This window comes from Prosthecobacter sp., from assembly GCF_044222345.1.
In the GTDB taxonomy this organism is placed as follows: Bacteria; Verrucomicrobiota; Verrucomicrobiia; order Verrucomicrobiales; family Verrucomicrobiaceae; genus Prosthecobacter.
On record NZ_JBGANL010000028.1, the window covers coordinates 1 to 57671 of the forward strand.

The window sequence follows — 57671 nt, forward strand, 5'->3', positions numbered from 1 at the left end:
CACATTTCCATGAGCGAGCAGGTTTACCTTCTGCCAAAATGTGCGGAAGATGCGCGAAAAGGCGCGGTCAGCAGGCTTGTCACCCGGCATGAAGGCAGGATCGTTCTGGGATTCGAATTCATCTGGTGCGGGCATGACGTTCACCGCGATGATGCCATCGAGATTGAATCGTTTCTTGAGCAGCATCACCGGCAGGGGCTCGGAAACGCCGCCATCGGTGTAACGCCGGCCGTTCAGTCTGACCGGAGCACAAACAGCCGGAATGGCTGAACTGGCATGCACGGCATGTGAAACGCTGCCGGAATCAAAGACATGAGGCGTAAGACGGTCAAGATCCGTGGCGATGACGATCAGCGGTCTGTCGAGGTCCGCAAAGGTCTTGTCGCCCAGATCGCGTTCGAGGTGCTTGCGGATTTTTTCACCACGAATCAAACCTTCTGAAGGTGGAATGATGAAATCCATGAGTGCTTTCAGCGTAGGCCGGTCTTTGATCTCCCGTGCGCGCTCCTCCAACTCCACACCACTGAGGCCGGCGGCCCAGAGGGAGCCCACGTAAGCCCCCATGCTGCACCCCGCGACAGCGGAGATGGGAACGCCCTCTTTTTCGAGCACCTGAATAACGCCAGCGTGCGCCAGTCCGCGCGCGCCGCCACTGGATAGAACCAAACCGATTCGGGGTGTTTTTCCTCCCCCTGAGCCGTGCTTAGAGCTTTCTTCGGCACGACTCCATCCCCGGAAGGGAAGTTGGAGCTGGGTGTTCATGGCCTGAAGGGTTGTTAGCGTTTTAGACCCTCACATTGAGAAATTAATTCAAAAATGGCGAATCTTTGTGCACAGATCGCAGGTCATGAACCATTCGGATTTAAGCCGCATGCTCAAACATGCCGCAACCGCCCCCCCCGGGCAGATGCTGCAATAGTGGTGGAATGAGGAAGGTCAGTGACCTGACACGGCATGCACCGACTTTTCGATGCTGTTTGCAGCATCTGAGCGCCAGCCGATGACCACACGAGGCATGAGCCCCCCTAGAACCAAAAAAAGGATGCAGACAGTCAGCGACCAGCGTTCGCGTGGCAGAGCGTCGGGGATGTTGATGACGTGCTTTGGCAGCACGCCGAGGAACAAGGTGTTGTACAAGCGCAGCAGGTTGATGGCATTGAAGACGGTGGCAACGAGCAGCACGATGCCGGCGCTCAGGTGGTTTTGCAGCATGCCGTGGAAGATGAGCTCCTCGGCGCAGTAGCCCAGCGTGCCGGGAAGGCCGACGAGGGCGAGGCCGCAGATGAGGAAGAAGGTGGCAAGACGGGGGGCTTTGGCGGCGAGTCCCAGATGCATCAGAGGGTCTTCAGTGCTGCTTACCCGCGCTTCGAGCGCACGAACGACACAGATGAGGCCGGTGGAGGCAGCAGACACCACCAGCCAGTGTGTCAGCGCACCGGTGATGCCTTCGGCGTTTGTGCTGGTGATGCCCGCGAGCATGAAGCTGGCCTGGCTGATGCACAGGAAGGCAAGAAGGCGCCGGGGCTTGCTTTCAGCAAAGGCACGCAGGCTGGCGATGCCTACGGTGGCAACGGCCGCCAGACTGAGGAATTCGAAGGCATGGTGGGCGGATTCTGAGAGAGAAGCGACCTGTGTGCGCGCGACGAGGACGACGCCGAGGTGGCCGTTGAAAAGGAGCGCCTTGGGAAGCAGGGGGCCGCATTCAAAGGCATGCACCACGCCGGCATGGAGGGGGAAGAGCCCTTTGCGCAGCACCACTGCCAGTGTGAAAAAAATGACGGCTGATGTACCATATTCCGCAAAACCGGTGATCGAAGCACCGCCCGAAAGCATGATGGCGGCGGTGAGGGCCAGGCAGCTGGCGAGGCGGATGCCGCTGGTGAGGCGGGTCTCTTTCTGGCTGCCGAACATGCCTAATGCAAACGGCAGGCAGGAGAGCCACCAGCCCGCCATCATGGGAATCCAGCCGGCGGCGGCATAGGCCATCTGGATGGCGAGGGAGATGAGCAGCATTCCGGCCGGAGCCTGGGCGGCGGCATCGCGCCGGGGCGCCAGGACGAGCACCATGAGGGTCAAGGCGGCATAGAAAGCCATGGGCACGGCATTGAGACCATCGGCCAGGAAGCAGGGCAGCAGAGGATCGTGCAGGCTCCGGCCATCAGCTTCATGTGCGGCAGCCAGGAAGGCGATGAAAGCGAGTCCGGCGGCCACCACGGCGGTGCGGCGTGGCCGGACGGCCTTCCACGATGCCAGCACACCCCCGAGCAATGAAGCCAGGGCGACAGTGAGGTATGGCAGTGAAAGGTGAGTCATGAAGTTGTCCTGGATCAGCGGTCGGCCACCTTTTTCACAGGGGCTTTGGGTTCGAAAATAGCGAGCCAGCGGGCGACCGCCTGAACTGGGGCGACGATGCAGCGTTCGACGATGGCATCATAGAACCCACGGCCAAGGGCCAGACGATAGAGCCAAAGCTGCACTGAGGGCGACAGCAGGGAGTCGTACTGGCTGCCGGTGGGGGTGAGCTTTCCACCGGCGGCGGAATGAACGCGGTGGTAGTCCCTGAGCATGGAGGGGGTGCGCAGAAACTGCAGGGTGCGCAGCATGGCATGGCTGACGAGATGGATGAGGGCAAAGGTGGTCCAGCCAAAGCCGATCTCGGCAAAGATGAGGCCGATCTGAGTCTGGGCTGCATAGGCCAGCGAGGCCTTGGCATCGGCCGAAGTACGATGCACGAGCGTGCCCAGGAAGGCGGTGGCGAGGCCGATGACGATGACGAGGCCTCTGGCCACCCAGGACTGGTGGATGAGGGGCTCAATGCGCAGCAGCAGGTAGGCCCCCGCATGGATGGAGATGGCGCCGTAGAACACCGCACTGGAGGGGGTGGGGCCTTCCATGGCCCGGGGCAGCCAGCCGCAGAAGGGGCCCTGAGAGGATTTGCCGCCGGCAGCGATCACGAGCAGCGCCGCGACAATCGTGCCTTGTGTGCCTTGAAGCTGACTCTGGCAGGAAGGCCACTCGCCGCTGAGCATGCCCGTCCAGGACGTGGTGCCGAACCAGTGATGAGCCAGGAAGATGGCGAGCAGCAGGAACAAGTCCGCCACACGGTAGGAGGCAAAGACCCACAAAGAATTGCGCACCGGCTCGGGGCGATACTGGAAGAAGCCGACGAGAAGGACGGAGGTGATGGCCACGGTTTCCCAGCCGACAATGAGCAGGTCCAGCGATTCAGCGATGAAGATGAGAAGCGCGCCGAAGGTGAAAAGATGCAGCAGCAGGAAGAAGCGGTAGAAGCCCGGATCCCGATGGAGATAGCGAATGGAAAATGAGCCGACGATGCCGGCCAGCACCACGGTCATTCCGGCGAGGGGCAGGGACAGCCTGTCGATGAGCAAAGGCAGCGGATAACCATAGTGCCCCACGGTGAACCAGTCCCCCAGCATCACGCGTACGGAATACAGCCCCTCCGCCCTCATGCGCCAGCCAATGATGATCACGAGAAGCAAGAGAAACGCATAAGTCAGTTTGGTGATCCGCGCCATGGCACGCTCCCCCACACCGACGCCGAGAAGCCAGAGGACACTCAGGGCGAGAAAAAGCGCGCCGGGAGTGGCAATGAGCAGAGGTATCAGGGTTTTCAGCGGCATGAAAAGAAGGCAGGAGATGACAGGGGTTATGCGGCCTTGGGTTCGATGCGGGCCAGGGCGAGATGTTCCATCTTGCCTTCATACCAAGCCAGCGAGCTGGATGCTACAGGAAGCGGCTCTTCATTGCCCGTGAGTTTCTCGAAGACACCCTCGCGATATACTTCCACATGGCCGTCATCAGGATCCATCGTGACAAGACGAATCCACTGGTTGCCGACGATTTCGCTGAGCTCTTCGTCCGCCCTGATGACTTTCATCAGACGTTCCGGGGCGGTTTCGACAATGAAGAGAATGCGCACAGGCTCGTGTATTTCGACCGCCTGCGCGGGCAGGCCTGTGCGCAAATCGCCCTGATAACCATTCATCACGCCAAGCAAACCGTTGATGTTGTGCGGGAGCTTGGTGCCGCTGCCGTACACGTCATTATCGACGGCGGAAAAGTAATAGTCGAGGTTGATGCTGTAACAAACCGGAATCGCGGCTTGGAGAACACGAGCCAGAGCTTCATCGCTGGGATCTTTGGTGGCGTCGTAGGATGCGAGAAAGGCACGGCGGTCCATGAAAAGACCTTTGGTGATCTCACGACGGCCAACAAAGGCCACGGCGTTGGTGCAGTGGCCGTACTCGGGGCGCGGCTCTCCGATGTGCTCCGCCCGCTCCTGCACATGCCTCAAGCTGGATTCCGGAGCCACGGGATGACCCGCCGCTTCAAAACGTCTTGCGCGCTCATGAGCATTGAGAGTACGCGCCTTGTCCAGCGACTGATGAACGCGCGTGAGATCCCCGCAATGGGTCTCCGGCAGAAGATCCAGGTCGAAGAAGTGGATGTCCTCATTGCAGGTGTCGTGATAACCTCCGAGAAACCAGGTGTCTTCCGGAATGACGACGCCTTTGGCGCGCAAGACCTCCCGAACGGCGGGGCGGTTGGCGACGAGGGCAAACAGGCGTGCATTGGGCGCCCCAGTGCGCCCGCCGCAGGCCTGGCAGCAGTAGGCGGATTCGTAGGGGTTGTTCAAGCTGGTGGAACCGTGGCCGAGAATGACCACGAGACGCGCATGGCCCTTGTGCAGCCCGGCGGGGCCGATCACCTCATAAACACATTCCGCCTGCTCTTCCGTGGTGAAGCCGTGCATCAAACCCGTGGTAGCGTCCCGGGAGGCGGCATCGTCCCGCATGAAGGCAAACTCGGTCCTGGGCTCCGGCAGGAACGCCCTGTTGAGAAATCTGGTGAAACGCCCGAAGGCCAGAGGGGTCAGCACGCGCAGCGCCAGCGGGAAGAGGCTCAGGAAGCCGAGACAAGCGGTGCTGAACCAGCCACGCACCAAGGTGCGAGAGGAGATGAAGCCATTGCGCGCCAGGCCGCCCCAGAAGCGCCTGCGGCCCTGACGGCGCCTGTGCAGGTGCTCGTGCTCCTCCGCAGGAACCTCGCGCACAGCGTGCCGGGGATCCACCACCACGGGACAGAGAGAGACGCCGCCTGCATCATCAATGCCTGCATAGTTAATCGCCACGCCAAAGAAGCCCGCGACACCCACGGTTTCGATGGCGGGATCGACCTCCTCCAGAGCCCGCCGCATCGACTCTTCGCGCTCATCAATGCAGAAGAGCACCTGGGCGACAAGCCTGTTGCTGCTGGGAACCACGCCGGGCATGCTGCGATGTTTTGCCAGCGGGATCAGCACGCGCCGCTCATGCCTGCGCTCGTAGGCCAGATGCAGCAAACGGCGGCGCTCGATCTCGTGGCTGGCGAGAATCTCCTGGACCAGGCGTGCCATCTCCTCGTCCGCCAGTGCCGCAAGCCCGCTGCTGGTGATGCCGAGGAGCTGTACCACATCAAACACGCGCGCGACGTGAGTCAGGGGGTCAAAACGAGGCGCAGGCACCGGTGTGGAGCGCCATGCCGAGGTGTCTCCGGCGATGTCCTTGAGAGCCGCCACGGTATAGGTGAGGCGCAGAGCGAGGAACTCCATGAGGGAGCAACGCACGCGGTCATGCGGCGCCAGGGATGCATCCTGCTCCAGCATGTGAACCATGCCCGCCCAGCCGCGCAAAGCGAGCAGCTCCTCCGTCACAAAGTCCTCCCAGTGCGACTGAGGCAGGCCGAGCTGTTCGAGAGCTTCCAGGACCACGGCCTCCGCATCCATTCCAGCCGCCTCCTGGCGTAAAAATGCCGTGCGCACGCCGCCCAAGTGCGCGGGAAAGATGGAAAAGGGCTGCGGCATTATCTTGCGAGCGGCTTTGAGCAGGCCCCTGTCCCGATGAGGCATGGGCCAGTAGGCGATGCCCTGGTCGAGATAGGCCCCTGTGAGACGGATGAGAGGCGGATGGATGAGAGCATCCATGTCGATGCCGTAATGTGCCAGAACGACATCACGCGGACGTTTAGGCATGACCGGAGGCGGAGCTGGCTGGGGCTTCACCCGTGCGAGGCATGCCTCCCAGAGGGCCTGCGGGGAATCCCCGCATAGCGCAGCTGCGGAGGCAGGAGGGAGGTCACTGCGGAAGGAGTCCAGCCAGCCTCCTTCCTCCAACTGCCAGGAAATGTTGATGCCATTCACCCGGCGCACGCCGGGGATGAGCATGGCCCGCCTGAGCACCCGCCGACTGAGCCTGCCGGGCAGGAATTCCAAGTCAGGCTCGCGGCTGAGAACCGCGTCGATGTCTTCATCCAGAATGCGGCCCCTGCCGCGCTCCAGCTGATAAGCCTCTTCGGAGAGATAGGGCTCCGCCTTGTAGAGACCTGCCCCCTCAAGAACAGCCTCTTCAAACCTGCGATGCTGGAATGAACGGAGCGTGTTGTAGTGGATAAACACGCCCAGGGGACCCTGGACCGGCAGGAAGCGAGCCGCATGACCCACCACACGGCGAAGGTGCTGGAGACACCCATCCGCCGGCTGAGTCTCCAGGGTGGATTTGTGACAGCCACAGGGGCTGACATGGGAACAGGTGCTCATCGAAGGTCAAAAGGCAATTAAGAGCATCTTTGGGTGCTGCGCCATCCCTTGATCAGGGGGTATTCCGCTACGTAGCGCGGGGGCGGAGGGTACGAGGGCACGATGGAAGATGGGAGATGAAGCGGAGTCGTGGGTGGGAGGACAGGCCGAAGGGGCTGTCTCCAGCTGACAGCCGGGGACGGCTATCCTCCGTGGGGCGGGGTTTGGAGGGGGACGACGACCTCGATTCGCAGCCCCTGAGGCATCACGCTGCTGGCGGTCAGCTCGCCCCCTGACTGCCGTGCGCGTGCACGCATGCCCACCATGCCGAGGCTGGGGCTGTAAATGATTTCTCCGCTGTGATTGGGCAGGCCCTTGCCGTTGTCCTCGATGGTAAGAAGGATTTTTTGATCCCGATGAGCCAGGCGGATCTTCACCACCGTGGCCTCCGAATGCCGGGCGATGTTGGTGAAGGCCTCCTGGGCGATGCGGAAGAGATGGGTTTCCGTTTCATCAGCAAGCCGCCCCGTGAAGTCAGAGTCGTAATCCACTTTCAGACGCGTGCGCTGGCCGAATTTTTCCGCCAGCCAGCGCAGGCCGGCATCCAGGCCAAAATCATCCAGGATGACGGGCCGCAGCAGATGGGAAAGTTCGCGAACGTTGGCGATGGATTCATCCACCAGATGGAGGCAATCGGCGCGCAGTGAAGGCAGATCCTGGGTGGAGCCCTTGGTCAGATTGGAGCGCACGGCGGCCAGTGACTGGCCCAGCTCATCATGCAATTCATGAGAGAAGCGCCGTGCGGCCTGTTCCTGGGTTTGCAGCATGTGCCAGGACACGCGGCTGAGTTCCTCGGACTGCCAGCGGATGCGCTGGATGCTCTTGCGGGCAAAGGCAATGGTCAGAATGGCGCATATCGCGGCCAGGACGGTGCTGGCCCCCAGCAGCAGGGTGGAGTCATCACCGAGATCCTGCGACTGCTTCTCCAACTGGTGTTCGGTCTTGGTCAGATGCTCGGAGCTGCTTTTGATGAGCTTGTTGACGATTTCGACGACCCGGCCGTGATGCAGGAACAGGGTCTCAAGCTTGTCCCGCTGCACCGGTTCATTACTTTCCAGCAGCCGATGTGATTCCTGGGTGAAGGCTTTAACGCCTCTGTCCAGGTCCGCCCACAACTCCGCATCCGCCAGGGACCGCACCTCCGGCCCCAAACGAGAAATCTGGCGGTCACTTTCATCCAGCTCCTGCAGCAGCCTGGCCAGATCGGCGCGCTTCGGTTCAAACTGGGCGAACTGATGCAGCACCCCGGCCATGGTGTTTTCCTCCGACTGCACATCTTGCCGCAACCGGGTGATGAGGAACTGGTCACGCGCCATCTGCTCCACCCCGTGCCGGATCCCCTGGCTCTGGCGTACGGCGATGAGGCCCGCTGTCCCCAGCAGCACCATCACCAGCAGAAACCCCAGCGCCAGAACGCGCAGCACGTAGCGTTCGGTGATGCGCAGGAAGGTGAACGACATGGCAAGGAAAAAAACTCAAACCGCCTCAACCGTGGGTATGGCCAGCGTTGACTTGGAGGAACCCTGGGTCTGGAAAAAGGAAACCATGCCGGTCTGAATATCATACAAAGCTCCGACGAGCATCAGTTTTCCTTCCCGAACCAGAGCTTCGAGGGTGCTGCTGCGCTCCATGATCATGCGCATGGTGCGCAGCACGTTGCGGCGGGAGACTTCATTGGCGTAGGCCGCCTTCTCTCCGGGCAGCCACGCGCCTTCACGCTTGCAGGTGCTGAGATCGACCGACTGTTGAATTTCGGTGACGAGCGAATCGAGATTCACACAGCCCGTGGCTTCGGCGGCGGTTTGATTGCTGCAAATGAGATCCACGGCGGCATTGACCGCACCACAGGAGGTGTGACCCATGACCAGAATCATCTTTGCACCCGCCACGGCACAGCTGTACTCCATGCTGCCGAGCACTTTGTCGCGCGCAATGTTGCCCGCGATGCGGACACTGAAAACATCTCCCAGACTCAGGTCAAAAACGAGTTCTGCAGGCGTGCGGGAATCAATGCAGCTGAGCACCACCGCCATGGGGAACTGACCTGCGGAAGTCGCATCCACCAGACGGCCGATGTCGCGCGTGAGATGCCTGCCTTCGCGGAACCGCTTGTTGCCTTCTTTGAAGATTTCCAGCACACGTTCCGGCGTCAGACCGCTCTGCACTTCGCGGCTGCTGTAATTCATGAACTGAATGCGGTCCTCCAGCCGGGGATATTTGTCTTTGAATCCCGCAAGACTGAGTTGGATACCACGCACCTTCGCCGTCTTGTGCTGGAAATCGTGGATCAGATCCAGGATGTCCGCGTCAATGTAGTCTGTGCTGCGCGCATCGAGGAGAACATGGCCGCCGTTTGGTACGCCACGCAGGGTTTCCTCCAGCGTTCCACGGCTGAAAAAGCTCACCTGATTGGCCAGTTCAATGCGCAGCACTTCGCCCGTGATGTGCTGCTCCATGAACTTGCGCAGAGGACGGCGCATGTTGCTGTGCAAAATGAAGCCTATGCTGACCGCAAGACCAATGACAATACCCATGAGAAGATCTGTCAGGACGATGGCCACGACCGTGATGATGAAGGGCAGGAACTGGTTCTTTCCTTCCTGCCACATCTGTTTGACCAGGCCGGGACTGGCGAGCTTGAGACCGGTCATGAGAAGAATGGCTCCGAGCGCGGCGAGCGGGATCTGGTTCAGCAGACCGGGCACCAGCAGAACGCAGCCCAGCAGAAGGAAGCCATGAAAAACAGCGGACAGCTTGGTTTTGCCGCCGGCATTGATGTTCACACTGCTGCGCACAATCACACTCGTCATGGGCAGGCCGCCGATCAGGCCGGCAGTGACATTGCCGATTCCCTGCGCGATCAGCTCCCGGTTGGGCGGACTGCTGCGCTGCTGAGGGTCGATCTTGTCAACCGCCTCAAGATTGAGCAACGTCTCCAGACTGGCGACGATGGCGATGGTGATGGCAGCACCATATACCGCCGGATTGCCCAGAGCGGAGAAATTCGGAAACACCAGGAAGTTCATGAACGCGCTGATATCTTTCGCCACGGGAACCTGCACCAAATGTGAAGCTTCAATGGCCCATGCACCGCCGCCAAACTGCTTCAGCAACATGCTGACGCCCACCCCCAGCAGCACCACCACCAGAGGGGCAGGAACAATGCTGTTTTTCAGAGGCTTGATTTTATCCCACAAAACCATCAGCAAGATGGAAAGCACACCGACAAGCGCGGCACCGGGTTGGATGTCAAACAAAGCGGACCAAATTTCGGTGAAAGTGTTCTCATGGTCGGGCTGCTCGAAACCCATGTCCCCTTCCGGGTCGGGGTCGTGCCCGATGACATGGGGGATTTGTTTGAGGATGAGGATGACACCGATGGCGGCCAGCAGGCCCTTGATCACACTCGAAGGGAAAAACGCGGCAATGAAACCCGCACGACAGACCCCGAGGATGATCTGCAACACACCCGCAAACATCACCGCCAGCAGGAACACATCAAAAGCTCCCAACTTGGTGATCTGCGCCGCCACAATGGCGGTCAAACCTGCGGCGGGTCCGCTGACACTGGTTTGTGATCCGCTGAGAACTCCGACCAAAATACCACCGATGATCCCTGCCACGACACCCGAAAAGAGCGGCGCATTGGACGCCAGTGCCACCCCCAGACAAAGCGGCAGCGCCACGAGAAAGACGACGAGGCCAGCCGAAAGGTCTTTGAAAAAGGTTGCAGGTGAGGTTGGGGGAGTGGCAGGCATGCGGGAGGTTGGGGTGAATAAAGGGTGTGAGATTCCATCTCAAGCCGCCCCATCCACCGAAGCCAACAACAAAAAGGCCGTAGTTTTCCACCACCCATCCAATCCCTTACAACAACCTGCAAAATCCTTTAGTCGATCAAGCCGTTGCGAATGGAAAAGCGCACCAACTCGCCGATGGAGTGCAGATTGAGCTTTTCCATGATCCGCCCCCGGTGAGCCTCCACGGTGTACACGCTCAGGTTCAGCACTGAGGCGATTTCCTTGTTGGTCTTGCTCTCCGAAATCATCTGCAGCACTTCCCGTTCCCGTGGTGACAGCAGGTCGATCGGATTGGTGACATGCTTGCGATAGTCGTCCAGCACCGCGTCGCTGACCTCCGGGCTGAGAAATCCTTTGCCATTGGCGACAGCGCGCACGGCCGAGAGAAGATCGCTCTCGTTGCTGTCCTTTAACAAATAACCATTGGCTCCCGCACGCAGCATTTCGCGCACATAGACGGAGTCCTTCTGCATGGAGAGCGCCAGAATGCGTGCCTTCGGCACCGCCTTGGTGATCTGCCGCGCCGCCTCGATACCGTTGAGCTCGGGCATCGTCACGTCCAGCACCACCACATCCGGCTGGAGATTGATGGCTTTTTCCACCGCCTCCCGTCCATTGGCGGCCTCGCCCACGACCTCCATGTCCCACTGTGCAGCGAGGATCATGCGGAAGCCGTTGCGGACCACGGCGTGGTCATCGGCAAGAAGTATGCGGGTTAATTTGGCAGGCATGTGGCAGGCAGAATAGCCAACCAGCGGCAAAGAGCAAAATCTGCGGTCATTTTGTGGGAGCTCAGCACGAGCGGCGGTACCAACTGCCGCCACATTTTCCCCAGGGCCAGCCTTCCGCCCAGCCAAGGTCAGCCTCATCGGCGTCGCCGCATCGGCCTCAAAAGGCCGGACCAGCGCCAAACCATTTGCGGGCTCGCCCTTTCTCGCACCGGGGAGTGTTGCAGGAGAGCATGCCAGGGTTCCTCGCCGCCCAGCCAATTGGTGATGGCCAGGCAAACCAGTGCTTCCTGTGCGGGACCATTCTGGTGCATGCAACGAATTCGCGCCGCCCGCTGATGGCATGCCGATCAAGCTGCGAAATCTCGCTCATGGTCAGATCATCAGGGTTCTTTTCTCAACAGAATCGGGGAGAACGGCGGCTGCAAATGCCTCAATCTGTGTGCGGCGAGTTTCTGACCAAGGAGTCGTCAGAATGACGCGCAAGCCGGAGTTGTCATGATTTTGTCAAAAAAGTCATAAATGAGTAAGTTATTGTAAATGAATTGCAAAAATGCCTCTGTGTAATTCAGACATCTGATCAATTAAGCGCAATTAATTGAAAAATTCATAATTGAAATGCTTTACAGAGAATTGTTTCAAATATAATTTATAAATTATCCTTCAATTAGCGTTAGTGGGTCTAACTTGAGACTCAGGTCTGTTAATTTTTGCATTTATGAAAACGTCATTCTCTACTCATCAGCTGCAACGCAAGCCCATTTCGGCTTCTGCTGCCGCCGCCATGCTGCTTGCTTTTAGCAGCCTTGGGTTTGCCTCTACCATTGAGTTGAATCAGCCCTTTTCGCCGGCCGGCCAAAACTACAGCATCACGGCGTTGCAAAACCTCACTCCCTTAACCTTGGATGGCGGAACGGCAGCAGGAGCCAATCCGAATGTGAACTTGGAGTTCCAAGGTGGTTTCGGTGTTCGCTATCAAAACGCCTATGGCCAGCTGACTGACTTCGGCATCGGCCTTTACGATGCGAGCAGCGCACTTGGCATCCAAACGGCCTCCACCGGCCTGAACATCGCTTTTGACCAGCTGGTCTCCGGCCATGGCCTCTCAGCCACCTTGGGGAGTTTCAACCTCAACGAATTCTCTACCGACTTCAACACTGGCAATGTGGCGCCGACCGTCTCCATTTATGGCAACGGTGGTTTGCTGCTCGGCAACTTCTCAGCGGCAGACATCATTGCTGACAATGCCCTGAGCCTTCTGACCAGCAACGACCCGATCACCAACACGGACCTCTGGAAGCTCAACCTGGAAGCTTTGGTCGGTTCCAGTGTAGTGGTGTCCGGCTTCACTCTGGCCGCAGACATCCACAATGGCGGCGGCAGCCTCATGGCCGTCAGCAGCGTGCCCTACTACCTGGTCTCAGTGAGCGGCTGCGAATGCGCCTCTGTCCCTGAGCCAGGCTCGGCCTTCCTCATCCTGAGTGCCGGACTCGGGGCTTTAATCATCACCCGCCGCCGCCGCCGCGACCTGCTTTCCTCCAAGTGATGATTTTTTGATTCAAGTCTTTCTGAAGAGCCGTGGGAGATGCCATTCTTCCACGGCTTTTTTGTGGCCATTCCCCGGCTGCCGCTACTCCTTGAACTCCTCCCGGTCAGGAATTCTGGTGAAGGCGATTTTGGTGCCTGAAAACGTGCGCACGGTGTCAGGTGTAAAGCCGATGACGACGGAATCGCGGCCGTGCTTCTGATTGATCTGATCCAGCACGCGGCTGAGCTGTTCACGCAGTTCTTTGGGGGCCGACGCAGCCGAAGAGTCAAACAGTTCGAGCTGCCGCGGGGATGCCTCGGCCACCAGACCGAAGAGGGTTACGGAGACCTTTTTCACCCGCTGCCAGCGCGCCTGTTTCATGACCTGCTGCCATAGATCCGCCAGCACCCGTGCCAGCACGATGCTGTCGGAGCCTTCGTCAAATTTTGCCTGGGCTTCACAGCGCGGTCCGTCCTCCGTGCGCACACTCAGGTGCAGATGCCTGGCGCGGTACTGCATGCGGCGCAGGCGGCTCGCGGCCTTCAATAACAGTCTGCGTGCCACAATGCCCGCTGCTGGTGGTGCGCGCAGTTCGGGGGCCAGCACATGACTGTGTCCGATGGTGCGGTGTGCTGGAGGAGCGTCATCCTCCGTCACTCCGCCATGCAGACCATGCCAGAACCGGTCTCCGGCCACCCCTCCCCAGGCCCGGTGCAGGGTCGCGCGCTCCGCTGCCCACAGATCCGCCATCGTATGAATGCCGCAGGCATGCAGGCGCGGCTCCATGCGGCGGCCGATCCCGCACAGATCACTCAACTTCAGGTCGAGGAGCGGTCCTGGCAGTTCTTCCTGCAGCAGCACGACCAGGCCATCCGGCTTCTGCATGTCGCTGGCCACCTTTGCGAGAAAGCGGTTCGGGGCCAGACCGATGGAGCAGGTGATGCACTCGCCCACACGCTCCCGCAGTCCTTGCTTGATGCGTCTGGCCAGATCCAGCGCTGCATCCATTCGGCGGCGTGGTGCATCCAGCTTGCAAGCCATCTCGTCGATGGAGCAGATTACATGGACCGGGAAATGCCGCTCCACCTCCTCAATGATCTTGTGATGAAATTCCACGTACACATCGTGCCCGGCCATCACGGTGATGAGTTCCGGGCAGCGCCGCCGTGCCTCGCCGATGTTGGTGCCCGTCTTGATTCCAAATTTCTTGGCCTCATGGCTGGCCGCAATCGCACAGGTCGCGTCTGAATCCACCGGCACCACGGCGACCGGCTTTCCCCGCAGTTCCGGATGCAACTGCTGCTCCACGCTGGCGAAATAGCTGTTTAGGTCGAGAAACAGCCAGTCCACGAGCGCTTGGGAATCAGGAATGGCGTGAGGAGCAGGCATTGGCGAGTGCCATTCTCGCGTAAACCTGAAACTGTTCAATAGAACATTATTCAGATTAAGCTAAAATCTCATTCATGGCCTCTTACATGCTTCTTACCAATGCCGAGTTGATGGGTTTATAATTTCTATAAATGATGAGGCATGCAGCCCGCTTCTGCTAATCCTCCCCTTTCTTCTCCTGAGACATCCCCCACTCCCTACCCCCTGCTGTCGTCCGACGAAGCTCTGTTTCATGCCTGCCTAGAAAACATCACCGCCCAGCGCTGCCATATTCAATGCAAGCCGCGCCTCCTGGAAGTTCTTCATGCTGAAAACGTTGCGGGCTTTCTTAAGATTTGCCAGCGCCACATCGATTTCCTAATCTATCGCAAAGGAGACTGGCTTCCCATGGTGGCCATCGAATTCGAAGATGACAGCCCCGGCAAAGCCAGCCGAAAAGTGCGGGACCGCCATTTGGTCAATGACATCTTTTCGAGCTTCGGCATCCCCCTGCTACAGGTCAATGCCAAGGACATCAACCAGATCGACACTCTCGTTCACAAGCTCAGCAACGCCTGGCAGCAGCGCAATGCGAACCTGGAAATCTTGCCTCCGCCAAGTGAGGAGTGTGCTCCCCACCCACCCACGACCAAACTGCTGGCAGCCACGTCCAGTTTCAGCCCCAATTCCAGTGCCAATGCGGCCCGTATTACCTCCGCAGCCAGCACCTCGATTTCCTGATGGCTGGGCGCATTTCTAACCACCCACATTGAAGGTCAACGTGGTTATCGCGGTTGCTTTCGCCGGTGCATCGCGATCCACCTCAAAGGGTCCGAGCAGGTTGTTACCCGCCAGATCTTCGAGCAGGGGGTCGATCTTCAGAAAGCAGGCTCCTGGCGTCCAAGCAACCCCTGGTGTGAAGGAGCAAGTACGCGCATCTGCGGCCACGGTGACCACACCGGCGAGTTCAGCCTCACCACGTTGAACCTTCAATGCGGAGGCAAGCATCGCAGGATCCAACGGTTCATCGAATATGACCACCAGCGGATCACGAGTTCCCGCCTTGGGCGCAGTGATTTGCCAGCGCAGCGGATCGGGGCAGGTGTGATCCACAGCCCCGGCTGCGAGTGTGAACACCGTTTCCTTTCCTAGAGCCACACCGGTGGTCGAGCGCCAGCTGGCAGCGATCCTGAGGGTGTGTGGGCGGTGCTCCTGCAGAACAGGCCCTTCATCAAGATTCAGGTTCACGCCGGTTTTCTGCCGCCCCGGATGCAGCCAGAGGGTGAGACGTTGCCCATCCGGCGACCAGAGCTCAGTCTCACGAAAAGCGCCGTGGACCACACTGCCATCCTGACGCTGCAAGGTGATGCGGTCTAGAAACACACCCTGCTCCATCGGCTGGCTGAAGTGCAGGTAGAGCTTGAGCGCATTGGCAGGGAGCACCGTGGGAGAGGGCGAGATGGTCACGGTCGGCGCAGCGGAGGGTGGCTGCGCAAACTGCAGGCGTTGCGAGTTCCAGATGCCGTCCGCCTTTTGAAACTCGACGCGATAGGTTTCTCCTGGAACCAACGGCAGTGCGGCGGAAAAGCGCACGCTGGCGCTTTCCTTTGTAACGCTGCCGAACAGAGGTTCGGCGGCGGCCCCACGAAACACGCGGACATCGCTCCCCCGAGCTTCGATCTGCCCGGCCCCGTTCACCCACACATCTGCGGCGAATGTGGCAGAGCAGAAGAAGCCGAAAAGACTGAACCAGCGTTTCACGGCAGAGCTGCGACTTCGAGGTTCAGCGTGCCTTCGGTGTCGCGCAGAACGACGGCCTCGGTTTCGCTGAGCTTGTCCACCTGCACGGCACCGAAGAGCGCATCCACGATCTCGATGCCCTCGGGGCCCTTGGGCTCCTTCTCATCGCGACGCGCGGCGTTTTCATTGGTCTTCTCCGGTGCTTTGGCATCGAGATAATCCATGCTGATGCGCGCGCCCCACATCTTGCTGGGGCCAAAGGCGTTCTGCTTGAAGCGCTGGGTGTGTACCACGAGCCACTCCTTGCCGCTTTTGTCCGAGTAGCTGAAGAGGTCGAGCGGGCGGTTGCCGCTGCCGAGCTCCACCATGCTGACGCCTTTGACCTGGGCTCCGCTCTGGATGTCGTCCACCTTGAACTTGGCCACAGGCGTGCAGGCAAAGGCGCCGACGACAAAGGTGCCCTCTTTGGACTGGTAGGGGATGAAGCTCTGGATGGGGGCCTTGGTCTCCCACTTGCGATGAGCGACGTGGTAGGTCTCGGCGCTGAAGACGCTGGCGGTGGCACCGTTTTTGAGCGGTACGGGGATGGTGAAGATGCGGGAGGCGAATTCTTCATTGCAGGTGCCGGTGGCAAAGATGCGGTCTTTGTCGAAGGCGACGTCGGTGATGTTCGTGACCTTGCTGGCGGTGCCGCCGGGCAGGGTGATGCGCACCCAGGACAGAGGCGCTAGATTCAGCGGAGCGACTTTGCCGTCCGCTCCGACGCTGACAATCAGCACCGCATTGTCCGGGCGGCGCTGCACGCCGAGATAAATGCGACCGCTGGCCGGATTCACCGCGAGATCCTTGATCGTGATGTCCTCCTTCTTCGCGCCCAATCCGGCCGCGATCTGAGAGCCGATGTCGGCCACCGGCTGGGCGAGGCGCTCGCTCTTGGGGCCGATGTCACCTGTTTGGACAGCCACGACGCTGGCCGTGGCCGGTTCCGCCACCAGCAGCAGGCCTTCCGGCCCGAAGCTGAGCGAACTGAGGGACTGGATCTGCAAACCGCCTTTTTGCGGCGATTCGAGGAGTGCGGCGGACGCGCCGAACGTGGTGACGATGAGGAAGGAGAGACAGAGGGCTTTCATGGTCGGATGGGTTGGGGCAGGCGTATGGTACGGGAACCGAACGCGAAATGTCACGCCCGAATGTGAAATTGAAGTTCACAGCGAGTTCATCGTCTGAGGCTTGATCTTTGGTCCAAAACCAGCGACCCGATGACTGCCCCATGAAAAAGAAGCCCACTGAAGAGCGCAAGCCGACGAAACCCACCCTGTCGCGCTGGCAGTCCTTCAAGCGGCTTGGCGTGATTTTTCTCATGGGAGGTTCGCTGCTTTGCACGCTCACAGCGGCGGTGATCATCGGCGTTTACAGCCATCTGGCGAAGGCCTATGACCTGACCAAGCTCGGGGACATGCCGGAGCGCACGATCGTGATGGACTACAATGGCGAAGTCCTCGGCCGGATGCATGGCGAGAACCGCATCATCGTGCCGCTGAGCGAGGTGTCGCCATGGTTTGTCAAAGCCCTGCTGGCACGTGAGGACTCACGCTTCTACGATCATGGCGGCATCGACTACAAAGGCGTGGCGCGCGCGATGGTGCGCAACCTCAAGGACATGCGAGTGGTGCAGGGCGCGAGCACGCTGACGATGCAGCTGGCGCGCAACAGCTTCCCGGATCTGGATGACCGCAGCATCCACCGCAAGCTGGTAGAGATGATGCTGGCACGCCGAATCGAAAAGGCCTGCACCAAGGACCAGATCATCGAGCACTACGTCAACCGCATCTTCTACGGCCCGGGGATCTACGGGGTGCAGCGAGCCAGCCAGGTTTACTTTGGCAAGCATGCCAGCCAGCTCAGCCTGAGCGAGGCGGCGATGATCGCGGGCATCATCCGCAGCCCGGTGCGCTTCTCGCCATTCCGCAACTACGAAGGAGCACTGAAGGAACGCGACACTGTGCTCAAGCGCATGCTGGAAACGAAAGTGATCACGCCGGAGGAGGAGATCGCAGCCAAGTATGCGGACATCGCCCTGCATGCGCAGCCCGTGTTTCAAAGCCAGGGCGGCTATGCGCTGGACACCGTGCGGCGTGACTTGGATTTGATTTTGGAGCAGCAGGAGATCGAGGACGGCGGACTGCAGGTCTTCACCACCCTGAATAAAAACCTGCAGGACGCAGCGGAGGCTGCTGTGGAAAAGCGCCTGGCTGCTGTGGAAAAGCAGCATGGCTATGCGCACCCGAAGAAGGCGGATTTTGACAAGACCTGGGACGGCGCGCAGGAAATCGCCTCCACACCCTATTTGCAGGCGGCGCTCATGATGCAGGACAACAGCACCGGGGGCATCCTTGCCCTCGTGGGCGGGCGCGACTACCGCCACAGCAAATACAACCGCGCCACCCAGGGGGAGCGGCAGATCGGATCGACAGTGAAACCTTTCGTGTATGCGGCAGGCATCGCCTCTGGTTTCATGCCTGGCACGCTGATCAATGATGCGCCGATTCAACCCGGAGAGATTGACGGGGCTGATCCGGGCTGGAGTCCGCAGAACTCGGATGGCAAATTCCTTGGCCCCACCACGCTGACGGATGGCATCGTGAAAAGCCGGAACACCATGACCCTGCGGCTGGGCAACTACGCCGGGATTGATCGTGTGATCGATCTGCTCACCAACGCCGGCTTCAGCAAGCCTGCCGAAAGAACGCCGCAGATTTTCATTGGCAACATCGGCGGCAATCCGCGCCAGCTTACCAGCGCGATCAGCATCTTCCCCAATCAAGGTCTGCGCCGCCGGCCTTTCCTTATCGACCGCATTGTCGATAAAGCGGGCAACATCATCTACCAGACTCCCGTGCTCGAATCCGAAGTCATCACCCCGAGCGTGGCGTTCCTCATGCGCAACATCCTCGCCCAGGTGCTGGACCGAGGAACTGCGGCATCCCTGCGCAATGAATACGGTTTCAAAGAACCCGGCGGCGGCAAGACCGGCACCACGAACGATTACAAGGATGCCTGGTTCGCCGGTTTCACAGATCGTGTGAGCTGCGGCATCTGGGTGGGCCTGGACAAACCGCAGACGATTGTCGAAGGCGGCTACGGCGGAACCCTCGCACTGCCCATTTGGGCCGACGTGATGAAAAAAGCCGTCGCCCTCGGGTACAAGACCGAAGTGCCCAAGGTCACGCTGCCGCTCTCGCACGTGACTCTGTGCCGCGTGAGCAGCCAACTGGCGACCGACGGCTGCGGCCGTGCGGGCATGGCGTATGATGAAGCCCTGCCCTACGACCTGGTGCCAAAAAACTTCTGCACGGAACACGCCGGTTACGCCGCCCCACCGGCACGCCAGGCACCCCAAGGCCAGAAACGCGGATGGTTCGACCGCTTCCGGGGCTGGTTTCAGTGAGAGGGCGGACTCAATAGCCGAGCCAGGGACCGAGCCAGCGTTCAGCCTCTGAGAGCGTCATGCCCTTGCGCTGCGCGTAGTCTGCCACCTGATCTTTGCCCAGCACGCTGATGCCGAAGTAGTGCGACTCAGGATGCGCGAAGTAAAGGCCGCTGACGGCGCTGCCGGGATGCATGGCCATGCTTTCGGTAAGCTCGACGCCGGTCTTGGCAGTGGCATCGAGCAGATTAAACAGGATGGGCTTCTCGGTGTGGTCTGGCTGCGCGGGATAGCCCGGCGCGGGACGGATGCCACGATACTTTTCCTTGATGATTTCTTCGCGGGAAAGCTCGCCGGGTTTTTCATAGCCCCAGGCGTAGCGGGCCTGCTGGTGCAGGTATTCAGCGAAGGCTTCGGCAAGGCGGTCGGCCACGGCTTTGGCGATGATGGCGCGGTAGGGATCGTGAGCGGCCTCGAACTCCTTGGCGAACTCGTCCGCACCGTGAATGCCGACGGCGAACCCGCCGATGTAGTCCGCGCGACCGCTGTCCTTGGGCGCGACATAATCGCTGAGAGCGTAGTTTGGCGTGTCCTTCTTGATGACCTGCTGGCGCAGGGTGTGGAAGACCGTCTTCACCGTGGTGCGTGACTCGTCGGTGTAGACTTCGATGTCATCGCCAATGGCGTTGGCGGGGAAGAAGCCCATGATGCCGCGCGGGGTGAAGCGGCTCTCGGCAATGACGCGGTCGAGCAGATCGTTGGCATCCTTGTAAAGCTTGAGGGCCTCGGCCTCGGCTTTGGCCTTCATCTCCGCATCTTCCTGTGCGGATGAGAAACGCTGCTCGGCAGCGATCCAGCGGCCACGCAGTTCCCAGGAGTGGAAGAAGGGCGACCAGTCGATGAATTCGCGCAGAGCGGTGACGAGCTGCGGGCCTTCATAGACCTTCGTGCCGAGGAAGGTCGGCGTGGCGATGTCCTGCGTGGTCCAGTCGAACTTGACGCCTTTCTCGCGGGATTCGGCGATGCTGAGAAGCGCACGGTCCTTTTTTTTGCCGTACTCTTCACGCAGGCGTGCATGGCGGGCTTCATTGCTGGCCACAAAGGCTTCACGCTGATCTTCGCTGAGCAAGGAAGTAGTCACGGGCACGCTGCGGGAGGCATCCAGCACATGTACAATGCTGCCGCTGTATTTTGGCGCAATCTTGATGGCCGTATGCGCCGGGCTGGTGGTGGCACCGCCGATGAGCAGCGGCTGCTTGAAGCCACGCCGCTCCATCTCACTGGCCACATGCGCCATTTCATCAAGTGAAGGGGTGATGAGGCCGCTGAGGCCGATCACATCGGCACCGACTTCGAGGGCCTTTTCCAAAATTTTGTCGCATGGGACCATGACGCCCATGTCGGTGACTTCGAAGCCATTGCAGGCCAGCACGATGCCCACGATGTTTTTGCCGATGTCATGCACGTCGCCTTTGACGGTGGCGAGAACGATCTTGCCACCGCCCTGTTTGGCGGCCTCGGCCGGGATCAAGTCTTCGGCGGTCAGGCCATTGGCAGAGCCGGCTGCGCCACCGGTGGTGGACTGAGCATGGTTGAGGAATGGAGCGACGACGCGGTCGGAGTTTGAGGAGTCCTTGCGGAGGCTTTCGAGCTTCTGCTGAAGAGCGGCCTCGCCCTCCACTTCAAACACAGCGCCGAGTTCGGCGGCGAGCTTCACTTCGGCACGGCGCTCTTCGAGGCTCAGGCCGCTGCCAGGCGTGTAACTGAAGGATTCGACCACGGCGACAGCGCCACCGCTTTCCAGAGCAGTGATGGTCTTGGCGGCGACTTCGATCAACAGTGCACGCTCACGCGCCCTGCGAGCCTTTTCAATTTCCATGAAGGGCTGCAGGTAGGCCACGCTCTGCTTCATCACGCGGGCGCTTTTCACGACCTGCGGAAGGAACATTTTGCCGGCGCCGAAGAGATCGCCCACGACGCTCATGCCATCCATGAGGGGGCCTTCAATGACAGAGAGCGGCTTGCCGAGCTGGGCCAACGCCTCGGCGGTGTCTTCGTTGATGAAGTCGGTGATGCCACGCAGCAGGGCGTGCTCCAGACGCTTTTCCACAGGCCCCTGCCGCCAGCTCATGTCGATCTCGACCTTCTTGGTGGTACCGGCCTGGCCTTTGAACTGCTCGGCGTAATCGACGAGAATCTCGGTGGCATCCGGGCGACGGTTAAGGATGACGTCCTCGACCTTTTCGAGCATGTCCTTCGGGATCTCCTCGTAGACTTCGAGCATGCCGGCATTCACGATGCCCATGTCCATGCCCGCCTTGATGGCATAGTAGAGGAACACGCTGTGCATAGCCTCGCGCACCTTGTTGTTGCCGCGGAAGCTGAAGCTGATGTTGCTGACGCCGCCGCTGACCTTGGCGTAGGGGAGGTTCTCCTTGATCCAGCGTGTGGCGTTGATGAAGTCGAGCGCGTAGTTGTTGTGCTCCTCCAGACCGGTGGCCACGGTGAGGATGTTGGGGTCGAAAATGATGTCCTCCGGCGGGAACTCAACTTCATCCACGAGGATGCGGTAGGCGCGCTCGCAGATGCGGATCTTGTCTTCATACGTGGCGGCCTGGCCCTGCTCGTCAAAGGCCATGACCACGGTGGCGGCACCATACTGTTTGATCTTGCGGGCGTATTCCTTGAACTTTTCCTCGCCCTCCTTGAGGGAAATGGAGTTTACGATGCCTTTGCCTTGCAGGCACTTGAGGCCGGCCTCGATGATCTCCCACTTGGAGGAGTCCACCATGATGGGCACCTTGTTCACCTCGGGCTCAGTCTGGAGCAGGATGAGGAATTTGGTCATGGTGGGCACGCCGTCGATGAGGCCTTCGTCCATGCAGACGTCGATCACATTGGCACCGCTCTCCACCTGCTGACGAGCGACGGCGACGGCTTCCTCCAGCTTGCCCTCCTTGATGAGCTTGGCGAATTTCGGAGATCCGGCCACGTTCGTGCGCTCGCCGATCATGAGGTAAGGCGGGCGCGTGGGCTTGGCCTCGGGGTCGTCGGCGGCAGGAGCGCCCGGGGCGAATACAAAAGGCTGGGAGCCGCTGAGGCGCATGGTGTGCGGATCCGCAGGAACCTGGCGCGGAGGGAGGTTTTCCACCGCCTTGGCAATGGCGGCGATATGCTCCGGCGTGTTGCCGCAGCAGCCGCCCATGATGTTCACGAAACCGCTGCTGCCGAAGTCCTTGGCAAACACCGCCATGTCTGGCGGGAGCAGGTCAAAGCCTGTCGGTGCCAGCGGGTTGGGCATGCCGGCATTCGGATAAGCGGAGACGAAGCAGTCGGCCTTGGCGGAAAGCTCTTCCAGAAAGGGGCGCATCTTGTCCGGGCCGAGGGAGCAGTTCAGACCGATGGACAGCGGCTTCACATGCCGCATGGCATTGAGATAGGCCTCGGTCACCTGACCGGAGATCATGGTCTCGCCGCCGGGTCCAACGGCAGCGCTGATCTGCACAGGAAGCTCCACCTGATCCTCGGCAAACACCTCGCGGATAGCCACGAGGGCGGTCTTGGCATTGAGGGAGTCAAAGATCGTTTCGACCATCAAGGTGTCCACCCCACCGGCAATGAGGGCGCGAACCTGATGCTTGTACGCTTCCTTCACCTGATCGAACGTGACGTAGCGGAAGCTGAGATCGGAGAGATCTGGGAACTGCGAGAGCGAGACGGTGAGCGGCCCGATGGCCCCGGCGACGTAGCGTTTCCGCCCGGTCTTTTCGCCCACGAGATCGGCCCACTTGCGGCACTGTTTGGCTGACTCGAAATTGATCTCCCACGCGAGGTCGTTGAGGAATTTGTCCTCCAGCACGGTCTGGAAGAATTCGGGATCTTTGCGCCGACCTTCCGGCACTTCTTTGAAAAACTCGGCCTGGGCGATGCTGGTGCCGCTGAAGGTGTTTGTCTCGATGATGTCCGCGCCGGCTTCCAAAAAGCGGCGGTGGATGTCTTCGATGATGTCCGGACGGGTGATGGAAAGGATGTCGCCGTTGTTGAGCAGATCCTTCTCGTTGGAGAGGAAGCGGGTGCCGCGGGCGTCTGCCTCTTTCAGCCCATATCCGCGAATGGTCGTGCCCATGGCACCATCGATAACCAGAATTCTCTGGCGCATGGCGGCTTCGAGTTCAGAGCGGACATTGGGTCGTGCGGGCATGGGGGAAATTAGCGTTTTAGCTGGGGAGGTCAACAGTCATATCAACGCATCATGATTTGAGCATGTGACTATTATTTCTAATTTACAAGAGGACCATCCGTTATACCGACACCGATGCCCCCGAAATCCAAAGCCGCCCCCTCCATTGAATCCAGCCCTGAGGCCATCAATGAGAATCTGGGCAAGCGGGTGAAAAAACTGCGGGGTGACCGCGGCTGGTCACTGGAAGAACTTGCCACGGCGAGCGGTGTGAGCCGGTCGATGCTCAGCGAAATCGAGCGCGAGAAGGCCAATCCGACCCTGACGGTGACATTCCGGATTGCGCGGGCGTTTGGGCTGACCTTGCAGGAGTTGATCGAAAGCGCCGAGGCCAGCGCTTCGAAAATCCAGGTCATCCGGGCGAATGACCGCGCCCAAGTGTACCGCAGCGACAAGCAGTGCGAAATCCGCACGCTCTCGCCGATCAACCTCGAAAAGGACGTGGAGTTCTACGAGCTGACACTGCGCGCCGGCGGCACGCTGCGCAGCCAGGCGCATTTTGAAGGAACACGCGAATTCCTGACCGTGGAGGACGGCAGCGTGCGCATCGAATCTGACCAGCACAGCGAAGAACTCGGCAAAGGCGACTCCGGCACCTACCGCGCGGATGTGCCGCATGCCATCGTCAACACCGGCAAGGGGGACGCGCTGGTGTTCCTCGTGGTGATTTATCGCTAGGACCTTATTTTCCCAACCCAACCATGAAATTAATCACCACACTCGTCCTCCTCGGCTTTGTCGGGGTCTCGCATGCACAGATGCCGCCCGCGCTCGTGAATGCCGAACGCGCGAAAATCCTCGAAGGCGTCAAATCGGTGCCGAAGGCGGGTGCGCCAGGGCCCGTTGGGATCTGGGGAAACATGGCGTTTCCCATTCTCTCCGCGCCAGACAAGGACGGGGTGGAGATTGCTGTCGCGGCGGCGGCGGGTTATGCGAAAGGGCGCGTGATTCTGTTTGGTCACAACAGCTACCTCGCCGGGGGTGAAGGCGGGGATCATGCGAAGCTCATGGAGAACTGCGTGCACTGGGCAGCGAACCACAAAGAGAAGCTTCGTTTGGGCCTCAAAGGCGTGAATGCGGTCGCTTTGTACAAGCAGCACGAGTTCAATGTGGAGACCTTTGACAAGGTCGATAAAAAAAGCCTGAGCGGCTACGATGTCGTCATCGTGAACATGCAGGGCATCATCAGCGCCGAGGAAGGCGCGGCGGTGGCGGAGTATGTGAAGGGCGGCGGCGGCTTCATCGGCGGGATGACGGGCTGGGCTTTTGGCCAGACGAGCGGCGGCAAAGACCTGGCGGTGTCGCACGGCCTCAACCAGGCGCTGATGCCTGCGGGCGTTGCGATCACGGACATGAGCGCGTTTGACCAGTTGCGCAGCTTTGAAGCGCGCACGGAACTGCCCCAGATGATGAACGCCTCGGAGGCGATCAGCGCGATCAAGAAGCAGCGCGACGGCGGGCCTTCGCTGACGGCGGAGCAGATGAAGCAGGGCACGAACGCCATCCAGATCGCGATGGCGGCGCAACCGCCGGACCGCAGCAATCTGAAGTCCGCCGTGCTGGCCGCCCTGGGCAGTGCAGGCGCTGATACCGTGGTGCCGACAGCCCAGGCACCGCTCACGGCCGACAAGCATGCCGCGCAGCGTTTGCGCCTCGGCATGGAGACACGAGTGCTGCGCCTCGCGGCAGGTGAAGGTGTGGCCGCTCACCCCGCGCATGCCGCCTTCCCCGGCCAGGTGCCTGCGGGAGCGCCACGCGTTTCAGGAGAAATTAAAGTCACCCCCAGCATCCCGGGCTGGACCAGCACCGGCCTCTACGCGGCAGCAGGAGACACCATCACTGTTACATTGCCGGAAAAGCTGGCGGACAAGGGCTACGCAGTCCGCATCGGCTGCCACAGCGACACGCTTTACCACCTCGACAAATGGGAACGCGCGCCGGACATCACGCGCAGTGTGCCGCTGGCCACTGCGACGACGAAAACCGCGAGCGCGTTTGGCGGGCTGATCTACATCGAGGTGCCGGGGCGGGCGAAGGAGGAAGAGGCATTTACCGTGGCGATTCAAAACGCGGTGCCTGCACCGCTGTTTGTGCTGGGGCAGGATGATGATGCCAAATGGGCCGAGATCAAAAAGCGCCCAGCGCCGTGGGCGGAGCTGGCGTGTGACAAGCTGATTTTGAGCTGCCCGACGGAGGTGGCGCGGACGATCAACAACCCGACGCAGCTGATGGAGTTTTGGAAGCTGGTGGTGGAGGCGCAGGATGACGTCACGAACCAGACCGCCGAGCGCAAACGGCCTGACAGAATCGTGGCGGATGTGCAGATCAGCGCGGGCTACATGCACAGCGGCTACCCGATCATGATCCCAACAAGCGCGGCACCGGAGATGACGACGTTTGGCAAACTGAAGTTCCCGGGCTGGGGTTTCTATCATGAGATCGGTCACAATCATCAGCGCGGTGATTTCACCTTTGATGGAACCGGCGAGGTGACGAACAACGTCATCGGCATGTACTGCTATGACGCGGTTTTGAAAAAGGACTGGTTGATCGGACATGGGGCCATCTCCGAAGAGGCGCGCAAGGAGCACATCCAGAAGATCAAGAAGGCCTCGAACAAATGGCAGGTGTGGAAGAGCGAGCCCTTCACGGCGCTGACGACGTACATCCAGCTGGTGCAGGAGTTTGGGTGGGAGAGCTGGCGCAAGTATCTCTACAGCTTTGATGACCCCCAATTCGGCCCTGCGCCGAAAGGGGATGATGAGAGACGTGACCAGTTTCTGGTGCGCTACTCCAAGATCGCGAACAAGAACCTCGGACCGTTTTTTGAGGCGTGGGGCATTCCCGTCAGCTCAGCCGCGAAGGCGGAGGTGAGCAAACTGGACCCGTGGATGCCGAAGGGGATGTGAGCCATCGGGCCGTCATCTTCACACCCGGATCAATTCACGGATCGGGGTGCCGTTCGGCACGATGGGTGTGGGGCGACCGCTGAAGTCGTTGATCGTTTCTTTGGCGGAATCGATGCCCAGGTGGTGGTAGATCGTGGCGAGGAAATCGTGCGGCGAGTTGGCGTGCTCGGTCACGTCTTCGCCGCGTTTGTCACTTTCACCAATGATGCCACCGGTTTGCAGACCGCCACCTGCCCAGAGATTGGTGAAGGCACGCGGCCAGTGGTCGCGGCCCGGCTGAACGACACCTGCCGCCGCGCTGGCTTCTCCGGCGCCGGAACTGGCGACGTGGCTGATTTTGGGTGTGCGCCCAAACTCACCACTGACCACGACGAGCACGCGTTTGTCGAGGCCGCGCGCATAGACATCCTCAATCAACGCTGAAACGGCCTGATCGAAGGCTCCAGCACGGAAGCGCAGAGCATCAAAGACATGATGGTTGACGGCGTGATCGTCCCAGTTGCCCACGCGACCACACTGCGGGCCATCGAGGCAGCTTGTGATGATCTCCACACCCGATTCAACGAGTCGGCGCGCCAGCAGCAGCTGCTGGCCCCAGCGGTGCATGCCGTAGCGTTCACGAGTGCGCTTGTCTTCCTTGGAGAGATCAAACGCATGCCGCGTCTGCGGATTGGTGAGCAGCGTCATCGCCTGCGCTTCGAACTGATCCATCGCGCCCATTTCGCCAGCGGCATCGACGTTGCGCTCCAGATTGTCGAGACTGTGCAGCAAGGCCATGCGGTCATTGAGACGGGCCAGCTTGGATGGATCGGAGAGGCCTACGTTTGGAACCGCGAAATCCGGGCGGCTGGGATCGCTCAGGACCGCCAGCGGCGAATAGGCGGCATTCACAAACCCCGGGCCGGCAATGGTGAAGCTGTCGTAGTTGATGATCGGGTTCACGCCGACGTAGTTCGGCAACGGACTGCTGCGCTTGTTTTTCGAGCGCATGAAATTCGCCACGGTCATCCAGTCCGGCAGCAAGGGCTTGGGTTTGTCACGGGCATCCGTGTCGCCACTGAGCATTTGCAGCGATCCAGCCGGATGGCCGCCGCCGGTGTGCGTCATTGAGCGCAGCAGGGTGAATTTGTCGGCGATTTTTGCCTGCAATGGAATCAACTCGGTGAGCTGCATTCCGGGCACTTTGGTTTTGATGGTCTTAAACGGGCCACGATACTCGCTGCCGATGTCCGGCTTCGGATCATAGGTGTCGAGGTGCGAGCAACCACCGCGCAGCCAAACCAAAATGACAGCGGTGCGTTCACGCGCAGGCTTCGCGGCATTCTCAGCGCGAAGCTTGAGCAATCCCGGCCAGCCCAGGCTGGCAAACCCCGTGAGACCGAAGCGCATGAAGCCACGCCGGTCCAAAGGACCGGAACAAACAGGCGGGGGCGAGGCAGAAGGCATGTGCACCCATACGGCTGCCAGCCGGGAATTCTTCGGGGCAGAGGCTCACTTCGCCAGCGATGCGCAGATGATTTCTTCGTCGTTGCGCATGAAAACGCATTTGTTTGCGAAGGCGGGGTGGGACCACACTACAGCGCGGCGAGGATCGGTGGTGGTGGGTTTGAGGAGGCTGGTGCGGCTGAGCTCCTCGTAACTTTTGGGGGAGAGTTTGGCGATGATGAGATCGCCCTGTTCGTTGGCGAGGAAGAAGCGGTCGGCGTTTTTGATGATGAAGGCATTGGCCCAGCGGACGAGCGGGCCGCCTGTGGTGGCGGCCATGCTCTCCCAGAGGCGCTCGCCGGTTTCGAGCTTGAGGCAGCGGAGCTGGCCATAGCTGCAGACGCCGTAGATATGACCGTTTTCAATGAAGGGAGTGCTGATGAGGCTGTGCAGGGTATCAGTATTTTTTTCGCTAAAGCTTTTGCCCTCCCAAAGCAGCGTGGCTTCGGGCTTGGTGGCGTCGAGCTTGAAACACTTGGAGCTGGTGTAGAAGGAGGTGAAGAAGAGGAGATCTCCCGCCAGGCGTGGGGTGGGAACGGTGAGGCCGAAGCGCACGTCCCAGGGGTAGGACCAGAAGACTTTGCCGGTGGCGGGATCGAGGGAATTCACGGACTGCGGATGCCAGAGGATGAGCTGTTTGGTGCCACCGGCCTCGATGATCATGGGCGAGCCGTAGCCGGGTTCGCGTGCGTCGAGGGCGCGCCAGAGCTCCTTGCCGGTGTCTTTGTCGAAGGCAACGGCGACGCTGCCGGGACCGCCGCAGAGGCAGATGAGGCGCTGGCCATCGAGCAGCGGATGACCGGAGAAGCCCCACATGGGAGTCTTGGCGGCGTATTCGGATTTGAAATCGTGCGACCAGAGAGCCTTGCCGCTGGTGGCATCGAGGCAGAGGAGATTTCCCTCCGCGCCGAGAGTCCACACCTTGCCACCGCTGACCAGCGGGGTGCAGCGAGGGCCGGTAGAGTAGCTCATGGTGTAGGTGCAGTCGTAGCGGTGCTCCCAGATAAGGGAGCCTGATTTTGCATCGAGGCAGAGGACGCGCTCGGTGCCGGGAATGAGGCCACGGGCGAAGGCGTTGCCGGGGATGCTGGCTTTGTCCGCCACCTGACGATCCATGAGATAGACTTTGCCATCGGCCACAGCCGGGCCGGTGTAGCCGCCGCCGATTTTGACACGCCAGAGCACTTTGGGACCACCTGCAGGGAAGGTGTCGATGATGCCGGACTCACGCCAGACGCTGTCGCTTTGAGGCCCGAGCCACTGGGGCCAGTCATCGGCACGGAGCATGGCTGACAGCAGGAGAAGGATGAGAAAGGCGGAGCGCATGGACAAACAAACTCACCACCATGAATCATGTTGCAGAGGAATTGGTGTATCGCAGGTTTGGAGCATTATGCTGAACCTGCCCGACTCCCAACGCCTGCACAGCCTGGTCACGGCCACTCACACGCCCTTTCATCCCGATGGCTCGCTCAACCTCAAAGTGGTGGAAAAACAATCGGAGTTCCTACTCTCCAAAGGCGTGAACACCGTTTTCATCGGCGGCAGCACCGGCGAAAGCCACTCGCTCACCTACGATGAGCGCCACCTGCTGGCCAAATGCTGGATGGCGGTCACGAAGGGCACCGCCATGCGTGTGGTGGTGCATGTGGGGGCCAACTGCGTCGCCGATGCGAAAGCACTGGCGGAGCAGGCCGAGGATCTGGGTGCAGCAGCCATCGCTGCGCTGGCTCCCATGTACTTCAAGCCGAAGAACGTCGAGGTGCTGGTGGAGACGATGGCGCAGATCGCCTCGGCAGCACCTGACACTCCCTTTTATTATTATGACATTCCTTCGATGACGGGCGTGAATCTCCCGGTGCCCGATTTCCTGCAGCAGGCGGGCAAACGCATCCCGAACCTGGCCGGTGTCAAATTCACCAACCCTGATCTGATGGCCTATCAGTACGCCCTGCGCGCTGATGACGGCGCCTGGGACGTTCCCTTTGGCTGTGATGAACACATGCTCGGCGCTTTGGCGATGGGCGCGAAGGGAGCTGTCGGCAGCGGATTCAATTTCGCCGCTCCCATTTACCTGCGACTGCTGGCCGCTTTTGCCGAGAAGGATTTTGCTGCAGCACAGCGGGAGCAGTTTCGCGGAGTGCAGATCATCAGCACCCTCGTCAGCTACGGCTACATGGGTGCGGCAAAAGCTGTGATGGCCATGCTGGGTGTCGATGTCGGCCCGGCGCGTCTTCCCAACACCACGCTCAGTCCTGCACAAAGAGACAAGCTGCAGAGCGAACTCGAAGCCATGGGCTTCTTCGAGTGGGTGAAATAAAGATCAGCGTGTGATCCGCACCAGAGGCGTCGGCAGGTGCTCGCTGATGATCCACAGCGTGCAGCTGTCGCTGTCATAGCAGACGCCTTCCAGCTGCCGCAGGAGTTCGGGCTCGATGCGAACCGGCGCTTCTTTGAGGGCCTCCTCGAGGGATTTTTCCATGGGCAGCTGCCATTCATACAGGCTGCTGTAGGTTGAGACGACCATCCGTGATCCATCCGGTGCAAAGCTGGCGCTCGTGGTCATGCAGTTGTCATGCGGTCGCTTGCCGGCGCGAATCAGAGTGGGAAAAGTCAGATCGGCCACTTTTTCGAGCACCATGCTCACCTTCGGCTGCAACGTCTGTGGAAAAGCATAAAGCGCGCACCTGCCGTCATCACTCTTGGTCAGGACGTAAAGGCGGCGAGTCTGCGGATGCACGAGCAGGCTTTCGGCGTTTTTCTTGCCATCTGGATAGTGCGCACGCCAGATCTGCGGTGCGGCGGTTTCAGTTTCCGCCACAGACTTGCCTGCTGCACTGATTTCAGGCTCTGGGATCTGATAGACCTGAATCGACGCGCGGATGTAAAGATTGTCGCCGATGTCCCCAATGAAGAGCGTTGGAACTCCCTGCTCATCTTTGCCGGAAGCGATGTCCTCCCAGTCAAAATTTGCCGCATCTCGCACACGCACCTTGGCACGTGTTTTACCACTGCGGTCGATGGCAAAGACACAAGGCTCCCCGCCGGAATCGTTCAAGGTCCAGAAAATCGAGGGGTCACGAACACTCAGCGCCAGACCGGAGCTTTCATTGAGGCGCTTGTCTTCCAGGATGGCGATCCGCTTGCTCGTGCTGGGCACAGGCTTTTCCGGCCAAGCGACCGCACTCTGCCCGCAGCAGGCAGAAAGCGCCGTGAGAATGAGAGCCAACTGAACCAGAAAAGTTTTCATGAGCTAACCCAGCGGTGCTGCCGGACCTGCCAGCATGCGATTGTAATGAAACTGCACACGCCCCTGAAACCACCGCCAGGTCTGACCTGGGCGGCCATGTTCCAGCAGGAAATGCGGACAGTCCTTGTGCTGCGGGCTGACTCCGACACGCGGCCAGTGATAGTGCGGCACCACGTGATCGAGCGGAATGTTGTACGCACGCATCAGATACGCGGCCAGCCGGGCTGTACGGTCAATGGTCTGGCCAAGGTCATTGCCATGGTGCTCACACATTTCGATGCCGATGCTGTAGTTGTTGCCGACCCCGTCGAAATCAGCGTGCTCGCCCTGCTCACGGCAGGGCAGGTGCTGGATGGCGATGTCATCCTGCACAGTGAAGTGCCAGGTGAGAAAGCCGATGCGGTTGCCCCCCTTGCGCTTCGTCGCGCGCAGTGCGCCGCGCTTCAACGCCAGCGCGTGCTGGTAGGCATTTCCGGTGTAGTTCTGCGTGCTGTGAATGGTGATGTAGCGCGGATTCATCGGCCGGTAGTAGCGGCGGCCCACCGTGCCGGCGGGGATGATGTCGAGCTTGATGCGCGTCTCCGCGAGCAGCTGATCCGGCGTCATGGCCCCGGACGGCACCGGTGCAAAGCGCGACTCCCAGCGTGCCACGCGAGAGCCATCGTAAGTGGCGCAGGCCGCGACAATGAAGGCAAGCGTCAGTGGTAGGAGGATTGCGACGTTTTTGCGCATAAGAGTGTTTAAAGGCCAATGGTCAAAATTCAATGCGCTTGTTCAAGCAAGTTCATACGTACCTGCCGCGCTTTTCCGTCTCATCAACTTCTCCGGCCGATCACGAATAGGTGAAAGAAACGGCTCTCTTGCTGCGGCATGATTCCTTTGATTTCGGGATTGTCATCCTCCTCCACGTCATTCAACATCCGCGCTTCTCATGAGCACCCCGTCCCTTCCCGATTCCAACGCGCCCTGGTACAAGCAGCTGACCGGCTACCACTGGTTTGTGCTGATCGTCGCGTCTGCCGCATGGTTCTTTGACTGCCTGGACCAGCGCCTGTTTTCGCTCGCCCGAGTGCCGGCCCTGGTGGAACTGATGAAGCTGCCGCCGACAAATCCTGATCTGCAGGCCTTTGGCAAGGTCGTCACCGCCTGTTTCCTCATCGGCTGGGGTGTCGGCGGACTGACCTTCGGTGCTCTGGGAGACAAATTCGGCCGCGCCCGGATGCTGACACTGACGATCCTGATCTACTCCGCCTTTACCGGCCTGAGCTATTTCAGCCGCACCCAGCTCGACTTCACCATCTTCCGCTTCCTCACCGGCGTGGGAGTTGGCGGCGTGTTTGGCCTTGCCGTGGCCTTGATCGCTGAAACCGTTCCCAATGGAGCGCGCACGCAGTGCCTTGGTCTGCTGCAGATTCTGTCCACCATCGGCAACATCACCGCAGGCTTTGCCAAAATCGGCATTGATACCTTGGAGGCAAATCACACCATCACCGCCGGATCAGGCTGGCGCTGGATGTTCCTCATCGGCGCGGCACCTGCGCTGATGATCATCTTCACACGCGGTTATCTCAAGGAGCCCGCTGCGTGGCAGCACCTCAAGGACACCAACCAACTGCCTAAGGGCAGCATCTTTGCGCCGTATGCCAGCCTGCTGGCCAGCGCCCGCTGGCGCAAAAACCTCTTCGTGGGGGCTGTCATCGCCAGCACCGGCGTGATCGGCCTCTGGGCCATCGGCGAGTATGCCGTCGATTTGCAGAAGGTAGTGTTCAAACAGTACTTTGAAAAGGCGGGCGTCGCTCCTGACAAGGTGGCCGCCGAAGTGAACAACGCCATCTCCGTGGCCTATCTCTGGAACATGATGGGTGCCGCCGTGGGCATGACCTTGTTCACCAATGTGGCCAAGCTGGGCCGCCGCCTGGCCTTCTTCCTGGGCTTCAGTGCCGCACTCATCTCCACCTTCCTTGTTTATTGGAAGATGAGCGACCCGATCTCAGCACGCTGGATGATGTTCCTCATGGGCACCGCGCAGCTGAGTGTGTTCGCCGGCTTTGCCATTTATCTGCCTGAGCTGTTCCCGAACAAGCTGCGCAGCACGGGCACCAGCTTTTGCTACAACCTGGGCCGTTTCGCCGCCGCCGGTGGCAGCTTCTTTTCCGCCACCCTCACTTCCGGCATCTACGGCAAGTTCGCCGCTCAGGATCCGGCTCTGCCACTGCGCTACGCGGCCATGACCATGTGCGCCATCTTCCTCATGGGCATCATCATTCTGCCGTTCGCTCCTGAAACCAAAGGCAAGCCGCTGCCGGAAGACGATTGAAATGACCGCCGCTGAACTCAAGACCACCACGCAGGCTCAGGCTGAGGCGGTTTCCCCTGAAGCGCTGGCCCTCTGGCATGCGAAGCAGGGAAACTGGGAAGCCGCGCACAACATCGCCCAGGACATCCACACGAAGATGGGTTCCTGGATTCATGCGCTGCTGCATGTGATCGAAGGCGACCAGTGGAACGCGGACTACTGGTTCTCGAAAGCCGGCAGGCCCTCGCACGGCCCCAAGGAGATCGACAAACTTTGGGACGAAATTGCTGCGGTTGTGCTATCTTGATCACTCAAACAGTGAACAACGACCCCGCCAAACCCCAGCAGCGCTTCGAAGACTTGCGCGGCATCCTGCGCTACGTGCCCCAATTCCGGCAGCGCGTTTTTGTGATCGCCTTTGATGGCGCACTGATGATGCAGCCGGGCTTTGCCAGCCTGCTCCAGGACGTGGCAGTGCTGCAGTCGCTCAACATCGAAGTCGTGCTCGTCTTTGGCGCGCGCGCCCAGGTGCGCATGCTGGCCGAGAAACGCGGCATCTCTCTCTACAATGACGACGGCATGGGCCGGACCGACGCCGCAGGCATCGAGATCGCAGTGGACGCCATCATGCGGCAGTGCAGCGACCTGATGGCCGATCTGACGGCGCTGGAGATGCCCGTGGCAGTTTCCAATGCGCTGGCGGTGCATCCGGCAGGCGTAATCGACGGCATTGATCTCGAATTCACCGGACGCATTGAGCGTGTCGATGAGGAATCAATCCGTGCATTGCTCAAGGCCGACATCATCCCCATTTTGCCGCCGCTGGGTTATGACGGCAAAGGTGCCACGCTGAGATTGAACTCTGATGCCGTGGCCGTGGAGGTCGCCATCGCGCTGCAAGCCGCGAAAGTCATCTTCGTGGCCGAGTCCGGCATCACCGCCGCCGATGGCAGCCGCCTGGAGCAGCTTTCCGTCGCGGAAGCGAAGGAAATGCACAAGCGCAAGGATTCCAAGCATGACGTGAGCATGCTCTCAAAGCTGCGCTACGCCGCGCTGGCCTGCCAGGAAGGCGTGCCGCGGGTTCACATCGTGGATGGCACGCAGGATGAAGCCCTGCTGGCTGAGCTCTTCTCCAATGAAGGCGTCGGCACGATGATCCATGCCGATGACTACCAGCAGATCCGCAAGGCCCGCTCTTCCGACGTCCCTGCCCTGCTCTCCATGATGCAGCAGAGCGTGGATGATGCCGCACTGGTGCCACGCACGCGCGATCAGATTCAGTCCAAGATCAAAGACTTCTTCGTGCTCGAGCTCGACGGCAACCCCATCGGCTCCGTCGCCGTGCATGCCTATGAGGAGGACGGCAGAAAAATCGCCGAACTGGCCTGCCTGTTTGTGCGCCGCTCGCACAAAAACAAAAATCATGGGCGCAAGCTGGTGGCCTTCGCCGAAGAACAGGCACGGCAGCGGGGCTGCGAGGTCATCGTGGCGCTCAGCACGCAGGCGTTTCGCTTCTTCGAGGAAAAAATGGGCTACACCGTGACCGATCCCGGCGCACTACCGCTCAGCCGCCGTGAAAAGTACGACAAGAGCGGACGGAACTCCAAGGTACTGGTCAAGGCGCTGAAATAGCGCTGCCGTCCGGCTTGAGACGCGGCACCTTGGAATAAGCCAGCGCGGATTCAGCGATGGCGATCGCCTTGTCCTGGAGTTTTTCGCCGATGTAGCGCTGCTGAAAATTCACGCGGCATTTGCGGCCATCCTTCGCGAAGGCCACCCAGAATTCCGTCGATTTGATGCGTTCCGCTGCGCTCGTCGCATCGGACCATTCATAGCGGACGGATGCGCTGCGCGTCACCTCATGCAGCCCCTGGGCGCTGAGAGTTACGGAATAACCCATGCTCTGCCAGCCCAGCCAAGTGGCCGCCACACCGAGTAAAAACAGCGCCACCCCCAAGACGATGGACGGCCCGATGGACTTGGCGCGGCCAAAGAAACCGCCGTTGCCATATTCCAGCGCAAAGAATTTCACCCGCCCATACCTGACCTTCACCAGCACCAGGGCGGCGATGACCAGCAGCGGTCCGCTGCCGAGCAACAGGTAGGTGTACACATCCCCAATCATGAGCGTCACACCATTGCCCGCATTCACCCCCTTGGTCAGGTAGGGAGAAAGGTCCGTTGATGTGATGAAATCGAAGGAAAGGGGCGGCAGTTTCATGAGGGGCCTTTTGGGTATTAAACCAAGCTGCCGCCTTGCACGTCAAGCCTTGCTTCCGTGACTTGTGTGTTGCCGGATGAAATCCTGCACCGCCGCCACATCCGCAGCCATCGGCCAGGTTTTAAGCGATTTCGACTTCAGCGCTTCGAGAGTCGGATGCGTGGGTTCGTTGCCGGTGGCCTGCTGCACGACTTCAGGGAACTTCGCCGGACTGGCGGTGGCCAGCACGACGCTGACGCGGTCCTGCGCCATGTCGGTGAAGGCGCAGGCGGTGTGCGGATCCAGCACATACTGCCAGTCCTGCCACATCTGCGCGATGACGCGGACGATCTGCTCATCGTCCATCCGGGTGGAGCGCAGAGAGGTCTTGGGCAGCTCGATCTTGAATGGGGCGCCGGATTTGATCTGTGCCATCACCTCACGCACGCGGTCGGCGCTTTGACCAAGGATGTAATAGAGGAAGCGCTCGAAGTTCGACGCGGCCTGGATGTCCATGCTCGGCGCATGGCTGGGGTGCACGTCGCTCTGACTGTACTCACCGCTGGTGAAGAAGCGGTGGAGGATGTCGTTTTGATTCGTCGCCACCCGGAAACCGCCTGCGGGCATGCCCATTTGCTGTGCCATCCATCCGGCCAGCACATTGCCAAAATTTCCAGTGGGCACGACGTACTCCGCCGTGGCGCGTGCACTCTCCGGCAGTTTCAGGCAGGCCCAGATGTAATAAACACACTGCGCCAGCACACGGGCGATGTTGATCGAGTTCACGGCGGAGAGGTTCACCGAATTCGCGAAGGCGGTGTCGCCAAAGGTCTCCTTCACCACGCGCTGCGCGTCGTCAAAAGTGCCGGGCACGGGAATGGCGAAGACGTTGTCCGCCCCGGTGCAGGCCATCTGGCGCTCCTGCAGCGGCGCGACGCGGCCGTTGGGATAGAGAATGAAAATCGTGATGCCATCACGCCCCAGGCAGCCATGGATGGCCGCAGAGCCTGTATCGCCCGAAGTCGCGCCGAGCACGGACAAGCGTTTGCCTGTGTGCTCGACCTGGCGCTTGTAAAGCAGTCCCAGGAGCTGCAGCGCGAAGTCCTTGAAGGCCAGCGTCGGCCCGTGAAACAGCTCCAGCACGTAGGTCTTGTCCGTGATTTTCTTCAGCGGGGCCACGTCCGGTGAATCAAAGCGCCGGTACGCCTCCGCCGTGAGCTGATGCCACTCGGCATTGCTGATCTCCGGCGCGAAGAGCGTAAAAAACTCCGCCGCAAGCTGAGGGTAGGTCAGCTTCGACCACGCCGGCAGCTTGTCAGCGATGTTCGGCAGCTTTTCCGGCAAAAACAGCCCGCCATCCGGTGCCAGCCCGGCTTCAACGGCTTCAGAAAAAGTGTGCGGCTTCGTCTGGCCGCGAGTGGAGAGGTAGTGCATGCGAATGATGGGGGGCGGTATTCATGCGTGGAAATCGGGGAGACTCAACGAGTCTCTGCGACATCATGCGGCGTCTTTCGCCACCCGGGCTCGCTCTGGGCAAAGACTCATTTCTTCCGCGCAATGAACACATCCACCTGCTGCCCGACGTAGAGGGGCTGATCCTTGGGTTTGTCGAGTTTGTAAATGACCTGCAGGACGCGGGTGTCCACGCGCTCGGTGCTGGCGCCGGTGAGGGAGACTTTGGGGATGACGTAGGGCTCGATGCGGACGAACTGCACTTTGAACTTTTTCGAAGAGTCGCTCTTCAGCGAGAAGGTGGCATCGAGACCGGAGGCCACTTCCATGGCGTTTTGTTCATCCACATCCGCGCGCACATGCAGCGTGGAGATGTCTCCCAGCACAAGCGCCGGCTCCTTGTTGGCCGGTGAGGCGTATTCGCCGGCACGAATGTTGACCTGAAGGATGGTGCCGGCCTTGGGCGCTTTGACGGTGAGCCGGTCGATGAGCAGCTCGGTCTGCTGCACGTCCGCCTTGGCGGAGGAGAGCTGCGCTTCAGCGGCCTGCATCTGCGCCTTGGCCACCAGCACGTCGTTGGTGCGATTGCGCAGGTCGTCCTGGCTGATGGCACGCTGATCTGGGATGGACGTCATGCGGTCGAGCATGTCCTGCACTTTCGCCAGCTGGGCGCGATTGATGGCAATGTTTGCCTGGGCAATGGCGATGGCCGCCTGCTGCTTGAGCAACGAGGCGCGCAGTTCGCGATCATCCAGGATGAGCAGTGCATCCCCCTCCTTGACGAGTTGATTGACCGCGACTTTGACCGCCTCGACCAGACCTGGCGCAGGCACGCCAATGGCGACGTTTTCGTCCTTGGCCTCGATGATGCCGGTGGCCGCGATGTCATCGGGCGCGTTCTTCTGGGGCGGCAGCACAGGCGGTGGCGGCATCTTGGTCTCCTGGCTGCGGATGGTCTGGAGCACAAACCCCATGCCGACCACGCCCGCGATCGCAAGCAGGTAGGTGGAGTAGCGGATGGCGGTGGAGACGAGATTCATGAGCGGAATTTAAATGAGAAATCGGAAAGTCGAATGACGAATGCCGGGCGAGATTACGCTCGACGAGGGGGGCAAGAAAGTCTCAAATCGGCACAATGAAAAATGAACCGGGCATTGCAAGGCAGGTCATCCGACAGGGCGGTGAGGTCGTGGTCATTGTTCTGGTGGCCGCGGGTCTGCAGGCCCTGTGGGGCGCGCATTGGTTGAGCGCTCGCACGTTCTGCCTGGTGGTGCTGGCGGCTGCATTCGCCAAGACGGTCTTCTTTTTCGTCGAAAATCTCCAGCACATCCTGATGGCCACGCAGGATGACATGCCCTACCACCGCGTGCTCGGCCTCATGGGAGTGAACATGGCGCAGATCACGCTGGCCTTTGCGCTCGACTACTGGTGCCTGGAAACGGCGGAACCGGCGAGTTTCAGCTCGATCGACGCCGCGTGGAACCAAGGCGAACAGCTCTTTGAGTTCTTCTTTTTCAGTGTCTTGAACTTCTCCTTCTTCGGCTTTGGCGATGTCACGCCGCTGACCATCCCGGCCAAGCTGGTCACGATGATGGAGGTGCTGCTGGCCTTTTTCACCGTGATCTTCCTGCTCTCGGACTTTGTCAGCCTCAAGGATTCACTGCGCGTGAAGAAGCCGCCGACGGAATGATCCGCATCTTGCACGTGCGGGCGGGCGCTCTACGCTGGGAGCATGGACCGACCCGCCGCCATTGCTCAAATCCGCGAAGCCTGCAAAAACATCGCGCTGCAATTCATGAAAATCCACCCCGCCGTGCCCGGACTGGCGGATGAGGAGACGCAGAAAGAATGCTTCCGCAGCGTACATGAAATGACCGTGCTGCTGGAGACCATCAAGAAGAAGATCGGCCGTCTGGAGCGCTCCGATGACAGCACCCTGCTCTGACATTTGGCTTACTTGCCCAGACCCGCCCCTCATACGACCATTCGACATGAAATACGCCCTTCTCAGCCTCCTCCTGGTGGCCACCAGCCTGCAGGCCGAGGTCAAACTGCCAGCCATTTTCTCCGATGGCATGGTCCTTCAGCAGGCACAGCTCGTGCGCATCTGGGGCACCGCTGAAGCCGGCGAAGACGTGAAAGTGACCTTCGGTGGCCAGTCGCACAGTTCGGTCACAGATCCGACCGGCAAATGGTCGCTCACGCTGAACCCGATGAATGCCAATGCCCAGCCCGCCGATCTCGTGGTGGCAGGGAAGAACACGATCACGCTCAAAAACGTGCTCGTCGGCGAAGTGTGGGTCTGCTCCGGCCAGTCCAACATGCAGTGGACGGTGCAGCAGGCCGGCAAAGCCCAGGAGGAAATCGCCGCCGCCAATCATCCCCAGATTCGCATGTTCAATGTCGAACGCAGTCCGAGCATGACGCCACAGTCTGACTGCAAAGGCTCGTGGAAGGAGGCCACCAGCGCCCATGTGGGCAACTTCTCCGCTGTGGGTTACTTCTTTGGCCGCCACCTGCATCAAGCGCTGAAAGTCCCGGTCGGCTTGATCAACACCTCCTGGGGCGGCACACGGATCGAAGCCTGGACGAGCCGCGAGGCGCTCGAAGAACGCCCCTGCGCCTCCGAAATGCTCACCGACTGGAAGGGTGCCTTGGCCAAATGGGACGCCCCCAAGGAGCAGGCTGTCTTTGAAAAAGTCAAAGCCGACTGGCAGGCGCAGATGCTGAAGATCGACACCGAAAACGCCAAGCTGCCCGCCGGTCAAAAGAAGCCCAGTCCACCAGCACCGCGCCCACCGGAGGACCCCACCAAGACACCGCATCACCCCAGCGTGCTCTTCAACGGCATGGTGGCCCCGCTGATCCCTTACTCCATCAAAGGCGTCATCTGGTATCAGGGAGAGTCGAACCAGCGCCGTGCCTTCCAGTATCAGGAACTGCTTCCCACCCTGATCAATGACTGGCGCAAACAGTGGGTGGATGCGTTCTCGTTTTACATTGTGCAGCTGGCAAACTTTGGCAACGGCAAGCCCGTGGCCACGGAACCCGGCATCCCCGACACCTGGGCGGAACTTCAGGAGGCCCAGACGCTGACGGCTCAGACACTCGACAAATGCGGCATCGCCATCATCAACGACATCGGCGAGCAAAACGACATTCATCCCAAGAACAAACAGGAGGTCGGCCGACGCCTCGCTCTCTGGGCTCTGGCCAGGGACTACGGCACGTCCGCTGCCGAATACTGCGGCCCGCTCTACCTTTCCTCCGTCATTCAGGGAAATAAAATTCGCATTCAGTTCACCCACACCGGCGCAGGTTTGAAAACTCGCGATGATGGCGAACCAAAAAGTTTCCAGATTGCCGGAGCCGATCAGAAATGGGTGTGGGCCAAGGCCAAGATCGAAGGCAACGAAGTCGTCGTCTGGAGCGAATCTGTGCCACAGCCGGTCGGCGTGCGTTATGCCTGGGCCAGCTGGCCGGAAGGCGCCAATCTCATGAATGCCGAGGGCCTGCCAGCCTCCTGCTTCCGCACCGATGACTTCCTCCCGTCCACGCTCGGTGTCGTGTCCCCCTTCAAAGAGGTGGCCCCGGTCAAGCCAGTGCCCGTGAAACCATGATTGTTCGAGCCTAGCGTGCATCTCTTCCTAGCTGATCCTGATACCTCGCCGTTCCTCGCTGATGAACTGCGCCGCGCCGCACCGGATGCTGCACAACGCGAAATCGAAGGCCTCGGCATCGCTGCGGATCTGAATTTGGAAGGGCTGCTGCTCGCCTTCGCGCGCCAGACGCTGCCTGACGCCGTTGAAATCCATGCCGCTTCCATCAATGCGTGGGCTGACCGCATCATCGAAGCCATCGTGGGCGTGTTTCCCGATGACCAGCCCTGGCGCCTGCATTTATGGCCGCAGTACGGCGAGGGCAAAGCCGGGCAGCACCGCTGTGAATTGATCCATGCCAGCCTGATGGAGCGCCTGAAAAAGCGGCGCAGAAAGCTGCTGCGCTCCCTGCTCGATTCCGACGCCGTGTTTGACGCGCAGACATCCCTTGTCCAGTGCATCCTCACCTCGCCTGAAACCGGCTGGCTCTCCGCCGTGCCAGCGCCACAGGCTTATGCGCGGCGCGCTTTGATTTCCAGCTTCCCGCGCGGTGAAGTGCCGCTGGCCGATGACAAAAGCGCCCCCTCCCGCGCCTTCACCAAACTCGTCGAGTCCGAGCAACGCCTGGGACGCCGCATCGAGCGCGGCCAGACCTGCGTGGATCTCGGCGCTTCACCTGGAAGCTGGAGCTACGTGCCCATCCAGCGCGGGGCGAGTGTCATCGCCATCGACCGCTCCGAGCTGCGCGAGGACTTGATGCGCAATCCACGCCTTCATTTTGAAGTCGCCGACGCCTTCAAATACAAGCCGCCGCAAACGGTGGACTGGCTCGTCTGCGATGTCATCGCGGCACCGCAGCGCAGCATTGACCTTCTCCTCGAATGGCTGCGCGAGAAGCGCATGCGCAACTTCATCGTCACGATCAAATTCAAAGGCCACGAGGAGTATCCGCTGCTCGACATCCTCAAACGCGAAGCACCGCCGCTCTGCGCTGAGTTTCACCTCATGAGACTCTGCGCGAACAAAAATGAAGTGTGCGCGTTTGGCGTGGTGTGAGGGACAATCAGCCCTCCCACACACTCAATAGATAACCCACACTTCAGCCAGGCCTACAGCAGCGCCTCATGCGCGCGGCCATCCTTGGCCTCGCAGTAGAGAATGAATGACTGGTTCACCACGGAGAAGCCGCCGGGAGTCGGGTAGTCACCGCTGAAATACCAGTCTCCATACTCGGCACCGAGGGCGGTGTGGAGGTCGGGAATGGTCTGATAGATCACTTCGACGGTGCCATGCCACGGCGTGTCTTCCGGGCTGATCATCTGGGCGATGCGTTCAGAGATCTCCTCGTCGGTAAAGGGCGCGTAAATAGCCTTCACGGCATTGCGCATTTCTTCCTTGGGCTTTTTCAGCTCGGCTTTGCAGGCAAGATAGGTCTCGTGGACGATGTGTGACAAGCCACGGGTGCGCAGCAGTGAAATGGCGGCCTGGAAAGCGATGAACTTGCCGAGTTCGGCCATGTCGATGCCGTAGCAGTCGGGGTAGCGGATCTGCGGCGCGGTGGAGCAGACGATGATGCGCTTTGGATTGGTGCGTGCGAGGATGCGCAGCAGGCTTTTCTTCAGCGTGGTGCCACGGACGATGGAGTCGTCGATGACCACCAGGTTGTCCTTGGGGGTCACCACCCCGTAGGTGATGTCATAGCTGCCGGATACAAGGGCATCGCGCCCTGTCTCCTGAGCGATGAAGGTGCGCATCTTGATGTCCTTGAGAGCGATTTTTTCACCACGCGGCCAGTTGCGCAGGACGAGATCGTCCAGCTTGGCCTCGTCAAACTCCCCACGCTTGAGCATGTCCATCAGCGCCTCTTTGACGACGCCCCGCCGGCTTTTGCGCAGGCCGTCCAGGAAGCCGAAGTAGGCCGTCTCAGCCGTGTTCGGGATGAAGCTGAGCACGGTGTGCTCGAAGTCGTTGTTGATGGCCTTGCCGACTTGCGGCACCAGCTGCTCACCGAGCGCCTTGCGCTGGTGGTAGATGGCGGAGTCGTTGCCGCGTGAGAAATAAATGCACTCAAAGGAGCAGGGCTTGAATTCACGCGGTTCGGTGAACTTCTGGATCGTCATGCCACCATCCGCCTTGATCACGGCCACATGGGCAGGAGGGATCTCGTGGATGTCCTCTTCATTGACACCAAAAACGGACATCAGGGCCACGCGTTCGGAGGCCATGGCGAAGATCTCGTCGTTCTCGTAATAGTGGCAGGGGCGGATGCCGCTGGGGTCACGCATGGCAAAGAGATCGCCATTGCCGATGACTCCCACGATGCTGTAGCCCCCGTCCCAGCGTTTGGCGGACTCCTTGATCACCGCCGTCACATCCAGCTGCTCGCTGATGTGCTGGGGAATGCTTTCACCGGAGACGCCGGAGTCGCGCAGATCGTGATAGAGCTTGGTGTGCGCCTCATCGAGCTGAAAGCCGATTTCTTCGAGCACACTCTGCGTGTCCGTGCCAAACACGGGGTGCTGCCCGCGCTTCATCATGACCTCGTTAAGCTCGCGGGTGTTGGTGAGGTTGAAGTTCCCCATCACCATCAGCGTGCGCGTGGGCCAGGTGGTGCGGCGCATGTAGGGATGCAGGGCCCCTTTGCCAAAGTCGCCGCTGGTGCCGTAGCGCAGGTGGCCGATGTAAATCTCCCCGGCCATTTCAAACTCGCGCTTGATGGCGTCCGGATCGTCCTCAAACGATACAAATTCCTTCCCTTCCTGGTCGCGTTCGTCCTTGCGCTGTTTGTTAATGCGGCGGGCGATGCGTTTGAACTCTTTGCGTTCATCATCGAAGACCTGGCCGATGCGCTCAACGCTTTCAGTGCTCCGCATGCGGAACATGTAAGGCAGGCCGGGGGGCATACCGAGCTTGCTGCAACCAATGCCCATGCCATCCTGGCCGCGGTTGCGCTGCTTGGTCATGATAGCCTGCAAGGCGTCAAAGCCGTAGAGGGCGTTGCCGTATTTTTGATAGAAGTATCCAAGCGGCTTTTTCAGCCGCACCACTGCTATGCCGCACTCGTGACTGATTGGGTCGCTCATCGTAAAGGAGCACCCATCATTGGCATGCCATGAGAGGAGTGCAAGACGTGGAAAAACTTTCTCGCGGGTGCCTGCCGCAGCCGGTCAGGTGTAAAGCCCCTCCGCCGCTGGAATCCGGCTCACACATCCGGTTAATGGTCTGGCCATGAATCGAATGACGAAGGCACCCTTGGGCAGCTGATGCCCAGGAAAATCCCATGGCATCTGCATTTATCCCATGTTTTTCGAGCAAAACAAGAACCCAGGCTGTCAGGATGGCATGGTCCATGCAGTCAGAATTCCCAAGCTCCCGATGAAAATTTTCTTATCTCACCGCTGCTGGCTGCCCGCCTTGACGCTGGTGGCCTTTTTCACGCCAGCCTCCAGCTATCCGGCCATTCCAGAAATCGGCTCCCCCCTGCCCGTCCCGGCAGTGCAGGAAATCCCGCCACTGGAGCTGCCAGAAGAGCCGATGGCCGGAATCGTACTGCGCAAACTTGCCTTTGACCGTGAGTTCGACTCCCCCGTCATGCTGACCTCCATGCCAGATGCCGGCGGAGAGCAGGTCATCGCCATGCAGCGGGGGGAGTTTTGTGCTGTGCGGCTGGACGGCAGCGGCCAGTGGCGGCCCTTTCTCGATTTCCGTGAGAAGATGAAAGGCGTCGTGCTCTTCGAGGAGGGAGTCCACGGCATCGCCTTTCATCCCCGCTTTTCTGAGAACCGGCTGTTTTACCTCAGCTACTCGCAAAACGACCCCCGCCGCACCGTGATCAGCGAGATGCGCGCCTCCAAGGACTCCACCCCTGACTCACTGCCGGAGACAGAGCGCGTGCTGATGGAGATACCCCAGCCGCTGGCAGATCACTGGGGTGGCCACATCGCCTTCGGGCCGGACGGCTGTCTTTATATCGCGCTCGGTGATGGAGGTTTGCGTGATGACCCCTATCGCCTGGCTCAGAACCCCTGGGTCCTGCATGGCAAAATCCTGCGCATCGACGTGAACGGCCGCAGCGGCAAGCTGCCCTACGCGATTCCTGAGGACAATCCCTTCACTAAAGCGCAGACCGTTCGCCCTGAGATTTTCGCCCTCGGTTTTCGTAATCCCTGGGGGCTCTCCTTTGACGCGCGCTCCGGCCAGCTCTGGTGCGCGGATGTCGGCCAGGACCTCTGGGAAGAGATCAACCGCGTGGAGAGCGGAGCCAATTATGGCTGGAGTGATCGTGATGGCCCCGCAAAAAGCGCCTTCCACGCGCACAACTATCTCCCGAACACGACCACCACCGACCCCGTGCATGCCTACACCCGCATGCGTGGCGAAGGCATCTGCATCGTCGGCGGCCTGCTCTACCGTGGACAAAAACTGCCACAGCTCGACGGCGCGTTTGTCTTCGCCGACTGGGGCTATGGCACCGTCTGGGCGCTGGGGATCGATCCCGCCAGCGGCCTGCCCGTCCGCCGCAGTGTGCTGCACCGCAAGGACCCGGAGCACAAGTTCAACCCCACCCTCGTCACGGCAGATGTGGATGGCGAACCTGTGCTGCTCTCTCAGGACGGAGCCCTATATCGTCTGGAAAAGGATGACGATTGAGCACAGCTTCACTGCAAGACGCTGACCATGGCCGCGTTCAAGGCGGGCCATGACTCGTTTCTTCGCCCTGTTTCTGCTGCTCAGTTCTGCTGCGGTCGCTCAATCGAAACCCGACGTCCTCTTCATCGCTGTCGATGACTTGAACGACTGGGTGACCTATCTCGGCGGCCATCCGCAGACGAAAACCCCGAACATCGACCGCCTCGTGGCCCGGGGCACGGCGTTCACCAATTCGCACTGCGCCGCGCCGGCCTGCAATCCTTCGCGTGCGGCACTGATGAGCGGTTTGCGCCCGTGGCAGACGGGGATCTACACCAACGGTGATCCGGCGCAGGGCGTGATGAAGGATGTGCGCACGATCAACCGCCACTTTCTCGCCAGCGGTTACAACACCCTCGGCGGCGGCAAGATTTACCATGGCTACGGCAGTGAAGGACGCACCGATTCATGGACGAAATGGGAGGGGCTGTTTCCTTCCATTCAAGAGCACGAGGAAAACATGAACGGCCTCAACCGCGGCCACTTCGACTGGGGCCCGGTGAATGCCAAACCCTCGGACATGGGCGACTACAAAGCCACCGACTGGGCCATCAACCAGCTCAAGACGGCACCGACGGACAAGCCGCTCTTCCTCGCGCTGGGCTACATCAAGCCGCACCTGCCGTGGTATGTTCCCAAGGAGTACTATGACCGCTTTCCGCTCGCCGACATCAAGCTGCCTGTGACCAAAGAGCACGACCTCGACGACATTCCCAAAGCCGGCGTGCGCATGGCCGGCCCCGAGGGCGATCACGCCGCCGTAGTCAAAGGCGACCAATGGAAGAAGGCCGTTCAAGCCTACCTCGCCACGATTTCATTCCTCGATGACCAAGTGGGACGCCTGCTCGATGGGCTCGACCAAAGCCCCCGCAAAGACAAGACCATCATCGTCTGGTGGACCGATCACGGCTGGAATCTGGGTGAAAAGGAGCACTGGCGGAAGTTCGCCCTGTGGGAGGAGACCACCCGCACCTCCATGGCGATCATCGCCCCGGGCGTGACCAAGCCGGGCACGACCTGCCCTGCCCCGGTCGATTACCTGAACATATACCCCACCCTCTGCGAGCTCACCGGCCTGCCGGTCCCCGAACATGTGAAGGGCGCAAGCCTTATGCCGCTGCTCAAAGACCCCGCCGCCAAATGGGACGGCGTGGCCGTCTGCACCCACGGCAAGGGCAACCACGCCGTGCGCGATACCAACTGGCGCTACATCCGCTATGCCGATGGCACCGAAGAACTCTACGATCATACCCAAGATCCCTATGAATGGACCAACCTCGCCAACGAAGTCGGCATGAGTGAGATCAAGGCCAGACTCGGCGCGGCCATTCCCGCCGCTGATGCCGAAATCAAAGCCACGTCCGGCGGCGAGAAGAAGAAAGGCGAGGGCAGAGGCAAGAAGAAAAAGAAGGCCGAGGAGTAGCCTGAATCTGCATGACAGGGTGACTCGCAGAAGCCAGTCACTGCGCTTCATTCTCCACCGTGAAATCGAGCCCCAGACCATTCGGTGCGGGTGACTTCATCGCGGCGGCAAATTGCGCGAGACTCCAGCCCTGCGGCCCGGTTTTCTTTGGATCGATTCTGAGCTCATTGAAGTGGATGAGCAGCTCCCCCTTGGTCTTGTCCACCGTCTCCAGCGCCACCCAGTCTTTCCAGCGGGCAAACAAGCCGTCCACTTTCGCGGCATGCTTCGCATAGTCCGGCACATGGAGTTTTAGAGTTGCCAGATAAGGTTTGCCGTGAATGGGCAGCGCCTCGCGCACAGCCTGAGCGATTTGATGCTCGCTCACCTTCTTCGGGTCAAAGGCGACATTGGCATAAGCGTCTATCATCTGCAAGACCGTCGCATCTGCAACGCCCTTCGTTTCACTGATTGACTGCTGGACGATATAGACGCAGCTCCCGCACTCCACGCCTGAGACATAAAAGGTCATGACAGGCTGTTTTTCGGCGGCGTAGAGGCCGGCCATGCTGGAACCAAGGAAGAGGAGAAAGAGAAGTGTGTGTTTCATAAATAAGTACAAATTCAAACCAGCCCCCGGATCGGTTCCCCACGGGTTAGCATGCTGAGCAGGCTCGGCGGCAGGCCGTCGGTGACGCGTGCCTCGCCCACATCCACCAGCGTGTGCATGATAGTGGCTATCAAATCAGGAATCGTGACCGGCTCTGAGGCAGGCTCTCCGCCATTGCGTGCTGACTGCCCGATGACCCGCCCCATTTTCAAGCCGCCGCCATAAATCATGAGCGGCGCCAAGCCGCCCCAGTGATCGCGCCCGCCTTTGACATTGATCTTGGGCGAGCGGCCCATCTCACCGCAGCAGACGAGCATGATCTTTTCACTCAAACCACGCGACTCGATGTCCTCGATCAAGGCGGAAACCGCGTGATCAAACGGACGCCCCACGTAGTCCATGCCCGTGCGGCACGGGGCGTTGTTGTTGTCGGCATGCATGTCCCACACAAAGCTCGTGGTGACGGTGACAAAGCCGCAGCCGCGCTCGCACAACCGCCGCGCCATGAGCAGCAGCTTGCCCAGCGTTGCCGCGTTGTCGGCGTAATGCTCGCGGTTGTTCCACTGCGTGCTGATGCGGTCTTTGGGCAGCAGCGGAGCCGTATCATACCGGGCGATGAGACGCGGGTCCTCTTTGGAAAGATCAAACGCATCCGACACACCGCGCCGCAGCACATCGAAGGCAAGCGCTTGAAATTCCGACATGCCGGCGATGGACTGGCTGCCGTCCATGGTGCGCTGCCACTGATCCAGTGAAGTGAGCAGAGCGCGGCGATCGTCCAACCGGGACTGCGCCATGCTCAAGGTCATGTCCGCCTGCGCTCCACTGCCTGCGCCGGGCACAAAGGGCTGATAAGTAGAACCCAGTTCACCGCTGGAGGTGAAGTCGCCGAATTGCTTGATCACGGGTCCGGCGGTGGATAAAACCGCCTGCGGGAACAGCGCCACGTTCGTCGGCATCGCGCTGCTTTTGCGCAGCGGCCCGGCCATGCGTGAGTAGAGCGAGCCGAGATTCGCCTTCATCGTATCCTTGCCGACGATGGTCTTGATGTCATGCACCGCATCCCCCGTGACGAAGGAGCGTACGATGCTGAACTTGTCCGCCAGCTTTGCCAGCCGCTCAAACGTGCTGCCAAAGGTCACCCCGGGCAGCTTGGTTTTGATTTCCCCCGTGACGCTGCGGATCTCCGAGGGCGCATCCATCTTCGGATCAAAAGTCTCAAACTGCGACGGACCGCCGTGCATGAACAAGAAGATGACCGACTTGTCCTTGAGCAGCGACTTTGAGGAAGCCGCCCGCGACTTGAGCGCCATCAGATCACTCAGCCCGAGCCCGCCCAGCCCCAGTCCACCAATGCGCAGGAAATCACGCCGCTGAAGGCGTGAAGATCCCAGGCTGTGGTCGGAAAAGGTGAGCATGACCCTGCCAGATACGTCGGCTGGAGGGCACTCCTTCCTGATTGTGCTTGCCACCCGGCATCGCGTTCGGGATGCTCGACGCCATCATGCGCATCCCCCCTTTCATTCTTGCCGCTGCATTGCTGACTCTGGAGGCCGCCGCCGACTCCACGGAATGCCTGTACTGCAACAAGCATTTGCTGCCGCAGCCGCTGAAGCTCATCCCGGGCCGCAAATATGCACGGGATCGCCGGGCGGACATTCTGCATGTGAAGCTCGATGTGACTCCGGATTTTGCCAAGCGCACGGTCTCAGGCACGGCGACCCTGCGCTTCAAACCCATCGCTCTTCCCTTGGAGAAACTGGAACTGGATGCGGTGGATTTGAAGATCACCTCCATCACGGCCGCGGGTGCGCAGGTCGCGGAGCATCAGGTCACGCAAGACAAGCTCATCATCACCTTCACCAAGGCGATTGCACCTGATGCTGAAGCGACGGTCACCGTCACCTATTCTGCGGTGCAACCAGATCACGGCCTTTATTTCCGTACGCCAGAGATGGGCTACAAAGCAGGCGACACCCAGGTGTGGAGCCAGGGTGAGGCGGAGGAGCACCGCTTCTGGTTCCCCAGCTACGATTACCCCAATGAGCGCTTCACCAGCGAGGTCATCTGCCATGTTCCGAAAGGCATGCAGGTCATCTCCAATGGCACGCTGCAAAGCGAAAAGCCCGGCGACAATGGACTCGTGACCTTTCACTGGCTGCAGGACAAACCGCATGTGAACTACCTCATTGCGATGGCTGCGGGCTACTTCCACAAGCTGGAGGACAAAGCAGGCAATCTGCCTCTGGCGATGCTGGTTCCCCCGTCGCACACCGCGCAGGCGTCCAATGCTTTTGCCGACACCCGCAAGATCATCGAATTCTACCAAAAAGAAATCGGTGTGCCCTTTGCCTGGGATAAGTACTATCAGGTCTACTGCCTCGATTTCATCGCTGGCGGCATGGAAAACACGAGCTGCACTTTCGAAGCCGCGGACATGCTGTTCAATTCCGACACCGAACAGTTGCGCTCTTTGCATGAGCTTGATGCGCACGAGACCGCCCACCAGTGGTTCGGTGACCTCGTCACCTGCCGTGACTGGTCCCATCTCTGGCTCAACGAAGGCTTTGCCAGCTACTACACCATCCTCTATGAGGAGCAGAAGCTCGGTGCGGATGCGATGAAATACGCCCTCTGGAAAGAAGCCCAGCAGGTGTTTCAGGCAAACGACACCCGCCCCATCGTCTGGCGGGACTACGGCGATCCGATGCAGCAGTTCGACACGCGGGTCTACCCAAAGGGAGCCTGGGTGCTGCACATGCTGCGCAGCCAGCTCGGTCCGGATTTGTACCGCAAATGCATCCGGACGTATCTTGAGCGCCACCGCAGCAGCATCGTACGCACCGAAGACCTGCAGGATGTCATTGAGGAAGTCAGCGGGCTGTCGTTTGATCAGTTTTTCGACCAGTGGCTCTTCCATGGCGGCGTGCCGGAATTGAAAATCGACTATGCCTGGGACGTCGCTTCCAAGCAGGCCCGGATCACCGTCCGGCAGACTCAGAAGCTCAGCGAGCAGGTGCGCCTCTTCCGCGTGCCGCTGCCTGTCGGCTTTGCCATCCCCGGGCAAAAGGAGCTGCTGCATGTCAAAGCAGACGTCAGCAAGGAGGTCGAAGACTTTTACTTCCACCTGCCCGCCCAGCCGGAACTGGTGCGCATCGATCCCGATTACACCGTGCTGGCCAAAGTTGCTTTCACACCGCCAGGCCCCATGCTCGACAAACAACTGCAGGGCGACATCATCGGCCGCCTGCTCGCCATCAGCATGCTCGGTGACAAGCATATCGACAAGCTCGGCAAAGCCCTGCGCGAAGATGCCTCCTACGCCGTTCGAGCAGAGGCGGCAAAAACTCTCGCCAAAATCTCCGAACCCGAAGCACGCGCTGCCTTGATTGCGGGCAGCAGCAACCAGCCCGACGCACGCGCTCGCAGAGCCATCGTTCAGTCTCTTGCTGCACTGACGACAGCAGAATCGCAGGAAACCCTGTGGAAAATGGCCCAGAGCGAAAAGAACCCCGACATTCTCGCCAGCATCATCGAAACCTGGGGCGCGCGCCCCGGAGATGCCGCAGTGGCCGCAGCAATTCGCACCCACCTGAACGGCACCAGTTACAATAACTCACTCCAGCTCGCCGCCATCAAAGCACTGCGTGCTCAGGACGACGAATCGGCCGTTCCTGCAATGCTGGCCCGGTTGAAATCGCTCAACGATCTCCGGGGTCGCGATGCTGGCATCGCCTTCGATGCAGTCGCCTTCCTCGCGCGCCGGCCCACGAATACGCAACGCGATGCCGTGCGTGAATTTCTCTCCAGCAAACTCACCGACCCTCGCCACGCCTGGCGTCTCGCCAGCACCAGGGCCCTCGGCACTCTGCGTGATCCCAAGGCGCTCGCGGTCCTGGAGCCGCTGCTCGCCAGTGGCAATGACCGCATCGATCCCGTGCGCGAGGCAGCCGCCAAATCCGTGCAGGACATCCGTGCAGGCTTGGAGAGCCCCGCCGATCTCAAAAAGCTCTGGGACCGCGTGCAGCAGTTGCAAAAGCAGGCCGAAGACCAGCAGAAAGAGCTCGAAACCCTGAAGAAAAAATCACAGCCAGCCGCCGCCGAAAAGAAAACGGGCAAGTAAAACACCATGCGATTCCCACGCCTTCTCACCATCGCCACCAAAGTCGTCAAAGACACGCTGCTCTCACTGCCGACAGAAATTCGCAATGAAGCAGGAGACTGCCGCATTGAGCTGACGGAGATGGATGCGCTGGTCGACATTGATGAAGACCTTGATCCCGACCTGCTCGGCCTCTTTGAAGGTCTCTCCCGCAGTGACGGGCTGCCGGAAACCCCTGATGAAATGCCGCGCATACGACTGTTTCTGGACAACCTCTGGGACGAATGCGCCGGTGATCTCGCGACCTACCGCCATGAAGTGCGCATCACCTTCCTCCACGAACTGGGGCACTATCTCGGCCTGGATGAAGACGAGGTGGCTGCACTGGGACTGGAATAGCCAGAACCCGAACTAGCATTTAATGACCTGGGTGCCAGCGATCAGGTCATGAATGCAGCGGCGATCTTCCCGGAAGATGAAACAGATGTCGGTGATCGAATAGAGCATGCCGAGCAAGGGAATGGCGCCGATGATGCCATTGACAAAGCCACGGAGCAGCACCGCTTTGACGAAACCGGCCTGCTGGCAGTCGGGGTGAGTCACAATACTGATTCCCATCCATTTTTTCCCGAGCGTCTGCCCCTTGGTGCTGAGGAGGACCAGATTGTAAATCACCAATGCCAGAAAGCCGATGCCTGCCACTGCAAAGCCCACCGTGGCCCCGCCACTCAGCCCTTCCTGGTGCTTGTTCTCAGCCATCCCCATGCTGTACATGGCAACGGCATAGGGCACCCCGATGACGACCATGGCCACCAGACCATCGAGCACGGCAGCACCAAGACGTTGCCCCAGCGAAGCCAGCTCCCGGGCGGGAGCCATGGAAGGAGAAATCACATTGGCCCTCGGAGCCGCATAGGGATTGAACACAGGCTGCACCGCCTCCGCCTGTGCTCCGGCACTGAAGCGGCCGCCCACCGGCTGCCAGTCAGTCATTCCCTCCGTCCAGAGCAGATCTGTTGGCAAAATGCTGCCTGACGCGAGACCCGACTGCACATCCTGTTCAGCATAAGTCCCTAGCTGCTGACCATCTCGTGCGATGTGATATTGGCTCATGACGTACGATTGTTAGAAATGATGCCGAAAAGTCCAGCGAAGGATTTGCCAAACCCCATCTTTTTTATTCTAACCCATCTTCCTACGACCATGCAGGGCCTGATAAAGCGTGAGTTCGTCCACATGATCGAGTCCTCCACCCGCAGGCATGCCCTGGGCCAGACGGGTGACAGCAATGCCAGCCGGACGCAGCAGATCGGCGATATAGCTGGCGGTGGCCTCCCCTTCGACATCGGAGCCGAGGGCGATGATGACTTCCTCTGTGTGGAGGTCCCGCACACGATTGACCAGCGACTCCATGCGCAGGTCTTCCGGCGTCACATTGTCGAGCGGTGAAAGCCTGCCGCCGAGCACATGGTACAAGCCTTGAAACGCGCCTGAACGCTCCATGCGCAGCACATCGGCGGCCTGCTCGACCACGCAAAGCTGGTGCTGCTGGCGGCGCGGATCGTGGCAGAGCAAACACTCGCTGTCGCTTTCAATGAAGAACCCGCAGTGATCGCAGGGTGTGATGCGCGCCCTGGCCTCCAGCAGCGTGTTGGACAGCAGGGGGATGCGCTCATCGCTCCTCTGCAGCAGCCAGATCATGAGACGCTCCGCGCTACGCGGCCCCAGGCCGGGCAACGACTTGAGCTGGGCGACGAGACGCTGGATCGCAGGTGGATAATCAATACGCACGGCAAAAAAACTCAGGTCACAGCGAGCTTGCGCGAATGTTTGGGGATTTCCTTACCCGGCGAAGATTTTTCCTTCAGAGCCAGATCCACACGCTCCATGAAGTACTTGAGCGGCGCATCCTCACGGTCTTCGATGACGGCGCTGTTGAAGCTTTCCTGCGCCTGCTTCAGATCGCCTTTGCGATACTGCACCACGCCCTGCCAGAAGGAGTCACGGGCACGGATGTCCGGCTCAGGCAGCGTGCCTTTTTCGGCGAGCAGTTCATACACCTCGCTCATCTGGCTGGAACCCACGGTGCTGACCATTTCCATTGGACGCACCTCGGCATTGTCCTTCGCCAGTGCATACGTCCTCGCACTCAGAAGAACCCTGCTGCCGTACTCGGCGTTCAAGACACACAGCTGCGTGGCAAAATCGATCACCTCACCCACCGCACTGAAACTTTCAAAGTGGCTCACACCAAACAGACCGCAGATCGCCGGTCCGGTGCTGCATGCCACACCAATCTGCGCCTTTTTGCCGAAGCGCTGCTCAATCTCCCGCGTCAGCGTGGCCACGTGGCTGCGCAAAACTGCGGCCACCTGCACGGCGTGCAGGGCATGATTCTCGTCTGTGAGCGGAAATCCAAAGAAGACACGCACCTGACGGGCATTGCAGTCATCCAGATAGGCACCACGCTCGATGAGAAAACCTGAAATGCTGCGCTGAAAATGCGTGGCCAGCTCTTCGAACTGCAGCGCCTCGATGCCCGTGGAAAGCTCCCCATGGTTCAGCAGGCGGCAGGTCAGCACGGTGATTTCACGGCGCTCCGTCATTTTCGCGGGATTGTTTTGATCCGCGAGTTCCTCAAACAGACGCGTGGACAGACGCCCGACAAAATAATCGCGCATCACATGGCAGCGGTAAGCATTGACCGAGCCGCCGACGGCAATACCCGCGATGCCCGCGAACCACAACGCCAGCACCCCTGATATGGGCTCAAACAAAACCCCGCTCATGGCCATGATGCAGGCAAAAGTGGTCGTGAGGAAGGTGCCGCCAAGAAGGAACGCAAACCGCCGCCACTGCGAGGGCATCTCGATGCAAACCCACGCGCTGATGAAGGCCATGCATGTGTAGTAGCCGTATTGCAGCCAGAGCATCTGCTTCAAGCCGCCGGCCGGCAAAATAAAACCGCGCGCATACAGCACGGCAAACCATTCGGCGGTGGCTTTGAAATAACCAAAATGATACAAGGCCAGCAAAGGGATGCAGACCAGCACACCAATGAACATGGCGGCGACATGATTACGATTCATGGGCAGGAGTGTCAGGGGTGATGTCGATGATGTTGTTGGAAACCGGCTCAGGCTGGCTGCGGCAGGCCTTTACGACGAGCTCGCTGACATACCTGTCAGGATTCGCGATCGCGTCCGGAGTGATGACAAAGCTCGTCGCGCCGGTGCTGCGGGTGACAAGCTTGAGACCGAAAGGATAATCTTTGAAGAGCTTCGCGCACATGGCCTCCACATGCAGCCCCTCGCGCTGTGCGCGGGCGGCCACGGCGGCGATGGCTTCGCTCTCAAAGTCGAGCAGGAAGCCATGCTCGCGCTGAAAGCGCTCTGCAAAAGCTCTGACCTCACCCGCATGGGCGGCACCGAGTTCTCTGAACTGGCTGACGGCCTCTGCACGGCATCTGGCAAGCGCCTGCTCAGGCTCTTTGACCAGCGCGCCATCGACGTGCAGTTCCGGCAGACCGAGGCTGGGCATCTCGAATTTGAAGTCGCGCAGCACGCGCTCCCAGGCGGTGACAAGCCCCCGTGCACCCGTCTTTTCATCCTCCGCACGGCTGGCGATCTCGCGCAGCGCATCGTCCTTGAAGACGGCTTTGACCCCGTAGGCGGCAAACTCGCGCTCATACTGGCGGATGAGGCTGCCCTCGGAGTTTTTCATGATCTGAAACATGTCGTCCGCACTCAGCGGATCACACACCACGCGCACGGGCAGGCGCCCGATGAATTCCGCCTCGAAGCCGTAGTCGATGAAGTCCTTCGTGCGTGCCTCGCGGAACAAATACTCGGAGGAGGTGTCTTTCGTGTCTGCGGAGACAAAGCCGATGGATTTCCGGTTCGTGCGCTTTTCGATGATCTTTTCCAGACCGCCAAACGCACCGCTGACAATGAAGAGAATGTTGCGTGTGTTCACCACCTCGCGGCCGGTGCGGCCTTTGCGGGTGTCAAACATCATCTGCATCTGGCTGCGGATGTCGTTCGGCGCATAGAGTGCCACTTCGGTTTCCTCCATGAGTTTGAGCAGGGTGGTCTGCACGCCGCGCCCGCTCACATCGCGCCCGAGTCTTTCAGGGCCGCTGCTAAGCTTGTCGATTTCATCCAGATAGATGATGCCGTGCTCCGCGAGCTCGATGTCGCCGTTGGCCTTGGCCACGAGATCACGCACCAGGTCATCCACATCCGCGCCAACGTAGCCGGTTTCGCTGAACTTGGTCGCATCCGCCTTCACAAACGGCACGCCAATGAGATCGGCGATGTGTTTGACGAGGTAGGTCTTTCCGACGCCGGTGGGGCCGATGATGATGACATTCTGCTTGGAGAATTCCAGCCGGGCACCGCCTGACTCCGCCGCACGGTCATCCCGCAGCATCTGCGCGTGGTGGTAGTGGTCACACACCGCCGTGGCGAGCACTTTTTTGGCCTCATCCTGGCGGATCACAAAACGGTCGAGGTGGGCCTTGATGTCAGCCGGGCGGTAATTGAACTCGAAGACCCGGCCATTGTCGGGCTTGGCCTCCTCGACGGGCTTCTCCTCGCCTTCCGGCAAGGGGCGTCCGCCAGGGCCTTCCACGCGGGTGAAGAGCACCTGGCCGCCCAGGGTGTTTTTGATGAAATCCTCCAACTTGCGCGTGATCTCCTCCGGACTGCCGGGCGCTTTGGGTTTTTCGGTCTCTGGGGGTTCGGGCGTGGGATCGCTCATGGGGGTACTGACAGTGCGCGAGGCGAAGCCCGCTGACAAGCGGCACGATGCGTGCTCTGGCGGGGCGAGAAATGACCTATTTCAGGGTTGCATGCCCCCCATGACATCCCATACTCCGCCCCCCGCAATATGTCCGCACCCGTCAAAGTCGCCGTCGTAGGAGCCAGTGGTTACTCTGGAGCAGAACTGCTGCGCCTGCTGCTGCGGCACCCCAACGTGGAACTGGTGGCTGTGACCTCGCGCTCGCTGGCTGGAAAAGCCCTCTCCAAGGAGTTTCCACGCTTCCGCAGCGTGGGCGTGGCCGATTCCCTGACCTTCACCGCTCCTGACGCCGCCGCCTTGAAAGCCGCCGGTGCCGAGATCGCTTTTCTCGCTCTGCCGCATGGGGTTTCCGCCGAGTATGCCAAGCCCCTGCTGGAGCTGGGTCTCAAGGTGATCGACCTCAGCGCGGACTTCCGTCTGCGGAGTCCGGCGCTCTATGAGGAATTCTACGGCCATGCCCATCCTGCGCCCGAACTGCTGGATGAAGCCGTCTACGCCCTGCCGGAGTTACGTGAGGAACAGATCAAGAGCGCGCGGCTCATTGCCTGCCCCGGCTGCTACCCCACCAGCATCCTGCTGCCTCTCCTTCCATTGCTGAAGGCGGGCCTGCTGGCGGAGTCCCCGCTGGCCGTGGCCAGCATGAGCGGCGCCAGCGGTGCCGGACGGAAGGAAAGCATCCCGCTTCTCTTCTGTGAAGTGCAAAACAGCGTGCGCAGCTACAGCGTGCCGCTGCACCGGCATCTGAGTGAAATCGGGCAGGAACTCGCCATCGCCGCAGGTCGTGAGGTGAAGCTTTCTTTTGTCCCCCACCTCATGCCAACGCATTCGGGCATCTGCACCACGACCTTCGCGCAGCTGCAGCCAGGAGTCACGATTGAACAAATCAGCGCGGCGCTGCATTCGGCCTACGATTCAGCACCCTTCGTGCGTTTGCTGGGGGTGAATCAGTCTCCAGACACCAAAAACGTCACCGGCACCAACTTCGTGGACATCGGCTGGTCCTATGACGCCCGCGCAGGACAGCTCATTTTGATGAGCACCGAAGACAACATCGGCAAAGGTGCTTCAGGCCAGGCCGTGCAAAACATGAACCTCATCTGCGGCTTTGAGGCCACCGCAGGCCTGTTGTACGTCTAATTTTTATGGCGACCAAAGTACACGACGAACGCGAATGCCGCGTCTCTTTCAAAGTCATCGACGGCGGTGTCACCGCTGCCAAGGGGTTCCGCGCCAGCGCCGTGACCTGCGGGATCAAGAATCCTGAAGCAACGCGCCTCGACCTCGCGCTCATCGTTTCCGATGGCCCAACGACGACGGACGCGGTTTTCACGACGAATAAAGTCCGCGCCGCTTGCGTGCGCGTGTGCCAGCAGCACATCAAGGAAAGCGACACCCGCGCCATCATCGCC

The 57671-nt window shown here is 60.2% G+C and carries 44 protein-coding genes (1 of these 44 running past the window's edge); 19 read left to right on the forward strand and 25 right to left on the reverse strand.

Going from position 1 to position 57671, the window contains the following annotated elements:
* The 7 genes from ACILSL_RS15430 to ACILSL_RS15460 all read right to left on the reverse strand — a co-directional run.
* Positions 1-666: patatin-like phospholipase family protein (locus ACILSL_RS15430; RefSeq protein WP_395732940.1), on the reverse strand; the 666-nt coding region annotated here is incomplete at its 3' end.
* A gap of 270 nt (positions 667-936) precedes the next feature.
* Positions 937-2313: a proton-conducting transporter membrane subunit gene (locus ACILSL_RS15435; protein ID WP_395732941.1), complete on the reverse strand. Its 1377-nt coding sequence runs from the start codon at positions 2311-2313 to the stop codon at positions 937-939.
* A 14-nt stretch (positions 2314-2327) separates the two neighbouring features.
* Positions 2328-3644, reverse strand: a complete 1317-nt coding sequence (locus tag ACILSL_RS15440; RefSeq protein ID WP_395732942.1) for a proton-conducting transporter membrane subunit — start codon at positions 3642-3644, stop codon at positions 2328-2330.
* Between the two features lie 26 nt (positions 3645-3670).
* Positions 3671-6598 (reverse strand): DUF2309 domain-containing protein, encoded by a 2928-nt coding sequence (locus ACILSL_RS15445; RefSeq protein ID WP_395732943.1) that lies wholly within the window; start codon positions 6596-6598, stop codon positions 3671-3673.
* 182 nt (positions 6599-6780) lie between these two features.
* Entirely contained in the window at positions 6781-8097 is a 1317-nt protein-coding gene (locus ACILSL_RS15450; RefSeq protein WP_395732944.1) for a sensor histidine kinase, read from the reverse strand.
* A gap of 15 nt (positions 8098-8112) precedes the next feature.
* Positions 8113-10395 (reverse strand): bifunctional SulP family inorganic anion transporter/carbonic anhydrase, encoded by a 2283-nt coding sequence (locus ACILSL_RS15455; protein WP_395732945.1) that lies wholly within the window; start codon positions 10393-10395, stop codon positions 8113-8115.
* 128 nt (positions 10396-10523) lie between these two features.
* Complete coding sequence (locus ACILSL_RS15460) at positions 10524-11165, reverse strand: response regulator (RefSeq protein ID WP_395732946.1); 642 nt, start codon at positions 11163-11165, stop codon at positions 10524-10526.
* Between the two features lie 715 nt (positions 11166-11880).
* On the opposite strand from ACILSL_RS15460, the gene ACILSL_RS15465 reads away from it, so the two are divergent.
* Positions 11881-12708: a PEP-CTERM sorting domain-containing protein gene (locus tag ACILSL_RS15465; RefSeq protein ID WP_395732947.1), complete on the forward strand. Its 828-nt coding sequence runs from the start codon at positions 11881-11883 to the stop codon at positions 12706-12708.
* 84 nt (positions 12709-12792) lie between these two features.
* Here ACILSL_RS15465 and ACILSL_RS15470 read toward each other — a convergent pair whose 3' ends face one another.
* Entirely contained in the window at positions 12793-14079 is a 1287-nt protein-coding gene (locus tag ACILSL_RS15470) for a Y-family DNA polymerase (protein ID WP_395732948.1), read from the reverse strand.
* Between the two features lie 141 nt (positions 14080-14220).
* On the opposite strand from ACILSL_RS15470, the gene ACILSL_RS15475 reads away from it, so the two are divergent.
* Positions 14221-14799 carry a DUF2726 domain-containing protein gene (locus ACILSL_RS15475; protein WP_395732949.1) on the forward strand — a complete coding sequence of 193 codons (579 nt, stop codon included), beginning with the start codon at positions 14221-14223 and terminating at the stop codon, positions 14797-14799.
* 15 nt (positions 14800-14814) lie between these two features.
* On the opposite strand, the gene ACILSL_RS15480 is transcribed toward ACILSL_RS15475, so the two are convergent.
* Together ACILSL_RS15480 and ACILSL_RS15485 are read right to left on the reverse strand one after the other, a co-directional pair.
* Entirely contained in the window at positions 14815-15819 is a 1005-nt protein-coding gene (locus ACILSL_RS15480; RefSeq protein ID WP_395732950.1) for an Ig-like domain-containing protein, read from the reverse strand.
* Entirely contained in the window at positions 15816-16928 is a 1113-nt protein-coding gene (locus tag ACILSL_RS15485; protein WP_395732951.1) for a hypothetical protein, read from the reverse strand. Before ACILSL_RS15485 ends, ACILSL_RS15480 begins: the two co-directional genes overlap by 4 nt.
* 140 nt (positions 16929-17068) lie before the next feature.
* On the opposite strand from ACILSL_RS15485, the gene ACILSL_RS15490 reads away from it, so the two are divergent.
* The gene (locus tag ACILSL_RS15490) at positions 17069-19246 is read left to right on the forward strand and encodes a transglycosylase domain-containing protein (protein ID WP_395732952.1); all 2178 of its coding nucleotides are present in this window, start codon (positions 17069-17071) and stop codon (positions 19244-19246) included.
* A gap of 10 nt (positions 19247-19256) precedes the next feature.
* Here the strand turns inward: ACILSL_RS15490 and ACILSL_RS15495 are convergent, their stop codons facing one another.
* Positions 19257-23426 (reverse strand): vitamin B12 dependent-methionine synthase activation domain-containing protein, encoded by a 4170-nt coding sequence (locus ACILSL_RS15495; RefSeq protein ID WP_395732953.1) that lies wholly within the window; start codon positions 23424-23426, stop codon positions 19257-19259.
* Positions 23427-23540: 114 nt separating this feature from the next.
* Between ACILSL_RS15495 and ACILSL_RS15500 the strand changes: the two genes are divergently transcribed.
* Both ACILSL_RS15500 and ACILSL_RS15505 read left to right on the forward strand, forming a co-directional pair.
* A complete protein-coding gene (locus ACILSL_RS15500) occupies positions 23541-24143 on the forward strand; it encodes a helix-turn-helix domain-containing protein (protein WP_395732954.1) in 603 nt (200 codons plus the stop codon).
* Between the two features lie 23 nt (positions 24144-24166).
* On the forward strand, positions 24167-26374 hold the full coding sequence (locus ACILSL_RS15505; protein WP_395732955.1) for a M60 family metallopeptidase: 2208 nt from the start codon (positions 24167-24169) through the stop codon (positions 26372-26374).
* An 18-nt stretch (positions 26375-26392) separates the two neighbouring features.
* On the opposite strand, the gene ACILSL_RS15510 is transcribed toward ACILSL_RS15505, so the two are convergent.
* Both ACILSL_RS15510 and ACILSL_RS15515 read right to left on the reverse strand, forming a co-directional pair.
* Positions 26393-27763, reverse strand: coding sequence for a DUF1501 domain-containing protein (locus tag ACILSL_RS15510; protein ID WP_395732956.1), 1371 nt, complete (start codon positions 27761-27763; stop codon positions 26393-26395).
* A 102-nt stretch (positions 27764-27865) separates the two neighbouring features.
* Positions 27866-29185 (reverse strand): PQQ-binding-like beta-propeller repeat protein, encoded by a 1320-nt coding sequence (locus ACILSL_RS15515; RefSeq protein ID WP_395732957.1) that lies wholly within the window; start codon positions 29183-29185, stop codon positions 27866-27868.
* A 67-nt stretch (positions 29186-29252) separates the two neighbouring features.
* On the opposite strand from ACILSL_RS15515, the gene ACILSL_RS15520 reads away from it, so the two are divergent.
* Positions 29253-30179, forward strand: coding sequence for a dihydrodipicolinate synthase family protein (locus ACILSL_RS15520; protein ID WP_395732958.1), 927 nt, complete (start codon positions 29253-29255; stop codon positions 30177-30179).
* A 3-nt stretch (positions 30180-30182) separates the two neighbouring features.
* On the opposite strand, the gene ACILSL_RS15525 is transcribed toward ACILSL_RS15520, so the two are convergent.
* Both ACILSL_RS15525 and ACILSL_RS15530 read right to left on the reverse strand, forming a co-directional pair.
* The gene (locus tag ACILSL_RS15525; protein WP_395732959.1) at positions 30183-31109 is read right to left on the reverse strand and encodes a hypothetical protein; all 927 of its coding nucleotides are present in this window, start codon (positions 31107-31109) and stop codon (positions 30183-30185) included.
* A 3-nt stretch (positions 31110-31112) separates the two neighbouring features.
* A complete protein-coding gene (locus ACILSL_RS15530; RefSeq protein WP_395732960.1) occupies positions 31113-31841 on the reverse strand; it encodes an N-acetylmuramoyl-L-alanine amidase family protein in 729 nt (242 codons plus the stop codon).
* 199 nt (positions 31842-32040) lie between these two features.
* On the opposite strand from ACILSL_RS15530, the gene ACILSL_RS15535 reads away from it, so the two are divergent.
* From ACILSL_RS15535 to argA, 3 genes are read left to right on the forward strand one after another with little or no spacing between them, the layout of a single operon-like run.
* Positions 32041-33426, forward strand: coding sequence for an MFS transporter (locus ACILSL_RS15535; protein WP_395732961.1), 1386 nt, complete (start codon positions 32041-32043; stop codon positions 33424-33426).
* Between the two features lies 1 nt (position 33427).
* Positions 33428-33712: a hypothetical protein gene (locus ACILSL_RS15540; protein WP_395732962.1), complete on the forward strand. Its 285-nt coding sequence runs from the start codon at positions 33428-33430 to the stop codon at positions 33710-33712.
* On the forward strand, positions 33709-35037 hold the full coding sequence (argA, locus tag ACILSL_RS15545; protein WP_395732963.1) for an amino-acid N-acetyltransferase: 1329 nt from the start codon (positions 33709-33711) through the stop codon (positions 35035-35037). The genes ACILSL_RS15540 and argA overlap by 4 nt, the downstream gene beginning before the upstream one ends.
* Here the strand turns inward: argA and ACILSL_RS15550 are convergent.
* From ACILSL_RS15550 to ACILSL_RS15560, 3 genes are all read right to left on the reverse strand, one after another.
* A complete protein-coding gene (locus ACILSL_RS15550; protein WP_395732964.1) occupies positions 35021-35626 on the reverse strand; it encodes a hypothetical protein in 606 nt (201 codons plus the stop codon). The genes argA and ACILSL_RS15550 overlap by 17 nt on opposite strands.
* A gap of 42 nt (positions 35627-35668) precedes the next feature.
* Entirely contained in the window at positions 35669-37039 is a 1371-nt protein-coding gene (gene thrC, locus ACILSL_RS15555) for a threonine synthase (protein WP_395732965.1), read from the reverse strand.
* Between the two features lie 107 nt (positions 37040-37146).
* Complete coding sequence (locus tag ACILSL_RS15560) at positions 37147-38097, reverse strand: efflux RND transporter periplasmic adaptor subunit (RefSeq protein ID WP_395732966.1); 951 nt, start codon at positions 38095-38097, stop codon at positions 37147-37149.
* 95 nt (positions 38098-38192) lie between these two features.
* On the opposite strand from ACILSL_RS15560, the gene ACILSL_RS15565 reads away from it, so the two are divergent.
* From ACILSL_RS15565 to ACILSL_RS15580, 4 genes are read left to right on the forward strand one after another with little or no spacing between them, the layout of a single operon-like run.
* Positions 38193-38747, forward strand: a complete 555-nt coding sequence (locus ACILSL_RS15565) for an ion channel (RefSeq protein WP_395732967.1) — start codon at positions 38193-38195, stop codon at positions 38745-38747.
* Positions 38748-38789: 42 nt separating this feature from the next.
* Positions 38790-39002 carry a hypothetical protein gene (locus ACILSL_RS15570; protein WP_395732968.1) on the forward strand — a complete coding sequence of 71 codons (213 nt, stop codon included), beginning with the start codon at positions 38790-38792 and terminating at the stop codon, positions 39000-39002.
* A 46-nt stretch (positions 39003-39048) separates the two neighbouring features.
* Positions 39049-40677, forward strand: coding sequence for a sialate O-acetylesterase (locus ACILSL_RS15575; RefSeq protein ID WP_395732969.1), 1629 nt, complete (start codon positions 39049-39051; stop codon positions 40675-40677).
* 15 nt (positions 40678-40692) lie between these two features.
* Entirely contained in the window at positions 40693-41712 is a 1020-nt protein-coding gene (locus ACILSL_RS15580) for an SAM-dependent methyltransferase (protein ID WP_395732970.1), read from the forward strand.
* Positions 41713-41765: 53 nt separating this feature from the next.
* Here ACILSL_RS15580 and ACILSL_RS15585 read toward each other — a convergent pair whose 3' ends face one another.
* On the reverse strand, positions 41766-43739 hold the full coding sequence (locus tag ACILSL_RS15585) for an amidophosphoribosyltransferase (RefSeq protein WP_395732971.1): 1974 nt from the start codon (positions 43737-43739) through the stop codon (positions 41766-41768).
* Positions 43740-44031: 292 nt separating this feature from the next.
* On the opposite strand from ACILSL_RS15585, the gene ACILSL_RS15590 reads away from it, so the two are divergent.
* Both ACILSL_RS15590 and ACILSL_RS15595 read left to right on the forward strand, forming a co-directional pair.
* Positions 44032-45306 carry a PQQ-dependent sugar dehydrogenase gene (locus ACILSL_RS15590; RefSeq protein ID WP_395732972.1) on the forward strand — a complete coding sequence of 425 codons (1275 nt, stop codon included), beginning with the start codon at positions 44032-44034 and terminating at the stop codon, positions 45304-45306.
* Positions 45307-45355: 49 nt separating this feature from the next.
* The gene (locus ACILSL_RS15595) at positions 45356-46768 is read left to right on the forward strand and encodes a sulfatase (RefSeq protein ID WP_395732973.1); all 1413 of its coding nucleotides are present in this window, start codon (positions 45356-45358) and stop codon (positions 46766-46768) included.
* A 37-nt stretch (positions 46769-46805) separates the two neighbouring features.
* Here the strand turns inward: ACILSL_RS15595 and ACILSL_RS15600 are convergent, their stop codons facing one another.
* Both ACILSL_RS15600 and ACILSL_RS15605 read right to left on the reverse strand, forming a co-directional pair.
* The gene (locus tag ACILSL_RS15600) at positions 46806-47357 is read right to left on the reverse strand and encodes a heavy-metal-associated domain-containing protein (protein WP_395732974.1); all 552 of its coding nucleotides are present in this window, start codon (positions 47355-47357) and stop codon (positions 46806-46808) included.
* 14 nt (positions 47358-47371) lie between these two features.
* Positions 47372-48775, reverse strand: coding sequence for a DUF1501 domain-containing protein (locus tag ACILSL_RS15605; RefSeq protein ID WP_395732975.1), 1404 nt, complete (start codon positions 48773-48775; stop codon positions 47372-47374).
* Positions 48776-48861: 86 nt separating this feature from the next.
* Between ACILSL_RS15605 and ACILSL_RS15610 the strand changes: the two genes are divergently transcribed.
* Both ACILSL_RS15610 and ACILSL_RS15615 read left to right on the forward strand, forming a co-directional pair.
* Complete coding sequence (locus tag ACILSL_RS15610) at positions 48862-51480, forward strand: M1 family aminopeptidase (RefSeq protein WP_395732976.1); 2619 nt, start codon at positions 48862-48864, stop codon at positions 51478-51480.
* A 6-nt stretch (positions 51481-51486) separates the two neighbouring features.
* Entirely contained in the window at positions 51487-51858 is a 372-nt protein-coding gene (locus tag ACILSL_RS15615; protein ID WP_395732977.1) for a metallopeptidase family protein, read from the forward strand.
* Between the two features lie 12 nt (positions 51859-51870).
* Here ACILSL_RS15615 and ACILSL_RS15620 read toward each other — a convergent pair whose 3' ends face one another.
* The 4 genes from ACILSL_RS15620 to ACILSL_RS15635 form a co-directional block, all read right to left on the reverse strand.
* A complete protein-coding gene (locus tag ACILSL_RS15620; protein ID WP_395732978.1) occupies positions 51871-52572 on the reverse strand; it encodes an RDD family protein in 702 nt (233 codons plus the stop codon).
* Positions 52573-52641: 69 nt separating this feature from the next.
* Positions 52642-53250, reverse strand: a complete 609-nt coding sequence (gene recR, locus ACILSL_RS15625; protein WP_395732979.1) for a recombination mediator RecR — start codon at positions 53248-53250, stop codon at positions 52642-52644.
* A gap of 11 nt (positions 53251-53261) precedes the next feature.
* Positions 53262-54548, reverse strand: coding sequence for an adenylate/guanylate cyclase domain-containing protein (locus ACILSL_RS15630; protein WP_395732980.1), 1287 nt, complete (start codon positions 54546-54548; stop codon positions 53262-53264).
* On the reverse strand, positions 54538-56220 hold the full coding sequence (locus ACILSL_RS15635) for an AAA family ATPase (RefSeq protein WP_395732981.1): 1683 nt from the start codon (positions 56218-56220) through the stop codon (positions 54538-54540). Before ACILSL_RS15635 ends, ACILSL_RS15630 begins: the two co-directional genes overlap by 11 nt.
* 129 nt (positions 56221-56349) lie before the next feature.
* Here ACILSL_RS15635 and argC point away from each other — a divergent pair, with 129 nt between their 5' ends.
* A complete protein-coding gene (gene argC / locus ACILSL_RS15640; protein WP_395732982.1) occupies positions 56350-57399 on the forward strand; it encodes an N-acetyl-gamma-glutamyl-phosphate reductase in 1050 nt (349 codons plus the stop codon).
* A gap of 5 nt (positions 57400-57404) precedes the next feature.
* A protein-coding gene (gene argJ, locus ACILSL_RS15645) for a bifunctional glutamate N-acetyltransferase/amino-acid acetyltransferase ArgJ (protein ID WP_395732983.1) crosses the window boundary here: on the forward strand, positions 57405-57671 show its beginning. Its footprint extends 1020 nt past the window's final position; the window shows 267 of its 1287 coding nt (coding positions 1-267); the start codon lies at positions 57405-57407; its stop codon lies beyond the right edge, outside the window.

What these genes read in the sequence shown, in the direction of transcription:
- ACILSL_RS15435 (WP_395732941.1), bottom strand. Translation starts at nt 2,313, where the DNA reads ATGACTCACCTTTCACTGCCATACCTCACTGTCGCCCTGGCTTCATTG.
- ACILSL_RS15440 (WP_395732942.1), bottom strand. Translation starts at nt 3,644, where the DNA reads ATGCCGCTGAAAACCCTGATACCTCTGCTCATTGCCACTCCCGGCGCG.
- ACILSL_RS15445 (WP_395732943.1), bottom strand. Translation starts at nt 6,598, where the DNA reads ATGAGCACCTGTTCCCATGTCAGCCCCTGTGGCTGTCACAAATCCACC.
- ACILSL_RS15450 (WP_395732944.1), bottom strand. Translation starts at nt 8,097, where the DNA reads ATGTCGTTCACCTTCCTGCGCATCACCGAACGCTACGTGCTGCGCGTT.
- ACILSL_RS15455 (WP_395732945.1), bottom strand. Translation starts at nt 10,395, where the DNA reads ATGCCTGCCACTCCCCCAACCTCACCTGCAACCTTTTTCAAAGACCTT.
- ACILSL_RS15460 (WP_395732946.1), bottom strand. Translation starts at nt 11,165, where the DNA reads ATGCCTGCCAAATTAACCCGCATACTTCTTGCCGATGACCACGCCGTG.
- ACILSL_RS15465 (WP_395732947.1), top strand. Translation starts at nt 11,881, where the DNA reads ATGAAAACGTCATTCTCTACTCATCAGCTGCAACGCAAGCCCATTTCG.
- ACILSL_RS15470 (WP_395732948.1), bottom strand. Translation starts at nt 14,079, where the DNA reads ATGCCTGCTCCTCACGCCATTCCTGATTCCCAAGCGCTCGTGGACTGG.
- ACILSL_RS15475 (WP_395732949.1), top strand. Translation starts at nt 14,221, where the DNA reads ATGCAGCCCGCTTCTGCTAATCCTCCCCTTTCTTCTCCTGAGACATCC.
- ACILSL_RS15485 (WP_395732951.1), bottom strand. Translation starts at nt 16,928, where the DNA reads ATGAAAGCCCTCTGTCTCTCCTTCCTCATCGTCACCACGTTCGGCGCG.
- ACILSL_RS15490 (WP_395732952.1), top strand. Translation starts at nt 17,069, where the DNA reads ATGAAAAAGAAGCCCACTGAAGAGCGCAAGCCGACGAAACCCACCCTG.
- ACILSL_RS15495 (WP_395732953.1), bottom strand. Translation starts at nt 23,426, where the DNA reads ATGCCCGCACGACCCAATGTCCGCTCTGAACTCGAAGCCGCCATGCGC.
- ACILSL_RS15500 (WP_395732954.1), top strand. Translation starts at nt 23,541, where the DNA reads ATGCCCCCGAAATCCAAAGCCGCCCCCTCCATTGAATCCAGCCCTGAG.
- ACILSL_RS15505 (WP_395732955.1), top strand. Translation starts at nt 24,167, where the DNA reads ATGAAATTAATCACCACACTCGTCCTCCTCGGCTTTGTCGGGGTCTCG.
- ACILSL_RS15510 (WP_395732956.1), bottom strand. Translation starts at nt 27,763, where the DNA reads ATGCGCTTCGGTCTCACGGGGTTTGCCAGCCTGGGCTGGCCGGGATTG.
- ACILSL_RS15515 (WP_395732957.1), bottom strand. Translation starts at nt 29,185, where the DNA reads ATGCGCTCCGCCTTTCTCATCCTTCTCCTGCTGTCAGCCATGCTCCGT.
- ACILSL_RS15520 (WP_395732958.1), top strand. Translation starts at nt 29,253, where the DNA reads ATGCTGAACCTGCCCGACTCCCAACGCCTGCACAGCCTGGTCACGGCC.
- ACILSL_RS15525 (WP_395732959.1), bottom strand. Translation starts at nt 31,109, where the DNA reads ATGAAAACTTTTCTGGTTCAGTTGGCTCTCATTCTCACGGCGCTTTCT.
- ACILSL_RS15530 (WP_395732960.1), bottom strand. Translation starts at nt 31,841, where the DNA reads ATGCGCAAAAACGTCGCAATCCTCCTACCACTGACGCTTGCCTTCATT.
- ACILSL_RS15535 (WP_395732961.1), top strand. Translation starts at nt 32,041, where the DNA reads ATGAGCACCCCGTCCCTTCCCGATTCCAACGCGCCCTGGTACAAGCAG.
- ACILSL_RS15540 (WP_395732962.1), top strand. Translation starts at nt 33,428, where the DNA reads ATGACCGCCGCTGAACTCAAGACCACCACGCAGGCTCAGGCTGAGGCG.
- ACILSL_RS15550 (WP_395732964.1), bottom strand. Translation starts at nt 35,626, where the DNA reads ATGAAACTGCCGCCCCTTTCCTTCGATTTCATCACATCAACGGACCTT.
- thrC (WP_395732965.1), bottom strand. Translation starts at nt 37,039, where the DNA reads ATGCACTACCTCTCCACTCGCGGCCAGACGAAGCCGCACACTTTTTCT.
- ACILSL_RS15560 (WP_395732966.1), bottom strand. Translation starts at nt 38,097, where the DNA reads ATGAATCTCGTCTCCACCGCCATCCGCTACTCCACCTACCTGCTTGCG.
- ACILSL_RS15565 (WP_395732967.1), top strand. Translation starts at nt 38,193, where the DNA reads ATGAAAAATGAACCGGGCATTGCAAGGCAGGTCATCCGACAGGGCGGT.
- ACILSL_RS15570 (WP_395732968.1), top strand. Translation starts at nt 38,790, where the DNA reads ATGGACCGACCCGCCGCCATTGCTCAAATCCGCGAAGCCTGCAAAAAC.
- ACILSL_RS15575 (WP_395732969.1), top strand. Translation starts at nt 39,049, where the DNA reads ATGAAATACGCCCTTCTCAGCCTCCTCCTGGTGGCCACCAGCCTGCAG.
- ACILSL_RS15585 (WP_395732971.1), bottom strand. Translation starts at nt 43,739, where the DNA reads ATGAGCGACCCAATCAGTCACGAGTGCGGCATAGCAGTGGTGCGGCTG.
- ACILSL_RS15590 (WP_395732972.1), top strand. Translation starts at nt 44,032, where the DNA reads ATGAAAATTTTCTTATCTCACCGCTGCTGGCTGCCCGCCTTGACGCTG.
- ACILSL_RS15595 (WP_395732973.1), top strand. Translation starts at nt 45,356, where the DNA reads ATGACTCGTTTCTTCGCCCTGTTTCTGCTGCTCAGTTCTGCTGCGGTC.
- ACILSL_RS15600 (WP_395732974.1), bottom strand. Translation starts at nt 47,357, where the DNA reads ATGAAACACACACTTCTCTTTCTCCTCTTCCTTGGTTCCAGCATGGCC.
- ACILSL_RS15605 (WP_395732975.1), bottom strand. Translation starts at nt 48,775, where the DNA reads ATGCTCACCTTTTCCGACCACAGCCTGGGATCTTCACGCCTTCAGCGG.
- ACILSL_RS15610 (WP_395732976.1), top strand. Translation starts at nt 48,862, where the DNA reads ATGCGCATCCCCCCTTTCATTCTTGCCGCTGCATTGCTGACTCTGGAG.
- ACILSL_RS15615 (WP_395732977.1), top strand. Translation starts at nt 51,487, where the DNA reads ATGCGATTCCCACGCCTTCTCACCATCGCCACCAAAGTCGTCAAAGAC.
- ACILSL_RS15620 (WP_395732978.1), bottom strand. Translation starts at nt 52,572, where the DNA reads ATGAGCCAATATCACATCGCACGAGATGGTCAGCAGCTAGGGACTTAT.
- ACILSL_RS15630 (WP_395732980.1), bottom strand. Translation starts at nt 54,548, where the DNA reads ATGAATCGTAATCATGTCGCCGCCATGTTCATTGGTGTGCTGGTCTGC.
- ACILSL_RS15635 (WP_395732981.1), bottom strand. Translation starts at nt 56,220, where the DNA reads ATGAGCGATCCCACGCCCGAACCCCCAGAGACCGAAAAACCCAAAGCG.
- argC (WP_395732982.1), top strand. Translation starts at nt 56,350, where the DNA reads ATGTCCGCACCCGTCAAAGTCGCCGTCGTAGGAGCCAGTGGTTACTCT.